General features: G+C 39.7%; 63 protein-coding genes (1 of these 63 running past the window's edge). 36 read left to right on the top strand and 27 right to left on the bottom strand.

The window, feature by feature from the left end:
* The 5 genes in view from cdhD to cdhA are tightly spaced (at most 28 nt apart) and all read right to left on the bottom strand, a layout consistent with a single transcriptional unit that may run on beyond the window.
* Nucleotides 1–221: the 5' portion of a CO dehydrogenase/acetyl-CoA synthase subunit delta gene (gene cdhD / locus FKV42_RS13145; protein ID WP_154810755.1), read on the bottom strand. Its footprint begins 1,105 nt before the window's first position; only the first 221 of its 1,326 coding nucleotides appear in the window; the start codon lies at nt 219–221; the stop codon falls past the left edge of the window.
* A gap of 26 nt (nt 222–247) precedes the next feature.
* A complete protein-coding gene (locus FKV42_RS13140; protein WP_154810754.1) occupies nt 248–1,000 on the bottom strand; it encodes an ATP-binding protein in 753 nt (250 codons plus the stop codon).
* Between the two features lie 12 nt (nt 1,001–1,012).
* Nucleotides 1,013–2,422, bottom strand: coding sequence for a CO dehydrogenase/CO-methylating acetyl-CoA synthase complex subunit beta (gene cdhC / locus FKV42_RS13135; RefSeq protein ID WP_154810753.1), 1,410 nt, complete (start codon nt 2,420–2,422; stop codon nt 1,013–1,015).
* Nucleotides 2,423–2,450: 28 nt separating this feature from the next.
* A complete protein-coding gene (cdhB, locus tag FKV42_RS13130; RefSeq protein ID WP_154810752.1) occupies nt 2,451–2,963 on the bottom strand; it encodes a CO dehydrogenase/acetyl-CoA synthase complex subunit epsilon in 513 nt (170 codons plus the stop codon).
* 1 nt (nt 2,964) lies between these two features.
* Nucleotides 2,965–5,376 (bottom strand): CO dehydrogenase/acetyl-CoA synthase complex subunit alpha, encoded by a 2,412-nt coding sequence (gene cdhA / locus FKV42_RS13125; RefSeq protein WP_154810751.1) that lies wholly within the window; start codon nt 5,374–5,376, stop codon nt 2,965–2,967.
* A gap of 380 nt (nt 5,377–5,756) precedes the next feature.
* Here cdhA and FKV42_RS13120 point away from each other — a divergent pair, with 380 nt between their 5' ends.
* The 3 genes from FKV42_RS13120 to FKV42_RS13110 all read left to right on the top strand — a co-directional run bounded on the left by FKV42_RS13120 (nt 5,757) and on the right by FKV42_RS13110 (nt 7,845).
* A complete protein-coding gene (locus FKV42_RS13120; protein WP_394348073.1) occupies nt 5,757–6,632 on the top strand; it encodes a rhomboid family intramembrane serine protease in 876 nt (291 codons plus the stop codon).
* Nucleotides 6,610–7,050: a hypothetical protein gene (locus FKV42_RS13115; protein ID WP_154810749.1), complete on the top strand. Its 441-nt coding sequence runs from the start codon at nt 6,610–6,612 to the stop codon at nt 7,048–7,050. Before FKV42_RS13120 ends, FKV42_RS13115 begins: the two co-directional genes overlap by 23 nt.
* A 225-nt stretch (nt 7,051–7,275) precedes the next feature.
* Nucleotides 7,276–7,845 carry a TIGR00288 family NYN domain-containing protein gene (locus FKV42_RS13110; RefSeq protein WP_154810748.1) on the top strand — a complete coding sequence of 190 codons (570 nt, stop codon included), beginning with the start codon at nt 7,276–7,278 and terminating at the stop codon, nt 7,843–7,845.
* 6 nt (nt 7,846–7,851) lie between these two features.
* Here the strand turns inward: FKV42_RS13110 and FKV42_RS13105 are convergent, their stop codons facing one another.
* From FKV42_RS13105 to FKV42_RS13080, 6 genes are all read right to left on the bottom strand, one after another.
* The gene (locus tag FKV42_RS13105; protein ID WP_154810747.1) at nt 7,852–9,024 is read right to left on the bottom strand and encodes a homocitrate synthase family protein; all 1,173 of its coding nucleotides are present in this window, start codon (nt 9,022–9,024) and stop codon (nt 7,852–7,854) included.
* A gap of 193 nt (nt 9,025–9,217) precedes the next feature.
* The gene (locus FKV42_RS13100; RefSeq protein ID WP_154810746.1) at nt 9,218–10,051 is read right to left on the bottom strand and encodes an NAD(+)/NADH kinase; all 834 of its coding nucleotides are present in this window, start codon (nt 10,049–10,051) and stop codon (nt 9,218–9,220) included.
* A complete protein-coding gene (locus tag FKV42_RS13095; protein WP_154810745.1) occupies nt 10,038–10,865 on the bottom strand; it encodes a bifunctional fructose-bisphosphatase/inositol-phosphate phosphatase in 828 nt (275 codons plus the stop codon). Before FKV42_RS13095 ends, FKV42_RS13100 begins: the two co-directional genes overlap by 14 nt.
* Nucleotides 10,866–10,893: 28 nt before the next feature.
* Complete coding sequence (locus FKV42_RS13090) at nt 10,894–11,901, bottom strand: type II glyceraldehyde-3-phosphate dehydrogenase (protein WP_154810744.1); 1,008 nt, start codon at nt 11,899–11,901, stop codon at nt 10,894–10,896.
* A 112-nt stretch (nt 11,902–12,013) separates the two neighbouring features.
* A complete protein-coding gene (locus tag FKV42_RS13085) occupies nt 12,014–12,199 on the bottom strand; it encodes a CooT family nickel-binding protein (RefSeq protein ID WP_154810743.1) in 186 nt (61 codons plus the stop codon).
* 12 nt (nt 12,200–12,211) lie between these two features.
* Nucleotides 12,212–13,093: a damage-control phosphatase ARMT1 family protein gene (locus FKV42_RS13080; RefSeq protein WP_154810742.1), complete on the bottom strand. Its 882-nt coding sequence runs from the start codon at nt 13,091–13,093 to the stop codon at nt 12,212–12,214.
* Between the two features lie 128 nt (nt 13,094–13,221).
* On the opposite strand from FKV42_RS13080, the gene FKV42_RS13075 reads away from it, so the two are divergent.
* The 9 genes from FKV42_RS13075 to FKV42_RS13035 all read left to right on the top strand — a co-directional run bounded on the left by FKV42_RS13075 (nt 13,222) and on the right by FKV42_RS13035 (nt 21,250).
* Entirely contained in the window at nt 13,222–13,791 is a 570-nt protein-coding gene (locus FKV42_RS13075) for a VIT1/CCC1 transporter family protein (protein ID WP_154810741.1), read from the top strand.
* A 104-nt stretch (nt 13,792–13,895) separates the two neighbouring features.
* Nucleotides 13,896–14,840 (top strand): calcium/sodium antiporter, encoded by a 945-nt coding sequence (locus FKV42_RS13070; protein ID WP_154810910.1) that lies wholly within the window; start codon nt 13,896–13,898, stop codon nt 14,838–14,840.
* Nucleotides 14,841–15,001: 161 nt separating this feature from the next.
* Nucleotides 15,002–15,559 carry a CBS domain-containing protein gene (locus FKV42_RS13065; RefSeq protein ID WP_154810740.1) on the top strand — a complete coding sequence of 186 codons (558 nt, stop codon included), beginning with the start codon at nt 15,002–15,004 and terminating at the stop codon, nt 15,557–15,559.
* Between the two features lie 32 nt (nt 15,560–15,591).
* A complete protein-coding gene (locus tag FKV42_RS13060) occupies nt 15,592–16,308 on the top strand; it encodes a site-2 protease family protein (RefSeq protein ID WP_154810739.1) in 717 nt (238 codons plus the stop codon).
* A gap of 165 nt (nt 16,309–16,473) precedes the next feature.
* Nucleotides 16,474–17,583 (top strand): hypothetical protein, encoded by a 1,110-nt coding sequence (locus FKV42_RS13055; protein ID WP_154810738.1) that lies wholly within the window; start codon nt 16,474–16,476, stop codon nt 17,581–17,583.
* 339 nt (nt 17,584–17,922) lie between these two features.
* Complete coding sequence (locus FKV42_RS13050) at nt 17,923–19,074, top strand: pyridoxal-phosphate-dependent aminotransferase family protein (RefSeq protein ID WP_154810737.1); 1,152 nt, start codon at nt 17,923–17,925, stop codon at nt 19,072–19,074.
* 32 nt (nt 19,075–19,106) lie between these two features.
* The gene (ribC, locus tag FKV42_RS13045; protein ID WP_154810736.1) at nt 19,107–19,571 is read left to right on the top strand and encodes a riboflavin synthase; all 465 of its coding nucleotides are present in this window, start codon (nt 19,107–19,109) and stop codon (nt 19,569–19,571) included.
* Between the two features lie 62 nt (nt 19,572–19,633).
* Nucleotides 19,634–20,038 carry a 6,7-dimethyl-8-ribityllumazine synthase gene (gene ribH / locus FKV42_RS13040; protein ID WP_154810735.1) on the top strand — a complete coding sequence of 135 codons (405 nt, stop codon included), beginning with the start codon at nt 19,634–19,636 and terminating at the stop codon, nt 20,036–20,038.
* Nucleotides 20,039–20,107: 69 nt separating this feature from the next.
* Nucleotides 20,108–21,250, top strand: coding sequence for a pyridoxal phosphate-dependent aminotransferase (locus FKV42_RS13035; protein ID WP_154810734.1), 1,143 nt, complete (start codon nt 20,108–20,110; stop codon nt 21,248–21,250).
* Nucleotides 21,251–21,297: 47 nt separating this feature from the next.
* On the opposite strand, the gene FKV42_RS13030 is transcribed toward FKV42_RS13035, so the two are convergent.
* Nucleotides 21,298–21,756 carry an FAD synthase family protein gene (locus tag FKV42_RS13030; protein WP_154810733.1) on the bottom strand — a complete coding sequence of 153 codons (459 nt, stop codon included), beginning with the start codon at nt 21,754–21,756 and terminating at the stop codon, nt 21,298–21,300.
* A gap of 302 nt (nt 21,757–22,058) precedes the next feature.
* Between FKV42_RS13030 and FKV42_RS13025 the strand changes: the two genes are divergently transcribed.
* The gene (locus tag FKV42_RS13025) at nt 22,059–24,986 is read left to right on the top strand and encodes a PAS domain S-box protein (protein ID WP_154810732.1); all 2,928 of its coding nucleotides are present in this window, start codon (nt 22,059–22,061) and stop codon (nt 24,984–24,986) included.
* Between the two features lie 35 nt (nt 24,987–25,021).
* Here the strand turns inward: FKV42_RS13025 and FKV42_RS13020 are convergent, their stop codons facing one another.
* From FKV42_RS13020 to FKV42_RS13005, 4 genes are all read right to left on the bottom strand, one after another.
* The gene (locus tag FKV42_RS13020) at nt 25,022–25,258 is read right to left on the bottom strand and encodes a cytochrome b5 domain-containing protein (RefSeq protein WP_154810731.1); all 237 of its coding nucleotides are present in this window, start codon (nt 25,256–25,258) and stop codon (nt 25,022–25,024) included.
* Between the two features lie 85 nt (nt 25,259–25,343).
* Nucleotides 25,344–25,919 (bottom strand): peptide-methionine (S)-S-oxide reductase MsrA, encoded by a 576-nt coding sequence (gene msrA / locus FKV42_RS13015; RefSeq protein ID WP_394348072.1) that lies wholly within the window; start codon nt 25,917–25,919, stop codon nt 25,344–25,346.
* A gap of 48 nt (nt 25,920–25,967) precedes the next feature.
* Nucleotides 25,968–26,771: a DUF1638 domain-containing protein gene (locus tag FKV42_RS13010; RefSeq protein ID WP_154810730.1), complete on the bottom strand. Its 804-nt coding sequence runs from the start codon at nt 26,769–26,771 to the stop codon at nt 25,968–25,970.
* 22 nt (nt 26,772–26,793) lie between these two features.
* Nucleotides 26,794–26,967, bottom strand: a complete 174-nt coding sequence (locus FKV42_RS13005) for a hypothetical protein (RefSeq protein WP_154810729.1) — start codon at nt 26,965–26,967, stop codon at nt 26,794–26,796.
* A gap of 155 nt (nt 26,968–27,122) precedes the next feature.
* On the opposite strand from FKV42_RS13005, the gene FKV42_RS13000 reads away from it, so the two are divergent.
* Complete coding sequence (locus tag FKV42_RS13000; protein WP_154810728.1) at nt 27,123–27,620, top strand: GNAT family N-acetyltransferase; 498 nt, start codon at nt 27,123–27,125, stop codon at nt 27,618–27,620.
* 108 nt (nt 27,621–27,728) lie between these two features.
* Here FKV42_RS13000 and FKV42_RS12995 read toward each other — a convergent pair whose 3' ends face one another.
* Complete coding sequence (locus FKV42_RS12995) at nt 27,729–28,025, bottom strand: hypothetical protein (RefSeq protein WP_154810727.1); 297 nt, start codon at nt 28,023–28,025, stop codon at nt 27,729–27,731.
* 302 nt (nt 28,026–28,327) lie between these two features.
* On the bottom strand, nt 28,328–28,870 hold the full coding sequence (locus tag FKV42_RS12990) for a pyruvoyl-dependent arginine decarboxylase (RefSeq protein ID WP_154810726.1): 543 nt from the start codon (nt 28,868–28,870) through the stop codon (nt 28,328–28,330).
* A gap of 245 nt (nt 28,871–29,115) precedes the next feature.
* On the opposite strand from FKV42_RS12990, the gene FKV42_RS12985 reads away from it, so the two are divergent.
* Entirely contained in the window at nt 29,116–31,917 is a 2,802-nt protein-coding gene (locus tag FKV42_RS12985; protein WP_154810725.1) for a DEAD/DEAH box helicase, read from the top strand.
* Nucleotides 31,918–31,980: 63 nt separating this feature from the next.
* Here FKV42_RS12985 and FKV42_RS12980 read toward each other — a convergent pair whose 3' ends face one another.
* Complete coding sequence (locus FKV42_RS12980) at nt 31,981–32,403, bottom strand: FKBP-type peptidyl-prolyl cis-trans isomerase (RefSeq protein ID WP_394348071.1); 423 nt, start codon at nt 32,401–32,403, stop codon at nt 31,981–31,983.
* A gap of 298 nt (nt 32,404–32,701) precedes the next feature.
* On the opposite strand from FKV42_RS12980, the gene FKV42_RS12975 reads away from it, so the two are divergent.
* From FKV42_RS12975 to FKV42_RS12905, 15 genes are all read left to right on the top strand, one after another.
* Nucleotides 32,702–33,415: a hypothetical protein gene (locus tag FKV42_RS12975; protein WP_154810723.1), complete on the top strand. Its 714-nt coding sequence runs from the start codon at nt 32,702–32,704 to the stop codon at nt 33,413–33,415.
* A gap of 188 nt (nt 33,416–33,603) precedes the next feature.
* Nucleotides 33,604–34,107, top strand: coding sequence for a hypothetical protein (locus FKV42_RS12970; protein WP_154810722.1), 504 nt, complete (start codon nt 33,604–33,606; stop codon nt 34,105–34,107).
* Nucleotides 34,108–34,517: 410 nt separating this feature from the next.
* A complete protein-coding gene (locus tag FKV42_RS12965; RefSeq protein WP_196214141.1) occupies nt 34,518–35,822 on the top strand; it encodes a pentapeptide repeat-containing protein in 1,305 nt (434 codons plus the stop codon).
* Between the two features lie 446 nt (nt 35,823–36,268).
* The gene (locus tag FKV42_RS12960; RefSeq protein WP_154810720.1) at nt 36,269–37,534 is read left to right on the top strand and encodes an RNA-guided endonuclease TnpB family protein; all 1,266 of its coding nucleotides are present in this window, start codon (nt 36,269–36,271) and stop codon (nt 37,532–37,534) included.
* Between the two features lie 54 nt (nt 37,535–37,588).
* Nucleotides 37,589–40,417, top strand: coding sequence for a M1 family metallopeptidase (locus FKV42_RS12955; RefSeq protein ID WP_154810719.1), 2,829 nt, complete (start codon nt 37,589–37,591; stop codon nt 40,415–40,417).
* A gap of 258 nt (nt 40,418–40,675) precedes the next feature.
* Nucleotides 40,676–41,518: a class I SAM-dependent methyltransferase gene (locus FKV42_RS12950; RefSeq protein ID WP_154810718.1), complete on the top strand. Its 843-nt coding sequence runs from the start codon at nt 40,676–40,678 to the stop codon at nt 41,516–41,518.
* Between the two features lie 11 nt (nt 41,519–41,529).
* Entirely contained in the window at nt 41,530–42,288 is a 759-nt protein-coding gene (locus tag FKV42_RS12945) for an ATP-binding protein (RefSeq protein ID WP_154810717.1), read from the top strand.
* 146 nt (nt 42,289–42,434) lie between these two features.
* Complete coding sequence (locus FKV42_RS12940; protein ID WP_154810716.1) at nt 42,435–43,031, top strand: hypothetical protein; 597 nt, start codon at nt 42,435–42,437, stop codon at nt 43,029–43,031.
* Complete coding sequence (locus tag FKV42_RS12935) at nt 43,028–44,299, top strand: ABC transporter substrate-binding protein (RefSeq protein ID WP_154810715.1); 1,272 nt, start codon at nt 43,028–43,030, stop codon at nt 44,297–44,299. The genes FKV42_RS12940 and FKV42_RS12935 overlap by 4 nt, the downstream gene beginning before the upstream one ends.
* Before the next feature lie 87 nt (nt 44,300–44,386).
* Nucleotides 44,387–45,508 (top strand): FecCD family ABC transporter permease, encoded by a 1,122-nt coding sequence (locus FKV42_RS12930; protein WP_154810714.1) that lies wholly within the window; start codon nt 44,387–44,389, stop codon nt 45,506–45,508.
* Between the two features lies 1 nt (nt 45,509).
* Nucleotides 45,510–46,331 carry an ABC transporter ATP-binding protein gene (locus FKV42_RS12925; protein WP_154810713.1) on the top strand — a complete coding sequence of 274 codons (822 nt, stop codon included), beginning with the start codon at nt 45,510–45,512 and terminating at the stop codon, nt 46,329–46,331.
* An 11-nt stretch (nt 46,332–46,342) separates the two neighbouring features.
* Nucleotides 46,343–47,425, top strand: a complete 1,083-nt coding sequence (locus FKV42_RS12920) for a FecCD family ABC transporter permease (RefSeq protein ID WP_154810712.1) — start codon at nt 46,343–46,345, stop codon at nt 47,423–47,425.
* Between the two features lie 4 nt (nt 47,426–47,429).
* Nucleotides 47,430–48,209, top strand: coding sequence for an ABC transporter ATP-binding protein (locus tag FKV42_RS12915; RefSeq protein WP_154810711.1), 780 nt, complete (start codon nt 47,430–47,432; stop codon nt 48,207–48,209).
* A 49-nt stretch (nt 48,210–48,258) separates the two neighbouring features.
* Nucleotides 48,259–49,506: an ABC transporter substrate-binding protein gene (locus tag FKV42_RS12910; protein ID WP_154810710.1), complete on the top strand. Its 1,248-nt coding sequence runs from the start codon at nt 48,259–48,261 to the stop codon at nt 49,504–49,506.
* 226 nt (nt 49,507–49,732) lie between these two features.
* Nucleotides 49,733–50,575 (top strand): class I SAM-dependent methyltransferase, encoded by an 843-nt coding sequence (locus tag FKV42_RS12905; protein ID WP_154810709.1) that lies wholly within the window; start codon nt 49,733–49,735, stop codon nt 50,573–50,575.
* Between the two features lie 80 nt (nt 50,576–50,655).
* Here the strand turns inward: FKV42_RS12905 and FKV42_RS12900 are convergent, their stop codons facing one another.
* The 3 genes from FKV42_RS12900 to FKV42_RS12890 form a co-directional block, all read right to left on the bottom strand.
* On the bottom strand, nt 50,656–51,297 hold the full coding sequence (locus FKV42_RS12900) for an FmdE family protein (RefSeq protein WP_154810708.1): 642 nt from the start codon (nt 51,295–51,297) through the stop codon (nt 50,656–50,658).
* A 101-nt stretch (nt 51,298–51,398) separates the two neighbouring features.
* Nucleotides 51,399–52,019, bottom strand: coding sequence for a flavin reductase family protein (locus FKV42_RS12895; protein ID WP_154810707.1), 621 nt, complete (start codon nt 52,017–52,019; stop codon nt 51,399–51,401).
* Between the two features lie 383 nt (nt 52,020–52,402).
* Nucleotides 52,403–52,750, bottom strand: coding sequence for a hypothetical protein (locus FKV42_RS12890; protein WP_154810706.1), 348 nt, complete (start codon nt 52,748–52,750; stop codon nt 52,403–52,405).
* Between the two features lie 84 nt (nt 52,751–52,834).
* Here FKV42_RS12890 and FKV42_RS12885 point away from each other — a divergent pair, with 84 nt between their 5' ends.
* The 5 genes from FKV42_RS12885 (at nt 52,835) to FKV42_RS12875 (ending at nt 54,060) form a co-directional block, all read left to right on the top strand.
* Entirely contained in the window at nt 52,835–53,056 is a 222-nt protein-coding gene (locus FKV42_RS12885) for a type II toxin-antitoxin system HicB family antitoxin (RefSeq protein ID WP_154810705.1), read from the top strand.
* A 127-nt stretch (nt 53,057–53,183) separates the two neighbouring features.
* Nucleotides 53,184–53,309, top strand: a complete 126-nt coding sequence (locus FKV42_RS14275) for a hypothetical protein (RefSeq protein WP_268865994.1) — start codon at nt 53,184–53,186, stop codon at nt 53,307–53,309.
* 8 nt (nt 53,310–53,317) lie between these two features.
* Entirely contained in the window at nt 53,318–53,443 is a 126-nt protein-coding gene (locus FKV42_RS14270; protein WP_268865993.1) for a hypothetical protein, read from the top strand.
* Complete coding sequence (locus FKV42_RS12880) at nt 53,427–53,639, top strand: hypothetical protein (protein WP_154810704.1); 213 nt, start codon at nt 53,427–53,429, stop codon at nt 53,637–53,639. Before FKV42_RS14270 ends, FKV42_RS12880 begins: the two co-directional genes overlap by 17 nt.
* 4 nt (nt 53,640–53,643) lie before the next feature.
* Complete coding sequence (locus tag FKV42_RS12875) at nt 53,644–54,060, top strand: type II toxin-antitoxin system VapC family toxin (protein ID WP_196214140.1); 417 nt, start codon at nt 53,644–53,646, stop codon at nt 54,058–54,060.
* 136 nt (nt 54,061–54,196) lie between these two features.
* On the opposite strand, the gene FKV42_RS12870 is transcribed toward FKV42_RS12875, so the two are convergent.
* The 5 genes from FKV42_RS12870 to FKV42_RS12855 form a co-directional block, all read right to left on the bottom strand.
* Nucleotides 54,197–54,277, bottom strand: coding sequence for a HepT-like ribonuclease domain-containing protein (locus tag FKV42_RS12870; RefSeq protein WP_230375734.1), 81 nt, complete (start codon nt 54,275–54,277; stop codon nt 54,197–54,199).
* Nucleotides 54,278–54,402: 125 nt separating this feature from the next.
* Nucleotides 54,403–54,936, bottom strand: a complete 534-nt coding sequence (locus FKV42_RS12865; RefSeq protein ID WP_154810703.1) for a hypothetical protein — start codon at nt 54,934–54,936, stop codon at nt 54,403–54,405.
* An 802-nt stretch (nt 54,937–55,738) separates the two neighbouring features.
* Nucleotides 55,739–56,047, bottom strand: coding sequence for an ATP-binding cassette domain-containing protein (locus FKV42_RS14160; protein WP_230375716.1), 309 nt, complete (start codon nt 56,045–56,047; stop codon nt 55,739–55,741).
* A gap of 172 nt (nt 56,048–56,219) precedes the next feature.
* Nucleotides 56,220–56,423, bottom strand: a complete 204-nt coding sequence (locus tag FKV42_RS14155; protein ID WP_230375732.1) for an ATP-binding cassette domain-containing protein — start codon at nt 56,421–56,423, stop codon at nt 56,220–56,222.
* Between the two features lie 142 nt (nt 56,424–56,565).
* Nucleotides 56,566–56,850: an iron chelate uptake ABC transporter family permease subunit gene (locus FKV42_RS12855; RefSeq protein ID WP_268865998.1), complete on the bottom strand. Its 285-nt coding sequence runs from the start codon at nt 56,848–56,850 to the stop codon at nt 56,566–56,568.
* 202 nt (nt 56,851–57,052) lie between these two features.
* Between FKV42_RS12855 and FKV42_RS12850 the strand changes: the two genes are divergently transcribed.
* Nucleotides 57,053–57,313 carry a DUF504 domain-containing protein gene (locus tag FKV42_RS12850; protein WP_154810702.1) on the top strand — a complete coding sequence of 87 codons (261 nt, stop codon included), beginning with the start codon at nt 57,053–57,055 and terminating at the stop codon, nt 57,311–57,313.
* Nucleotides 57,314–57,671 lie beyond the last annotated feature (358 nt).

Below are 57,671 nucleotides of genomic sequence, written 5' to 3'. Positions count from 1 at the left end.
AACTGTTCAGCAGGGAATCCAAGCATCCTTCCGATGTTGGCCATGTGCAGGGATATCTGGGATATCTCATTTCCCAGAGCATAAGCGAGTGCAGGATTAAGACCTCCACCGCCTGTGATATTAAGCTCGATGTCACCTTCAATGGTCACACCTTCAAGTGACTCCACATCGAGGTCCTGCAAAATATCACTGAGCTGTGATAATTTCATTTTCTTTGTCATGTGCATTCCACCATATGATATATTTGTTACAAACCAAGTTTCTGAGCGATCTTCTCAACTTCCTGTACTGCAACGGAATCGTCAGGAAGATCAAATAAAGGTTCCCCTGCGAGATCTCTTTCCACTATCATCTCGTCAACGGGGATCATTCCTATTAGTTCAAGACCGAGTTCTTCAGCAGTACTGGAGATCCTCTCACGGTTTGCATCTGTGACCTTGTTTGCAATAACATAGATGTTGGAAACATCGGTTTCCAGCTCCCCCACAAGTTCCCTGATACGCTCAGCAGTCCGCAGACCCCTGCGTGAACCATCCGTAACAACTACAAGATCATCAACGTTCCGGAAGATCTTCCTGCTGAAATGTTCCAGACCGGCTTCAGCATCAATGATAAGAACATCATAATTGCTTACGAGCTTATTCATGATACCACGGAGCAGGTTGTTTACATAACAATAACATCCTGAACCTTCAGGCCTTCCCATGACCAGCAGGTCATAGCCCGGCATCTCTTCAAGGACCTCATAGAGTTTTCCCTCTAATATTGATTCCTTGTTGATGTCAGGAGGAAGATTGTCACGTTCTTCGTGCATGTATTCTTTTATGTCACCAATGGTCTTGCTGGGTTCACAACCCAGGGTTTCCGGGAGATTTGTATCTGGGTCCGCGTCAACGGCAAGGACGATCTTGTCACCCCTTGTAAGGTGGCGGATGAGAAGACTGGTTGTTGCCGTCTTCCCTGTTCCGCCTTTACCTGTCACTGCAATAATCTTAGCCACAGAAGACCTCTCTTAGTCCTGTTTCTTTATGATTACCTTGTCAATACTCACCTTTGCATTCTTAAGGATAATCTTTACACCACCGGAACCGCTGCCGCCCATCATTGGCATGGATGGCATGAAGTTGGTTGGCATCTGCATCTGTGGTGCAAAGCCTGCCTGTGGAGCTGTTTCGGTTGTTTCTTCCTCTTCCGGTGCTTCCTCTTCTTCCTCTACCCATCTCTCAAGAATTGGGTGTTCCTTGTCTTTGAGGAAAGTTCTGAGACTCTCAACATCTGCTGCTTCCTCTTCGGTTGCGATCTTGTCACGGATCTCTTCTGGAATGTCGTTAAGTACTTTGTCTTTGAGCATCTTTGGCATCCAGACAACTCTTTCCCAGCCACCATCAGATTCGATGAACTTTGGTGAACGGAAGTAATTGACACCAATTCCAAGGAAACCAACTACCTGCTTACCTCCACCGGTCTGTCCTGCCATGGTTGAGAACTGAAGTCCGTTTGGTGCTGTACCTGCGAAGTCCCTGTCTACCCATCCGATACCGTCTACTTCAGGGATGTAGAAACCTACAACTTCAAAACATCCACAGGATGTGTGTGGGTACTCGAAGAATGAGTGGAGCTTGATACGGTCATATTCACCGCTTGAAAGTCTCTTTGCTGCTTCATTGACACCGGTGTATTCCCCGGATACTGCGTCAATGACATCGCCCTTTGGGATTGCGAACTGAGGACCTTCAGGATCTACCTTTGCAGCTGCCCTACCGTCAAACCAGTTGATAGCACCACAAAGTGAAATCCTGTCCGGTGTAACAACACAAACGTTGGTTGGAGCGAATGATGCACAGAGGGTACATCCGTAGAATGTATCAACATCTTCATCGTGAAGATCACGGGTTCTTTCGTCCCTTCCCTTGTAGACCGCCCTTACATCATCGATCTGTTTGTCGATCTCAGCTTCATCTGTGATATAGATAGCCTCTACAGCCTCTATGAATGGAAGCTCGTTCTTAAAGAGCATCATGATAGCCTTTGCAACGGACTCGAATGAGGTCATACCCTTTGCAACAGCATCCTTGCTTACCCTCATCCAGACATCGTCTCTCTGGTTAAGGTGCATAAAGCCCTGTATGTAGTTCTGGAATTCGTGGTTCCTTCTTTCAACAATTGACTCAAGATCAGCTTCTACAAGTTCTCCTGCGATCTTGTAGATCATTGCAAGTGGGTATCTGGAACCTTCTTCCATGTCTGCAAGGTCAGGACCGATAAGTGTAAACTTATTGTCCTCAACTTCACTCATCTCTGCTGCCCTTACAAGTTCAAATCCTTTGGATTTCGGGCCGCCGAGTTCCACGTGCATACCATCTTTTCTAATCCTCTCTCCTTCAAACATAGGAGATATTTCAAAAGGGAATTCATCTGCCATGATTAGTTCTCCGTATTGTCACCATAAGTTAAATATTCTCAATTAATTCGTCAAGCGCTTCAAGGTGTACTTCTGGTTTCAGGTTACCAAAAGACAATGTAGCGTTCTGCATGAAATGTCTCTCAATTGCTATGGTTTTCAGATCTGTGAAATTCTTAATACCGGAAAGTACCTGATTAAGGTAATACTTTTTGTGACCGATAAAAATAATAGTGTCATAATGACCCTGTCCATCAAGACCTGTCCAGTTCTTGTCGCCAAGGAAATGTCCAAGTGAGTGTACATTGACATATTTTGCACCAATCTCCTTGTCAACAAGTGCGGTCATGGAATGTCCGGTAGCTGCTACCGGAACACCCTTCTTTGCTATAGCGACTGTCTTCTCCACAAGCATCTCATCATCAACGATAGCTGATCCTACAACTAGAAGAGGTCTTTTTGCCTTGCTGATCATTTTTCCTGCCACATTGGGGTTGACAGGTTTTGCCATCTTCCTACCCCATGTAGAATAGATCTGAGTGTTCTTGGTCGTGTCCACCATTTTAGCATCCCTCCTTGCAGAGTCTCTTGACATTGGTTGGCTGGGCTGAGACATCCAGTTTCATTGTCGGACCTGAAAGTATCTTCTTACGCTTCCAGTCGATCTCCCATCCGTGTTCTGCCTCAAGTATCTTGAGAAGCTGCTCACGCTTTGCAAGTGGAAGGTCTGTCTCTGTCCTTACGAACTTGTACCAGTCCTCTGGCATGTGGCCGAGGTACTTCTGGCTGAGTTCCATGTAGTGGGTCAGTTTGATCATTCTACCCATGTTGTTATCGGATGGACGGATACAGCTCTTTGCAAGCATTGGAAGCAACTCTTCAATTGTGTCCGCTGTTGTGAGCAGGAATTCCGGAGCTGCAGGTATTGGCATCTCTGAACCATCCCTAGCATCATATACCTTCCAGTCCTCTTCCTTGTAAGGCTTACCAATGAGTGCTCTTCTGTATTTGGAACCATGTGGTCCTACAACTACAGGGATACCAAGCCTGTTACATCCGGTTGCAATTGAGGATGCTTTCTGTGAATATGCTCCCCATGCAACACCTACTGCACCAATACGGTTGGTAATGTAGTCAGCAATCTCTTCGTAGTTACCTGATACCTGCCTCTGTGCGAATATTGCAGCTACTTTGATAGCTGTTCCTGTGATGTGTGCATTGGAAACACATGAACCTACGTTGATGAGGTTACCGGCAAGGAACTTTGCAGGATATTTCTCATAAAGTGTCTCCCCATCTTCATTCTTGTACATTCCAAGGTCCATTGCGGAACATCCTGACATCACAACGATGTAGTTTCTCTTGAGCATCTCATCTGCTACATCGTAAAGGTCCTTTGTACCATCAGGATAATTGGAACATCCAACCATTGCAACAATACCTGGTGTTGTACCAAGAACAAGGTTGACACCTTCCTCACGGATCTCAGGGTCACTTACCTGACCTCTTCCTGCACGCATAAGTCCCTTTTCTTCACGGATAAGCTTCTGGGAAGCTTTCTCGATCATATTAAGAATTGGGATATCCTTTGGACATGCCTGATCACATCTGCCACAGGCAATACATTTGTCATGAAGGTACTCGAACCTGGTGAAGTCCTTGTCTGCTCCTGCCTTCATAGCCTCCATTATCGGGAGGTTGTCCGGACAGTCCAGTTCACATGCGCCACACTGGACACACTTTGCAGAAAGTTCCTGAAGTTCTTCCTCACCTAGCAGAGCAGTTATGCCCATCTCATCCCTTATCTTGGACATCTTGAGAGCCAGTTCTACTGAAACTTCAGCAAGAAGATCGAAATCAAGAATCAATGCACCTTCTGCCTTTAGTGTTGAAAGATCTTCGATAATTTCAGCAGCACTGTCGTTTGTTCTGTTAGGAAGACCATACATGATCTTATCATTACAGGTTATGACAGGGATGGAGAGCTTACTTGCCTCGTCCAGTACGTCTGCCCTGACACACTGTTCATCAACTACTATTACATCAGGTACTCCAGACCTTATCATCTTGAGTTCCTTTGCCAGACTTCCAACGATCTTTGCATGTGGTTTACCACCCTGGTCCATCTGGTAACGTGTCATATCAATGGCAGTACAGCAAAGGCCGGCCAGTTCCATCTTATCTTCCAGACCATGCTCCTGTATGTAGTCTATCATATATGTTACACCGGCAACGTTGTGACCAATGACAAGAAGTACAGGTTTATCTGCATCGATACATCCCATACCGATCTCTGCAAGTGGAGCTTCTGGGTCTGATTTTGGCATACCCAGACAGGAGATCTGAGCAATATCAGAGACCTCCATACCTACATGGTCAAGCATTCCACCATGCATTACTTTTGACTCGAAGTCCATAGCAGCTCCTTCCTGTCCTGCATGGATGGTTGCAAGCAACTGTGTGAGCTGCTCCTCTACATAATCCATTACTTCTTCGAGATCTCCGAGGGTTTCCGGCTTAATACCTGTTACAGCCTGTGTGTTAGGAGCAAGCAGATTTGAAGGTCCTACATCAATAGGATGATCCCTGCCATGAACGTCTATCAGGTGATGCAATATATGACGTCCGTGTCCTGCGTGTGCAGCTGCACCGGTTATTACCCTGAGAAGGAATTCACGGGCCTGGTGAGCTTCCATGTTGATACCACAGGCACCTTCCTTGTTACCTCCAAGGTCACATGTACCAAAGGTACAGTAACAACACTGATCACATATGGGAGTATAGACCGGCTGGTAGCGGGAGAGTAGTTTATAGTCCCAATCTCTAAGAGTTGAGATTCCGGGTTTAGGAGTTGGACCTACTTCAACTCCTTCTTCAGTCGCTTTTTTCTCAACGGCACCTACGATCTTGCCGATTGTGATCTGAACGTTTTCCAGTTCATCGATGGAAAACTGTCCAGCTTCTAAGTCGCTCATGTTTGTTTAGTCCTCCTTTAAACATATTGAAGTGCTACGAAAAAACACTAGATTATTAATGATTATTACAAATCTGCCAAATAATTTCATTTATGAAACTGTAGTATGGGATGTTCTAATAACACCATCCCCTATAAAAAAGTTTCCAGAATCTATCATGATTATTTGTGATTATTTGTCCAATGTTTCACATCAGGAGTCTGGTCAAAAAGGTATATACGCACATATGAGTAATAAGTGACAACAATATACGATTTTAACATATAAGTGTTCCGATATCTGTCACGATTAGCCTGGACATATAATGTCGTATCATCGTTTATTTTTCGGAAATGGTTTTATTTAATGCCGTTCTACCATAGAGAAGCGTTTAAATCACGGTGAATCATTTGGACAAAAAATGCTGGATATGTGGCAAAGAAGAGGCAATTCCTTTTAAATGTCGTTTTTGTGGTAAAACATTTTGTTCCAGACATAGATTACCGGAGCAGCATGCATGCGAAGGCCTGGAACAGTTAAAAAATGATGGATATAGTAGTGGAAGTTCCGGCTATGGAACAAATGGTACTGATGACATATTCAAAGACGCTTTAAAGAGCACTGCAAAGCATGCAGCAAAAAGCGCAGTGAAAGGTTTTGGAAGTAACATAAAGTATTCCATGAAAAACAGCCCGGCAATGGCTATTATTTATCTATGCATTTTTTCATTCATGCTCCAGATAATCCCGGGATATAAAGAAGCAATGTGGTTAATTCCAAACCTGCTATTTCAAGGAGAACATCTTTGGACTTTAGTAACCCATATGTTTGTTCATTCAGGTTTCACCCACTTGTTTTTCAACATGCTTGTGCTATTCTTCTTCGGACCTGAACTTGAAAAGAGAGCCGGCAAAAAGATATTCACTTATGTTTATTTCACCGCCGGTTTGGTAGCTGCCATAGCATATTCTATAACATCATTCTCAAGCAATACACAATATATCCCTATTGTGGGAGCAAGCGGTGCAATAATGGGAATATTTGCAGCCCTTGCATTAATAGCACCTGATATAAGAGTTTATGTTTACTTCATTCCAATGCAGATAACGCATGCATTGGTATTATTTGTACTTCTGGACTTCCTCCTGCTAGGATCAAATGACATGATAGCCCACACAGCACATCTTAGTGGAGTTCTTGTAGGACTTCTTATGGGAAGCAGGATAAAAAGAGCACAGATACGCTATAACTACAATGATTACTACAGAAGAAGGTGATCTGTTGGCTGCAGCCTCACATCTCGCCAGACTTTTCCCAAGGCCGGAAGAAGGCGAGACAATACCCGTTCAGTTCATTGACATACAGGAAAAACTGGCTGGTTGGTCGCCTGAACTTAAAAGGTCTGTCTATGTAGATGATTTTAAAGATACAGATGGCCTGAAGCGAGTAAGGGAAGTACACCTGCTTAGAGTTTACAATTGGATTTTAGATGGTGAAAGTCTTATTGAACTTTCAGACATGGAAAAAGCCCAGTTTGAAGAAGTAATGGATACTTTTATAAAAGATGGCGGCGAAATCCTTTTTACAAGAAAAAGAATTGGTGGGAGGTTTGTAAACTACTTCATCCTTGGTGATGAAAACAGGTCACGATCATGTATTAAAAAGCATTATCTGGCAGAGATTTTGGATTATTGAACTGTCTGATAATGTGCAATAAAATTGATAACACATTACTAAAACCACATTTATAGTGTCATGACAAGTTCATATCAGTAATAATTATATTCTATTAGATGTTATCCTCAATAATAACAGTTATAATATTTATCAATATCAGCCAAGTATATTATCAAAATTATCGGAAAAGAAACTTTTGATAACGACAATTATTCATAATTATCCATACCATAGTGAGGCATCATGGCCAACGTTAAAACAGGACTTAATTCAATAGTCAAATACCTTAGTACAAAAAAAGAGACAGGAAGACGAAGTATTGGCCTTCTTGTTGACGGTCCGAACGTTCTTAGAAAAGAGTTCAATGTAAATCTGGAAGAGATTCGGGACGTACTAAAAGAATACGGCAATGTCAAGATTGGGAGAGTATTCCTGAACCAGTACGCATCTGATAAACTTGTGGAAGCCATTGAGAACAACGGATTCGAACCAATCATATGTTCGAGTGATGTAGATGTCAGGCTTGCCGTAGAAGGTATGGAACTTGTCTACAATCCAACTATCGATACAATAGCACTGGTTACAAGAGATGCGGACTTCAAGCCGCTTCTGAACAAAGCCAATGAACATGGAAAGGAAACAATCATCTTTGGTGTTGAACCCGGTTTTTCCACTGCCCTTAGAAATTCAGCAGATTATGTCATCTTACTGGAAAATGATGAAATGAACTATTACGATGATTCAGATTTCAAGGAGGAAGATAATGGCGGCCTGAACACTCATCGGAAAAAAGAAGCGTTAATTGATTATTAATGCTCTTTACTGACTTTTAGTTTCTTTGATCATTGTTTCCAGCCTGGAAGGAGAAATTCCATGCTTGGTTTCAGTACAGTTCTTAATCCTGTCAAGAAGTGCGACGAGTTCCTCGTTGGAAAGCTTATGACCCATCTCTTCTACAATACCTTTCAGAGCTTTCTTACCTGTGTGTTTGCCTACGATAAGATGGCGTTTTCCACCTACCATTTCAGGACTGAACAACTCATAGGTACGTGGTTCCTCAAGAATAGCACAAACATGAATACCTGATTCATGTGAAAATGCATGCTCACCAACAATTGCCTTGGTAACTGAAGGTTTAATACCGGAATACTCATTTACCATATGTGACAGGTCAGTCAGTTTTGTAGTATCATACCTGTCAATTCCATAGTGTACCATGAGTGCAACAAGCACTTCTTCAAGTGAGGCATTACCGGCACGCTCACCGATTGAATTAACAGTTGTATGGAGCTGCTTGGCACCTGCCTCTGCTGCAGCAAGTGTGTTTGCAGTTGCCATTCCAAGATCATTATGACAATGGATACAGAGAGGAGTGTTTACCGTCTTCTTGATCTCGCTTACAAGATAATATGTGCTGCTTGGATTCAATATACCGATTGTATCTGCAATGCTCACATAATCAACCTTGTATTCTTCAGCGGCTATGAATGCCTTTTTAAGAACTTCAATATCGGTTCTGCTGCCATCCTCTGCTGCAAATCTCACACCAACACCGTGGTCTTTTGCATACTGGACAGCCTCCATTGCAGCGGAGAACATTTCCTCACAGCTTTTGTGATATTTATATTTCAGATGCAGATCTGACATTGCAATAAATATACTGACAAAATCAACATCACAGTCAACAGCAACTTCAACATCACTTACCTTTGACCTGGAAAGGCAGCAGGTTCTGGAATTAAGTCCCATATTAGCTATTTCTTTTACAACATCTTTTTCAGATGCAGAAACCACAGGAAAACCTGATTCAATAATATCAACACCAACTGAGTCAAGCTTTGTAGCAAGGGCAATCTTTTCCTCCCTTGTAAAGACCACTCCCGGCGTTTGCTCACCGTCCCTGAGTGTCACATCACAGATCTCAATATCAAGAGGTGGTAAATTCAAATAATCCATAAGCTTGTTTCTTGAGTAATCTTTATTTTCTGACATGCTTTTGACTCCTTTGGTTGCTGGTCAATTTCCAGTTCCATTATATAACTGTTAGGTTTTTTAAGATAATTTACGGTGTTTCAACAAATGTTCAAGAGCAATGTTTATTAGGAATCTGGAAGGCAGTTTTATGCTGATTTTCTGATTTTCTATCTTCAAAGAGAGTAACATTAAAGGTTGCGCAACGAGAACTTCATGAAAGTTTGCTCTGCACCTTTTCATAGAACCCGTTAATAGAGCTGCTCACAAACCTTGCCGGATTCTCAGCCCTTGTTACAGTAACAACATCATTTTCCACCATGTTATAGGTGTGCTGACCATCTATCACAAGTGCTGCTTCCTTTTCAGGGATTGTCATCTCAACCTTAATACTACTGTGGCCAGGTACGATCCATGGTCTTGCCGAAAGCTTGAAAGGAGCTATCGGCACAATGATCGATGCATCTACACGCGGGTCCACAATTGGGCCTCCCGCACTCATAGCATATGCCGTTGAACCTGTAGGTGTTGCAACTACAATACCGTCCGCCCTCATATCCTCTATTTCCGAATCATCAACTGAAATCCTGAAGGTGAGAATCTTTGCCGGTCTTGCGGTGATAAGAACAATCTCATTAGTTGCATCCTGCAATCTTTTACCATTCAAATGAACACTGAGGCGTGAGCGTTCCGTGTAACTAAAACCTTTAAGAACATCAGCAATGTCCTTTATGGCATCCTCAGGAGGAACATCCACAAGAAAACCAAGTGTACCCAGATTTATTCCCAGTACAGGCAGAGGATCTTTCATCTTAGAAATATTACGAAGCACTGTACCGTCCCCACCGATTGAAATAATGAGTTGTACACCTTTATCCTTCATCTGCTCAACCGGAAGACAATTCTCTGTAATACCTAGATGTTGCCCGGTCTTTGGTGAAAAGAAAATCTTCACTTTTGAATTGAATTCATCATAGATCTTCCTGGCCATATCAAGAGCAGCCTGCTGATCAAATCTTGATACAATACCAATTTTACTTACTTTCATCTGTTATCCCTGTTGAAAGCTTTAAGATACTCTCATGTGCAAGTCCGTTGGATGCTATCACGCAAACCCTGCTTAATAATTGGTTTTCTAACTTTAAAGAGTCACCGTCTCCATCTGTAACAATTCCACCGGCTTCTTCAATAATGAGCTTGCCAGCTGCAATATCAGTCATACGCATGGTGCCCCTGACATCTGTAAATGCATCAATTTTCCCTGCTGCAACATAGCACAGCTCAAGTGCCACACTACCAAGGGATTTTATCCTCCTTACATTTTCAGAAAGACTTGATGCAGCCGTAATGTTTTGCCTGTAACCATAAACACTGACGCAGAACTTACGAATATCCGAATTATCGGAGGTTTTCAGTTTTGCTCCATTAAAATAAGCCCCTTTACCATGTTCTGCATAAAATGTATCCCCGTTGGCAAGGTTCCGGACGTATCCGAATATTATATCGTTGAGATCAACTGAGGTTATAGCAAGTGACACACCATAAAATGGAATCCCCTGTACAGCGTTATAAGTTCCATCTATAGGATCTATTATAATTGTCAGATCAGGAATTGCAGGAGAATTACCTATAATCTTTTCTCCAGCTTCTTCACTGATAATTCTGAAAGGACTGTCTTCCTTTCCAAGAATTTCAAAAATAGCTTTTTCCGCAATGTCATCAATGAGTTTCGTAGGTGTGCCGTCAGCACCTGTGTAAAGGACTTTGCCGGCCTCGTGTGTGCCGACAATATCCTTAATGGACACATGCACTGCTTCTGCTATCCTTTCACTCAGTTCCAGAAATTCATTGTTAACGTGCATGTAAACTTCTAAGCTTAATTGGACTGAATTAAAGTCCCATTGCCTTGTTGGTCTTTGCTATGGACTTTGCACCGTCCGTCTCAATCTCTGTCATTGCACGGATTGCATCGACATTCTCAGGAATTACATCAGATTCCTGATGGATTGCCTGAAAGAAGTAGAGTTCTCCTTCATACATTGTAACGGAATCTTCCCATACGCAGTTCTCCCACATATCGCCTCTTGGACGTCCAAGGTCTTTTCCAAGCTCCATGACCTCAGCGGTGGAGCCGATGCCCTGACCGATCATCCTGACACGTGGCTGCTTTGCAAGCAATGCCTTTACATCTTCGGTGCTGCAGTCCTTTTCCATCTCGATGTTCAGGGTGTGCAGGTGCATAAGTGTTGTTGGCAGCTTCACAGCAGTTGATGCGATGTTGATGTGTGGAATTACGGACTTTACATCAGGACCGTGGTGTGATGGAAGTGTTATCGGATTTGGAACGATAGCATTGATAGGACCATGCTTTACATCATTTGGATCTGCAGACCTTCTCATGAGTGTTACTCTTACCTTCTTTACGCCATATTCCTGGTCTAGAGGATAGATTACCCTGCACAGACCTGTTGTGTTACAGGATACGACTCTCAAAAAGTCCCTGCCGAGTGCTTCTTCATAATTTGCTTCTGCATTGAATGAGCAGCCTGCAAGCTCGTGCTTCTCGCCACCCTGCCACATTGCTTTTACACCGGCCTTCTCGTAAAGTGCCTTGTTCTTTTCACCGATTCCACCAGGGGTACAGTCAACAACGACATCTGCCTCTGCGATCATATCATCGATTGAACCTGCTGCAGGAATTCCTGCTTTCTTCATGTCATCTACTCTGTCAGCTAAGGTGTAAACATTGTAACCCTTGTCGTGTGCAACAAAAGCCTCGTAATTTGGTCTTGTCTTTGCAATACCTATAATTTCCATGTCATCCTGCATGGTAACAGCATCAGCAACACGTTTACCAATTGTACCATACCCATTTATTGCAACTTTTACTTTTGACATATTCAGTTCCTACCTATCTTTTCGTCCTTAATTTTAATATTAGTAACTCAATAATTGTGAATGAAATCTAAAATCCAGTTAAATATCATAATGCGTTTTATGTCTAATAAAATCATTTGTAAAGTATAGCTACACCTGTTCCAAAGTTGATCTCTTTTACAGACCCTTTTACAGTCTCACTCTCTCCAAATATTCCATAGGCTGTAACTGAATCACCGTCAACGACAAGTCTTGTTACAGATTCCATTACTGTCTCATGACTATCTCCATCAACAAGGATAACCTTTAGCTCACACATATTTTCTCCTCCTTAACTGTTCTCAAGTAAACGGGCTACTGAACAGCCCAGTGGAGCCCCGATATCTTCTCCCACGGGGTCACACTTCACCTTTAGTAAATATGCGATTGGCCTATAATTCTCTTCTGACATGGTCTCATAGTTTGCCATACCCTTGCTGATAATAAGTGAAGCATTATCAAGGGCATCCTTAAGCTCCGCTGGAGCTTCCTGCAAGCGAACACCTATGGCATTGGACCCGGTTGTCAGAACACGGTCTACTTTGTCAGCAATTCCGAACTCTTCGATCTCTTCCATGGTCACATCGTTAAGTATTGGTGCACCCCTTACAACTAGAGTGATGTTACCACCCATCTTTTTGATGATCTCAAAAACAAGAGTGTCAATAAGGATCTCACCGCAGTTGTCTGCAAGATAGACAACATTATTGAGTTTGTCCAGCATTTTGTCGGTGTCATCTATGTCCAGGCCACGCTTGAAGTGTTCCTTAAATGTTTCATCGAAAACATCGATAGGGACTTCAAGACCCATTACACCGTAATCAAAATAGTTACCTATAACTGCCGCAAGCACTGCACGCTTAAATGTAGCAACATCGTCCTCATCACCATTGAAAACGTGTGAACGAATCACTGGCATGAAACGGGATGCAGTTTTGCTGCTGAGTTCTTTCATACTTTTATAAGGGTCATTGTCGTCCAAGATCTCGTAGGCTTTTCTATGCATGGATGTGGACAGTTCTGCCGCGGGCATTCCGGGTTCATAGAGAGAATTAAGTACATCTATTCCGCCGAGAATTGCTTTTTCTATCAGCTCTTTGTTATCAGTTGACAGTTCTGCTTCTTGGTGAACCCGGGAAAGCAGGCAATATGAACATCTTGGGTGAAGTTTCATCGGATCATTCCTGTGTGAGTTGTCTGACGTGTATTTTTATCATCTGCTATAAGCTTAACCTTGTTTAATATCCGAAAAAGAAAAAAAGCTTTGTGTGCATTATAATCAGATCAGGATTTAAGATAATTATGAATTACAAAAGTATTCCTAAATTTAGATTTAAATTTAAACGCTTAAAACTAAAAGCCGAACACGGACGATATATCATACTTGGCAGCATCGATGGCATACTGGCCATTCTCGGAGTTGTCATTGGTACATCACATGTGGCAGAAGACCCTGCAATAGTAATCAATGCTGCACTTGGAGGAGCGGTCGCCCTGGCACTTACAAACGGAGTAGGATCGTATCTTGCTGAAAGTGCCGTTGAGTTCGGTAAACTTGCAGAACTTGAAAAACCACTGCTTAGAAGCCTTAACAGAACAAAGATAGAAGAAGAGACTAAAAAGAAGATATGGAGTGATTCCATATTCCACGGCGGATCAAGTTTCTGTGGCTCCTTGGTTCCCATACTTCCTTTCTTGCTTCTGGATGAATACTCACTTGAAGTAGCAGTTGTACTGAGTATAGCAGTCCTCTCAATACTTGGAGTGTATTCAGGCAAGCTTGCAAAGCAGAGCATGATCAAACATTCAGTGCGTATGGTGGGATTGGGAATAATGATCGTAACAGCAGTCACTGTGCTTGGACTGGAGTAAACATAAAACAGAAGCAATCAATGGTGATATCCACTATCGACCCTTTCTATTCTTTTTTCTTTTTCACTCATGTTTAAATCACATGGAATTATATAATGACCCTCATGCTTGTAACGGTTGCATTATTGCTTGTAAGCCTTGTGATGATCACAAAAGGAGCAGACTGGTTCGTGGAAGCTGCTGTGAGCATCTCCGAAAAAAGCGGGATTCCTAAAATAATAATAGGAGCTACCATTGTCAGCTTTGCCACCACTGCACCGGAATTTACTGTTTCTGCCATGGCAGCCTATCTTGACCATGTTGAAATGACAGTTGGAAATGCAGTCGGTTCTGCAATATGCAACATCGGACTTGTACTAGGCACTGTAATTGTAATCAAAGCAATACCTGTAGAGCTTCATGGTTTTACACGCAAGGCTGGGTTCATGCTTGGTTCTGCCTTGCTTCTGTTAGCCGTTTCATACGATGGAGTGGTAAGCTCGTTTGATGGAATACTGCTATTACTTGTGTTCCTGGGATTCATGTATTATAACTTCCGTCTTCAACGTGCGGTTTTTGATGGTAAGGATGAACTCAGGGAAAAAGTCCCGATCAGCCAATTGAAAAAAGATATCCTTCTTTTCATAACAGGAGCATTACTTGTAGTAATTGGCAGCCGCATCCTTGTTGATGCAGGAATAACCATTGCAGAGTGGCTTGGTATTCCTGAAATGATAATAGCCCTCACACTGGTTGCACTTGGAACATCCCTGCCGGAACTGATTACTGCAGTTTCAGCCACCTTGAAAGGACATCAGGACATATCCATAGGAAACATACTTGGTGCCAATACAATGGATATTGCACTTATTCTTGGAGCGTCCTCACAGATAAGACCTCTTACAATACTTACACAATCACTTGAATATGATTTTCCCATCATGATCGTATTGATGCTTATTCTGATTATCTTCGGAATTACAGGGAGGAAACTGGAAAAGTGGGAAGGAGGAGTGATTCTTGGAGTCTACATCGGATATGTGGTTGGTCTTTTCACGCTTTTCAATTGATGGTTATGAACAGACAATATGAATAATGTTTGTAATTCTTTCATTTTTTTAGCACATGGTGTTCCATAGTTTTCAAATTATTACTGTCCCCCATGCTTTTTGCTGAAATTGATTACTCTTATAATTGATTTTAAATAGGATAATTACCATGAGTAATAACTATGCAATTACCATCTCCAGAGGAACTGAAGCAGAAAAGGATCGATCTCGGCCTGACACAGAGTGATCTTGCAAAACGTGCAGGTGTGAGCCAGCCACTTATTGCAAGAATAGAAGCGGGTGATGTCGATCCAAGATTATCAACGCTCAGGAAAATAATTGATGTTTTTAATGATATCGAAAAAGAGGATATTTTCCTAAAAGACATTATGAACAGAGACCTTATTTCTGTCGATCCTGATGATAGCATAGATAAAGCTGCCAGTATCATGGAGAAATACAACATATCACAGATACCGGTGATACAGAACGGAATTTCAGTTGGCAGTATATCAGAAAACATGATCGTCAGATCCATGTCTAACAAAAAAGCTTCCGAAGTTTCACATATGAAGATCGGGGACATAATGGGAGATTCATTCCCAACACTCTCACCGGGCACAGATATCAAGACCGCATCCTACATGCTTGAAAAACATCCTGCTGTTCTTGTACTGGAAAAAGGACATGTTGCAGGTGTTGTTACCAAACACGACATCCTGAAATTGCTGAGTGAATGATTTTGCTTAAGGACAGATTGCAGGAGAAATAAATGAATAAAGCTTACAGGATAGGGAAAATTATTGGTATACCCATCAAGATCGATATTTCGTTCCTTATTGTATTGCCTTTATTTGCATGGATCTTTTCTTCACAGACGGAGCCCTTTGGATTCGCAGGTATTCAATCTGAAATAATAAAATATACCCTTTCACTACTGACTGCAATCTTGCTCTTTGCATCTGTACTGGTACATGAGCTTGCACACTCATATTTTACCCTGAGATTCGGAGGAAGTATTAAGGAGATAAGACTTCATCTGCTTGGAGGAGTCGCAGCTATGAAAAAAGAAGTACATGAGCCATTAAAGGTAATAACAATCGTAGCTGCCGGACCGGTTTCAAGCATAATTATGGGTGTATTGCTTCTTTTTTTAAGTTTTAAATTAAATCCTGTATCCATTATAGATGGAAATTCTTTGTTTCTGGTCTTTTTCATCCTCGGATATGTTAATATCTTCTTGGGAATTTTCAACCTGATTCCGGCATTTCCTATGGACGGAGGACGTATACTTCGTGCTTTTCTGTCCACACGTATGGATTATGTAAAAGCAACTGAAAAAGCAGTTCTAATCGGAAAGATATTTGCAGTGCTTATGGCCATTTTAGGCCTGTTCACTGATATCTGGTTACTCCTGATTGCATTATACATATATGGCAATGCAAACAGAGAAGAACAGATGGTTAAGATGAGATATACCAGATATTAGTGATATCGCAAAAGAATTTTTTTGCCCATATCACACCGGTACTAATAGATATAGGGATTGGATAGTACCTTCTAACTAATCATAGTAAGTTTAAATATAAAGAAAGTAAATATTGGGTGAAGCTAACTGTAACAAAATAAATAGACACATAGGCTGGATGGAAAAATGAAATTAAAAATAGTAGCATTAGTAGCAATGCTTTTGGTGGGCATTGTGGCGCTTTCAGGATGTACAGATATAAGTGACTCCTACAAACCCGGAAGCTTCGGAGCAACCGAGGAAGAACAACAGATTGTAGATGCGGTTACCGAAAAATATGGTGATATGACAGCCAGTGGTGAACCAAGACTCCTTGAAGTGATGATGACATCATCAACTGTAAACTTCATACCAGTTGATAAAGTACTCAAATATTCAAAAGATTCTGATGAATTATATGCATGGTTCATCTACGACAATTACAATTACGACACAATAAGTATTGAATGGATATACCTTGATACAGATTACTCTATCTACACATTCGAATCTGAAACAGGAGAAGACTTTGGACGTGGAACTTTCATTCTGGAACAACCAGATGATGGCTGGCCACTTGGAAACTACAGAGTAATAATAAGCGGTGCAGGCGTTGAAGAATCTGTTGACTTTGAAATCATAGACGGAGCAACCGTTTCAGAACCATTTGACCTGCTGGACGGTGCAACTGTCGACAGCCATAAAGCAGATTTCGGAAACATAGAAAACGATGATAGCTCATCAGATGTGACACCTGGATGGTACCTCGTTGAAGTTGAAGACTATGATGAGATAGAAAGCAGTCATGACTATTACACATACGATGTGGACTATGAAAGAGGTAATGTCTGGACCAGTGATATCGGAGACAATGGTGAAACTATGCAGGTAAGAACAATCTCTGATGAACCTAAACAGTTCTATTCTGCCGGAGAAGAAATAGCCATCAATGTGAGAAAAGAAGCTGATATGATAGCACCCGGAGATCTCTATCTTGGTGATAGAAGTTCCATTAGCATAGACATGGGAGATGTCGGTGTGGGTGGGGCAACTTCAAGCCATTATTACCTAACGAATGAAATATATGGAACATACATTGACATGGGAAGAGACGATGCAACCGGTAGTGTCAAAGAAGCTACATTCAAAGCAAATGTACCGGGAGAAAATGCATTTGGTGGTTCATTCAGGATACTTTACCAATATGGCAATGGTGTATTCTACAATACAAACTACATATATGAATGGAGAGAGTGATTCTCTGCCATTCTCTTTTTTCTTTGGACTTACATAAACCATTTTCAATATTTGTCTTGAAGATTCCTTTTTCAAAATTCAAGAAATAATTTATTCCTGTTTTCTATTTCCCGCAAAGCGAATGTTTCTTATAAATTCAAAGATTCTATGATGTTATTTGCCACATGGAATTGACTGAAATACAGCACATCCATTGAGACTCCTCAATAAAAATAGGAGTCATAATAGGTTTATATAATAGGGTTGCATATCAGGCAAAAGTTGCCACATGGACAACATACCAGAAGGCAAACACAAAATTCAGATTTCAATTACATTAACCATTATCAGGAGATTAATATGGATCTTGAAGATACACTTCTTATGATGCCAGGACCGGTTCCGGTCGCACCTCGCGTTCTCAGGGCAATGTCAAAGCCTATGATCAATCACAGGGGAGCAGAGTTCTCAGCAATGTTCGATGATTGTCGCGAAATCCTTGCTGACATTTTCCAGACAAAAAATGATATTATGATTTTAAGCGGATCAGGCACCGCTGCAATGGAAGCTGCTGTGGGATGTACAGTAGGCAAAGATGATGTTGTAGTTGCCCTTGAAAATGGGAAATTCGGTGAAAGGTTCAAGGATATTGCTGCAAGATACGGAAAAGTGAATGCTCTTGAAAACGAATGGGGACACTCCTTTAACCTTGAAGAAGTTGAAAAGAAACTTGAAGAAGGCGCAAAGGCAATCACTCTTATCCATAATGAAACATCTGCAGGTATTCAGAATCCTGCAGAAGAAATTGGAAAACTTGCAAAGAAATACGATGCACTCTTTATCATGGATGGTGTCACAACCCTTGGCGGAGACACCGTTAAAGTAGATGAGTGGGGCGTTGACATTGCTGTGGTAGGTTCCCAGAAATGTATTGCTGCACCACCTGGGCTTTCCATGATCTCAGTAAGCGAAAAAGCATTTGAGGCAATGAATGAAAAGGATGCACTTCCATACTACCTTGACCTCAAGGCACACAAAAAGAGCGCTGACAAGTCACAGACACCATACACTCCGGGAGTTCCTTTATTCTTTGGTCTTCAGGAAGCACTCCACATCGTAAAGGAAGAAGGTATGGCAGCAAGGATAAAACGCCATGCAACCGGTGCAAAGGCAATCCGTGCAGCAGCAGATGCAATGGGAATTGAAATGTTCCCACAGCTTAACGATGAATACAGCCACTATTCCAACACAGTTACAGCCATGAAGGCTCCAGAGGGAGTTTCAGGCAATGATATCAAGAAGGACATGATCGCAAGGGGAATCATCATTGCAGGCGGACAGTCACACCTTAGCGGAAAGATCTTCAGGATCGGAAGCATGGGTAACGTTCAGCCAAAGGATATCATGCTGACAATACAGGAGCTTGAAGTTGTCCTTAAGAAGAGAGGAGTCGTATCCGAACTCGGAGCCGGAGTAGATGCTGCCAGCGAAGTGCTGGACACACTCCTTTAAACATCCTGAGATTAGATAAAAAAAGGTAAAGCATGGCAACAATAGGAGTCGTTGACACAACATTTGCACGCTTCAATATGGGAAAAGCAGCCGTAGATGAAATACAGCAGAACATGTCTGCAAAGATAATCCGCAGGACTGTTCCAGGTGTAAAGGATCTTCCGGTTGCAGCCAAGAAACTCATAGAAGAAGAAGGATGCGAAATAGTCATGGCTCTTGGAATGCCAGGCAGCAAAGAACAGGATAAGATCTGTGCCCACGAAGCATCCACCGGAATAATCCAGGCACAGCTTATGACAAACACCCATATCATAGAGGTCTTTGTCCATGAGGACGAAGCAAAGGACGAAAACGAACTCGTTTTCCTCATGGACCAGAGATCAAGGGAGCATGCACTCAATGTTGTTAAAATGCTGTGCAGACCTGAGAAAATGATTAAGGAAGCTGGCACCGGTCAGAGACAGGGCTTTGAGGACGTTGGCCCTGCAAGGATGTAATACCGGACAGAAATCAACAGAAGATTAATATTGAATTTAAATCTAAACTTTAAGTGATTAATATGACCATAAAATTGGGATTTGTAATAGCTGAATTTAACAGGGACCTTACATTCCAGATGGAAATGCTTGGTGAAGAGCATGCTAAGTTCCTCGGAGCAGAGGTTGTGGAAAAGATCTTGGTTCCAGGAGTATATGATATGCCACTGGCTATCAAGAAGCTCTGTGAGCGTGAGGACATTGATGCAGTTGTTACCATGGGAATTGTGATTGAAGGTGCAACACAGCACGATGAAATCGTCGTCCAGAATGCAGCAAGAAAAATTACCGACCTCTCACTGGATTACAACAAACCTGTTACACTGGGAATTGCAGGACCTGGAATGACCAGAATGGAAGCACACCAGCGCGTAGACTACGCAAAGCGTGGTGTGGAAGCTGCTGTCAAGCTGGTACAGCGCCTCTAAATATCAAACTTCAAAAACTATATACATAGAATTTCAAAGTGCAAAACTAAAAATGGTTGTGTTAATTGCATGGCATCATCAAGATTAAAGAGGGTGGAAGAGTCAGCAACGATGAAAGCTGCAAATGCTGCCAACAAGATGAAAGAGGATGGTATCGATGTTATCAGTTTCACATTAGGTGAACCTGATTTTGCTACTCCGAAACATATTTGTGATGCAGCAGCAGATGCGATGTACAGGGGGGAGACACACTATGCACCAGGGGCAGGAATCTCCGAACTGAAAAATGCTATTGCTAATAAGCTTTGCACAGAGAATAAACTGGACGCAAAAGCTTCAGAAATTATTGTTACACCTGGTGCAAAGCAAGCTATCTTTGAAATTATGCTGTCAGTTCTTGACGATAATGATGAGGCCGTACTCTTTGATCCTGCATGGGTTTCATACGACCCTGCAATAAAGTTTGCAGGTGCAAATACAAAATGGGTGCCAACTGACCCCGAAAATGGTTTTAAGCCCATTGATATTGAAGAGTACATCAATGAAAAAACAAAGCTCATTGTAGTCAACAGTCCCGGAAATCCAACAGGTGCTGTTTACGATAAACAGACCCTCAAAAATATAGCTGATGTTGCTATTGACAATGATATCCTTGTACTCTCAGATGAGATATATGAGAAGATAATCTATGACCAGGAACATATCAGCATTGGTTCATTTGAAGGAATGCAGGACAGGACCATCACTGTTAACGGTTTCTCAAAAGCCTACGCAATGACAGGCTGGAGACTTGGTTATATTCATGCAAGACCGGATATCATTAAACCAATGATGAAGATACAGTCACATTCAGTCAGCAGTGCAACCACTTTTGTACAGTACGGGGGTATTGCAGCACTCGAAGGACCACAGGAACCCGTAACTGAAATGGTTGAAAGGTTCAGGATGAGAAGAGATATTCTTGTGGATGGCCTGAATGAAATCGGAATTAAATGCCAGAAACCTGGCGGTGCATTCTATGCGTTTGCGGATGTCAACGAATATGGAGATGGAAATACCGTTGCTGAAAAACTCCTGCAGGATGCACACGTAGCAGTCACTCCAGGATCAGCTTTCGGAGAAAGCGGTAAGAACTTCATCAGAATTTCTTATGCTACATCAATTGAGAGAATACAGGAAGGACTGGAAAGGATCAAGACAGCACTTGTCTGATCTTGTTCTCTTTTTAAAATATTATAACTTATTTGAGGGCTGAAAGATTATTTCTGATATCTTTCAAGCACTTTTTTTACGATTTTTCCACTTCCACATAAAGAACAATTAAGTGAACTCTCTATCCTGACAACCTTACAATCAAAGCCTCTGGAATGTAGTTGCTTCTCAAGCTGACGTGCATCAAAAAGCTGGTCGTATCCAAGTGCAATGATATTTGGTTTAATTTGCATTATTGGGTCAAAAATATCAGATTCACTGCCAAGGAGAGCTTTATCAACAATTTTAAGTGAACTGACCATTTCCAGTCTTTGCTCATCCGTTATTATTGGTTTTGGTTTATGTCTTATCATGGACTCTCTGGCAATGATAACGTAAAGTTCATCACCGAGCTTTTTTGCTTCGCTCAGATAATGAATATGTCCCGGATGAAGCAGATCGAATGTTCCTGTTGCAAGTACTCTTACCAAAACATCACCTGTATGCTGTCTCCTATAAACAAGCATCCATTATAAAGGTAGCTCCACTCAGAAAATATCCAAAATAAGAAGAGCTCGTATCTGATAAAATAAAGAGATTTGTGAAATTAGTGACAAGCCGAAATGTCATTGGAGATGTTATTATATAAAAATTAGTTATATTAATATAATATAAGGTATTATCGCTATGAGAGAATGCAAGTGTGCAATTTCTACGCAATTCGATATAGACATGATTTTTGTGTGCCCTCTTAAACGCTCATTGTAGTTCAGATAATCATTTTCGAATAGGAAAATAGAAACCATCGTTTCAAACCACTGGTGACAACATGAAAATTTATAGAAAAACTGCCATTACACTTGGAATTGTTTTTGTGTTTCTATTCTTGCTTACAGCTTCTGTAAATCAATATGTATTTTTAACTCACACAGAAGGAATGGAAAATAATGTTCTAAATGATAACACACTCAGAGTGCAGAGAGCATTTGAAAATGAAATATCACACATGGATTCAACAGCTTGCGATTGGGCTGCATGGGATGAAACCTATGAATATATGATAAATAACAATTCAGACTACATAATCTCAAATCTGGATGATATTGAGACTTTCCTGACACTTGATATTAATTTTATTCTTTACTTCGACACCGATGGAAACCTGGTTTATGGAAAAGCCTGTGATCTTGAGAATGAGATTCAAGTACCCCTAAGTGAAGAAATAATAACTGCTTTTCCCAAAGATAGTGTCCTGATAAACCATCCATCTATTGATTCTACAGTATCAGGAATTATGATGATTGGAAACTCTCCAACAATAATAGCATCAAGACCTATTATAAAAGGTGATTATTCTGGTCCTATTCATGGAACCCTTATAATAGGACGTTTCCTTGATGAATCCTTTATAGAACCCATGGAAGAACAGATATTACTTCCAATTGAAATGTATGCACTCAGCAATCAGGACATGCCTTATGACTTTGTAGATATTGAGGATAAATTACTGGGTGAAAAATATGTCACCAGCATTGATAATGATAAAAATAAAGTCGCAGGTTACTTTTTGCTTGAAGATGTCTACGGTGAACCTGTTGTAATTGCAAGAACTGAAATGCCCAGACTAATCTATAATGAAGGTCTCACTGCTATATCAGTTACATCTTACCTTACACTTCTGATCTCACTTTTGTTTGCCATTTTATTGTCATTCCTTCTTAAGAAGAACCTGCTTTCAAGGATTACATCCCTGCAAAATGGTATCAATGAAATAGATTTTAAAGGAGATATCAATTCCAAAATAGAGATGAAAGGAAATGATGAACTTTCAGAACTCGCAGATAATATCAATTCAATGCTTGATTCATTACAGGAAAAAACCATAATGTTACAGTCGACCATCGAGTCAATTAGCTACGGACTTGTTGCATTTGATAAAAATGCAAAGGTTCTTTTTATGAATCCTGAATACAGAAATATTTTTGCTCTAGCATCTGAAACTGGACCAGGAGCTGACGGAGAGATATTACTTAATGAAGTTCTAAAATTAGCTGAAAATCCTGCGGTTATGGAAAATGAAGTTCATGAAAACCATGCTTCAACAGGTATTAACAAATTTAGGTTGAAACTCAAAGATGGAAGGACAATACAAACTTATTCACTACCACTCATTGTCAACAACGAAATCTATGGCAGGATATATGCCCATAATGATATTACGGAAATACTTCTTCAAGAGAAGGAACTTCGTGAAGAAATATCCAGAAGAGAAGATGCGGAAGAGAAACTAAAACTCAGTGAGGAGAAATTCTCAAAAATTGCCACATCTGCCAATGATGCAATTATAATGCTCAACAATGAAGGAAAGACAATATTCTGGAATGAAGCTGCTACAAAAATGTTCGGATATTCTGAGGAAGAGATTATTGACAAGGACATGCATTCTTTTATTGCACCCGATAAATACATCGACGGATATAAAGCAGGTTTTGAGATTTTTACAAAAACCGGACATGGAGATGTTATCGGCAATACAATTGAGCTGGAAGGTAAACGCAAGGATGAAACTGAGTTTCCGATTGAACTTTCCCTGTCTTCCATACAGCTATCGGATGGATCCTGGAATGCAGTTGCTATTATCCGTGATGTTACCGAAAGAAAAAAGCTTGACGAGATAGAACATGAGATTCTTGAAAGGCTTACAATAATCATTAACAATATCAATAGTGGCATACTCCTTATTGACAATACGAACAAGACTATCGCAGATGTAAATCCTGTTGCTGCAAAAATGATAGGACTACCTAAAGAAAAGATCATAGGTAATGTCTGCCACAAATTCGTTTGTACTAAACTTGAAGACCAGTGCCCGATAATCGATCTGAAGCAAAAAGTAGACAAATCAGAAAGCGTACTTCTGGATAAAAACGGAAATGAAATACCCGTTATAAAATCCGTGGTTTCTGTCAAACTACAAGGAAAGGAATACCTTGTTGAGAGTTTCTATGATATTTCCCAAAGGAAGAAAGTTGAAGAAGCGCTCATTAAAGCAAAAATGGCTGCGGAAGCATCTGATATGGCTAAAAGCGAGTTCCTGACAAATATGAGCCATGAACTTCGTACACCTCTTAATTCAATCATCGGTTTTTCAGATATGTTGCTACATATCAGGCAACATGAACTTGACCAGAAACAAACGAGATACCTCAACAACATATCCAATAGTGGAAAACATCTGCTTGATGTAATCAATGATATTCTGGATATTTCCAAGATCGAAGCTGGAAGGATGGATCTTTCAATAGAAGAAACAGATGTTGTTAAGATCATGGATGAGATCAGGAAGAATGTATCTTCACTTGTTGAACAAAAAGAACTTACACTTGAATTTAATATTGCAGAGGATGTTGCCACAATAAATACTGACAAACTCAAATTCAAACAGATACTTTACAACCTTATAGGCAATGCAATTAAATTCACAAGGGAAGGTGGAAGTATCAAGATATCAGCAAAAAGAGTCCTTAACATGATAGAAGTTGAGATTAAGGATACTGGCATCGGCATATCCGAGCAGGATCAAAAAGACCTGTTTGAACCTTTCAGGCAGGTTGATTCTGCGCTGAGCAGGAATTATCAGGGATCAGGGCTGGGACTTGCAATTGTGAAAAAATACCTTGAAATGCAGAAAGGTTCCATTAGAGTTGAAAGCGAACCTGAAGCAGGTTCATCATTCATATTTGAACTGCCACTATAAGGCAGTTCTCAAAAGAAAAAGAACTAATCTTAATATTATTGTTTGATTTTTCCTACAACCGGGTAACTTTCCAGGGCATCAGCTTCATGCGGAGCTTCCAGATCAAGAGATTCGGTTAGATCTGTTCCTGCTTCATGTAAACCCATGTGTTCTCCATCATCCCAGAAATCACTCTCTGTTACATCGTATACCTGGCCTGCATAAACAACATAAACCTTCTCATTGTCAGTGCCATTGTACTTGGCTACTTCTTCTAATGTGAATTCCTGCATATCCTCACCACATTTAAATCATCTTTTAAAGTTATAGACTTTTGGGTCTTGATTTAATATATAAACCTGAAGTTGAATAAAAATATTATTTGATAAAGCAGCCACCCTGTGTACCTGTCTTTTCAAAGTATTGCTGATGATATTCCTCTGCCCTGTAAAAAGGACCCGCGGGCGCTATCTGTGTTACTATAGGTTTTTTGAAACGATGCGATAATTCGAGTTCTTCTTTGGAAGCCAGAGCTTTATCCTTTTGCTCTTCATTATGATAAAATATAGCAGAACGATACTGACTCCCTATATCAGGACCCTGACGATCAATAGTAGTAGGATCATGCATTTCCCAGAAAAGCTCCAGCAACTTCTCGTATGGGACTATCTGCGGATTGAAAAGAAGCTCCACAGCTTCTGCATGTCCGGTATTACCCATGCAGACTTCTTTATAGGTCGGATTTTCCTTGTCTCCGCCCGTATAACCTACCTGTGTAAAGTCAACACCCTTTACTCTTCTGAATATTGCCTCAACACCCCAGAAACAACCTGCTGCAAAAGTCGCTTTTTCATATCCCTCACCAGATAATTCCTCTTGTGATAATATCCCATCACCTGATAAGTTCTCTTGTGATAACATTCCATCACCTGGTATGTTTACTTGTGATAACATCCCATCACCTATGAAAAGGTGAGATACCATGAGCCATAAATGTTTCTATTACAGGGATTTTACAAGAAGCTCTTCTTTAATATCTGAATAACACTTCTCAAAAAGACTCTGACCGCCTTCTATCTCAAGGACCTCAAAATCAAAAATCTCTGCGAATTCATCCACTTTTTCGTCAAAATTCTCGGTGTATGTAAGCCCGGTCTTGACCTTTGCAACCCGTTTGTATCCTGTAATTTCATTGACCTTCTTAAGCATCTTAATAGTCTTTTCGGGTTTCTCAGGATCAACTCTCATGATCTCACGCCAGGCATGAGCGTACATTGGTGTGAAAAGGAACGTTCCATGCTCACTGAACTTTTTTAGCGTGGCCAGATACTCCTGACAACCTCCAAGGGTTGCACCGACACAATCATCAACGGTACGTGTATCATCCCTCAGTATCCTGATAGGACATGTTTCTTCAAGATGTGCAAAATCAGGTTCTATTTTGTCAAATACGTTACCGCATAAACCGTAAAACATCAGGATGCCATTTGAGCATGTACTAAGTTCATCTAACAATTTGTAGATCTCAGTTTTGAGTGTTTTTGGGAACTCGTGCAGTGCAAGTTCAACCATATAGATCATTACTGTGTACTTTTCAGTGTCGTTCCTGTAGCTCTCAGTATCTGAACGAAGCTTTACGGGTGAAAGTAAATGAAACTTAAGACCTGCTTTTCTGAGTTTGGATACAAAATCATCCTCCTGACCGTTACCAACTACGAGAATCTCATCTACGGAACTATCATTTTCAAGTATGTGCACGATCTCATCCTGAAGGATCTTGCACGAGAGTATGGTCAGTAATGGCATAATGTTCCCTACATCTTATTGATTATTCACTCTTTTGCCTGTACATATATACAAAACTCAGTACAAAAGCAACTACACCAGATGGTATTCCTGCAAATAGTGAGAAATATATCCTATCCTGCAATGCCTGAGTCACCAGTATTGTTACCAGCACAAAAATGACCAGGCTGATTATCACCATTTTTGCAACATGCATATTTTCTCTATCCCACCAATTTAATGACTTTTTACAATAGATTGTCGTTTCACCGGTTTAGTAAAAATACTAGTAACCTGATAGAATGAGAAGTTAACGCTTCTTGAATCATGAAATTCTATGGCAACAAACACAATCAGAGAGGAAATCTAAGTATGCAACCTGAAAACGCAACTTCCGTAAGTGTAAGATCTACAACAATAGATGACATACCTCTTATAATGGAACTTGTAAAAGCGCTGGCTGAATTTGAGGGACTGAGTGACCATGTGCTTGCAACTGAAGATAGCCTCAAAGAAGGAATGTTTGGGAAGAACAAATACGCAGAAGCGATTATCGCTGAAATCGATGGAAAAGCTGTTGGATTTATTGTGTTCTTCCATAATTACTCCACTTTTGTAGGAAGACCTGGACTCTACATTGAGGATATATTTGTCTATCCCGAACACCGAGGAAAAGGCGTAGGTAAAGCACTGATGACCTATTGCGGTAAAATTGCAAGAGAAAGGAATTGCGGAAGACTGGAATGGAGCGTACTTGACTGGAACCCTGCCAGGAAGTTCTATGAACACATGGGTGGAGAGCACCAAAAAGAATGGCTTCTATACAGACTGGATGATAAAGGAATAGAAAAACTTGCCGAAAGAAAATAAAAATTGGAGTTAAGACATTCAAAATAATTAGCGGTATGGAACAAATCATGTGTCCCGGCATTTCAGGTTATTCACCTACATGCCAGGAATGATCTGTAAAAAATGAAATTATTCAGTTGCTGTGTCGTTTGTAGCTTCTTCGACTTCTTCAGTAACGTTCTCTGCCATCATTTCTGCATCTTCTGTGACATTCTCTGCCATCATTTCTGCATCTTCTGTGACATTCTCTGCTACATCTGCTACTTCTTCAGTAACGTTCTCTGTTGCATCTTCTACATCTTCAGTGACATCCTCTGCAACGTCCTCTGATTCTGTTGCTGCTTCTTCTGTTGTGTCTGCACAACCTGATACGGCTACAAGTCCGACCATCAGGATAACCATAAGTATGCTTAAAAATTTCTTCATGTTAAGTCTCCGATTACTACTAATCTATATAGTTTATAGACGTCTACGGATTAACTATACATTACTTAAGTTTATCGATTATCGTGTTTCTTGATAGCTTTTTTAGGAGAGAAAGAGATAGAAGTATTTACATGAGCATTACGTGTATAATACATCTGCTAATTTAAATTAGTATTAATAATAAAATGTATAGGTAAAGACCCATACGATGCAGGCACAGAGCATATTTCTAAGAAATCCATTAAACTGCGATCAAAAACAGATAATCTAAATGATAATCAAAAAGTAAAAGGTTGAATCCTTTACTCAATAAATACCATGGCAGCGATGACAGTTGTCCACTTACCATCCTTATCACCGTATGCGGTCTGGCAATAATGGGTAGTATCTATAATATGACCGCTTGCTTTGTAGACCTGTTCCCTTTCATGCCATGCACAGTTTGAATCGAATTCAATTCCAAGAGTTGTGGCAAGCATTGTTGCTGCAATATCTTCAGCATATTCTCCGGCTGTTTCCTCGTCCTCACCGAAAGAATGGTGCTCTGAGATGTAACCATAATTATTCTCATTTACGGGAACTGCGGTGCCAACTGCTGCTGCTACAAGCCTGTAGGGTTCGTTTGTTTCATTACGTGCAAGAACACAATGTACGATCTCTCCCGCAGGAAGATTTTTAATCCCTTCTTCACGAGATACTAATTTACAATTTGGAGGAAGTATGCTGGAAACGGTAACAAGATTATATTTCTGAATAAGTGCGTCGCGCAGTGCCAATTCAAAAGATGCTAATTTGTCCTTATGAACACCAGCACCTTTAGTCAAAAAACATTTTTTTGGAACCATTTCAATCATCGCTATATATAGTATAATTCTCTGCTTACAGAAATTTATCGCTTTCCACATTTTTAAGAAAAATGATATTATCAATCCACGATGATACTTGAAATTGTATCTTCATATAAGAAGATTATGAGTGATGAAAAATTAATAAGTTCCAGTGAAACTTACTCATTAATTCAAGTACAAATGAACGTTCAGGTGTAACATATTAAGGATGAGTTCCTTTACAAAACCGGAGCAAGCTAAAAATGGACATTTCCCGGCTGATAGAAAAAATAAAAGCATCAAGAAGGTATGAGGGACAGATTACACACATAGAGGATGTGCCCGCCAGAGAAGCAACTTACAAAGAACTGGAAATGAATCCGCTTATAAGATATGCTTTGAACCAGAAAGGAATTCAGCAATTATACGCACATCAGGCTGAAGCAGTTGAGAGGACAAGGAATCGGGAAAATATCGTCCTTTCCACCAGTACTGCAAGTGGTAAATCATTATGCTACATGCTCCCTATTTTTGAAACTCTGCTCCAGGAACCACATGCAACTGCATTATATATATCACCGTTGAACGCCCTTGTCAATGATCAGCTTGACACGTTCAGGGAACTGAGCCAGATAATGACTTTGAATATCAAAATTGATCGTTTTGTAGGTTCAATGAGCAAAGCTGAAAAAGATGCTGTAAAACATGGAAATACAAAAATAATATTCACAAACCCGGAAATGCTCCATCTGAGTTTCCTGCAATGGAAACAGCAATGGAGGCAATTTCTCTCTAATCTTAAATATATCATCATTGATGAGAGCCATTCATACAGCGGCGTCATGGGAAGCCACATGGCAAACCTCCTAAGAAGACTTAACAGAATCTGTGATAATTATGGTGCAAAGCCTCTTTACATCTGCTGTACCGCTACAATTGGGAATCCAGTTGAACACAGCTCCGCCCTTACAGGCAGGGAAATGACACTTATTGACAATGATAGTTCTGGTCAGGGTGCACAGAAATTCGTGTTCTGGAACCCGCCTCTGTACTCACGTTCAAGGAACTTCACCCAGAGAAAAGCAAGTTTTGGAGAAACGGTCGACCTTTTTACAACATTTGTACAGAGTGACCTTCAGACAATTGTCTTTGCAAGGTCCAGACAGAAAGTTGAAAGGATGTATGTACAGGCAAAAAATACACTTGCTGAGAGAGGAATCGACAAAACTATCAGCCCCTATCGAGGTGGTTATCACGGAAATGAACGTGAAGATATCGAAAAAGCACTCGCTTGCGGGGAAATAGATGGAGTAATATCCACCAACGCGCTTGAACTTGGAATTGATATCGGTGGGCTGGATGCCTGTATAATGGATGGGTTTCCCGGAACTATTATGAGTGCAAGGCAACAGGCCGGAAGAGCAGGACGTGGAAGCAGGGAAAGTATAGTGACCCTGGTGGCAGATTCCAATGCTCTTGACCAGTACTACATGAGAAATCCGGAAGACTTTTTCAGACGGGATTGCGAAGAAGCTGTCATAAATGTCTCAAACCGCTACATTCAGGCAGGTCACCTTCTATGTGCAGCAAGAGAACTTCCTCTTAAACCGGAAGATAAAGACTATTTCGGACCTGAATTTGATACCATCGTTCAGGTTCTTGAAGAGGAAGGACTTCTGGAAGGAGAATTCGAGAAGCGGTCACGTGACCCTGCGCCTCACATGAAAATATCAATAAGGAATATTGAAAATGACAGTTATACCATAATTGATAAAGCTACCAGACGACCCCTTGAAAAAGATATCGAAAGATTAAGAGCTTACAGGGAAGCTTTTGAAGGTGCTGTCTACATCAATAAAGGTAAACCCTATTGTGTCACAAAACTTGACCACGATAAAAAAGAGATTCATGTGGAGCAGGCCAGTGATGGATATTACACAAGAGCCATGGTCGATTCGGATATTGTTGTGAGAGAAGTTGTTGAAACAAAAGACCTGCCTACATGTTCTGAAGTAAAAGTCGGTTTTGGAGATGTTGATGTTACCCAACAGGTAACAGGCTACAGAAAGATCCAGCAAAGGTCAGATACAGAACTTGGTCAGCATTCACTGGATATGCCGCAGTTCAGTCTTGAAACTGAAGCCATATGGCTTGAACTGCCATATTCTTTTACCGAACTTGTAAGTGAATATGAGCGTGACCTTGCCGGAGGAATTCATGCAATCGAGCATGCTATTATTGCAATGTACCCGTTGCATTTGTTAGCTGACAGGAATGATGTTGGTGGAGTTTCAACACCATCACACCCTGATATCTCAGGTAACAGCGGTATTTTTGTGTATGACGGACATCCCGGTGGTGTAGGATATGCTGAAAGTGGTTATGGAAGAATCTTAGAGATGCTTGAGGTCACACTGAAATCCATAGAAAGCTGTCCATGTTACGATGGATGTCCATCCTGCATCCAGTCTCCAAAATGTGGAAATAACAACAATCCACTGGACAAGGATGCTGCAATAATGATTCTCAGGAAGATGCTCGGTAAACCGGCATACATCCCGAAGAAGAAAGTAGTAAGAAAGGTTGAAAGGCCTGTAAAGGAGGAAACTTACGTACCTGTGCAGAGAGATCCGAAGGACAGACCATTCGACCATAATGCAGCACTTAACAGAGCAAGAAGAAAACTCAGGCAGCGTGACAGGAAAAGTGCTGAAGAATGGATTCAGGAAGGTATCAAAGCTGGAAAGGAAAAAAACCATGAGCTGGCTTTTGAGTGTTTCTCGGCTGCCCTGCAACTTCAGCCTTCAAATGCAACAGCACTGATGAATAAAGGTATGACATGCCTCCATCTTGGTCAGAACCAGATGGCATTGACTATTTTTAATAAACTCATAAGCCAGGGATATGGAAAAAGTGTTGTGTGGAAGCACAAGGGCATAGCTCTGCACCGTCTTGGTGATTTTGTGGGTGCTGTAGAGATGTTTGATGAAGCACTGAAAGAAAAGCCTGATGATATTAAACTAAAAGAACTCAGGGAAAGGTCTGCTTCTAAAATTACAAAATGAATCAATAATTAAATCAAAAGTAATTGAACCCAGAGATGAGTTCAATTTAAAGATCTATTGAATTTATTCAACTACTTTGATATTGAAGGTAAGAGCCTCTCCTGCAAGAGGATGATTCATATCAACTGTGAGTGTCTCATCGGTAACTTCGGTTATTTTTGCTGGCATCTGCTGACCATCAGCAGTACCTACCGCTATCATCATGCCTGCTGTGATCTCGGCGTCACATTGAAGCATGGATTTAGGAACAGTTTCTATCATAGCTGGATTTGGCTCACCATATGCATCTGCAGCTTCAATCCTGATTGTCTTCTCTTCCCCAACTTCCATTCCCTTAACAGCCTCATCAAAACCTGAAATGACCTGACCTGAACCTACTGTAAATTCAAGAGGACCCTCATGGTTTTCAGTACTATCGATAACAGTACCGTCATCAAGTGTACCTACATATGAAATTTTAATTGTATCTCCGTCTTTTATTGGCAAAAACATCAACTCAGTTTATAAAAATAAGTTCTTACTCATTTAGCTCAAGGACGTGGGGACTTTACTTAGGTGTTTTGGTAAATTTTGCTGAATAAGGCAAACGGTTGCCATTCCAAGTTTTAAAGTAGGATTGGTGACAATATACTGTGGATGATGGCAAAGTTATTTTACATCGATTGATATTGAAGAGGAGAAAAAAGAAGAGTAAATCTTCGATATGATGAACAAATTAAGAAGTAATATTTGATTCATATTATGCGAAATGTATAAATGAATATAATCTAATGAACTAATTGTTATGGAAAATTACCGTGTTGATGATCTTAATTCCATTAACATAATTTTGAATAGCTGTTCAAAAGACATGTTTGATGGACTCACATTTGTAGTAAGGCCTGTAGTTGGTGCTATTGGTTATCTGCGGTCTATGCATAAATCATACGTATTTCAAAAAGAGATTGAAAAAATTACAAACATCGATTTTGAAACCCGTGAGAAGATATTAGATGTTTTTTCAGATCTTGTCATAGAAAAGAATGATGAGGATTTTATCCGACAATTAGAAGTAAAGATTAACGAGCTAAACGAGATCAAAGATGTTTTTAGCGAATTAGATTGTCATAAACTGAACATCGAACCAAAACAGATGCACAATATTTTGAGCATCTCTTTGCGTAGGCTTGATAGGACTATTGATTCAATAAGAGATGAAATCAACTCTATGATGTGGGATAGTGACGAAGATATTGATCAATTATTAACTCTTGATCAGGTTTTCATCTCTATTCAGGAAATAATAAAAGAGACTCTTGATCTGCCTATAAATAAGTCGAAAGATTCTAGTAAGTTGAATACTTTAGTTTATTCTTTACTTTATATCGAAGCATATCGCAGACAAAAAGTATCACTTGAAGAGTTTCAGGATTTCTTATCTTTCTTAAGCCTGTACAATTATAAGGAAGGTAAATCCCTGAAAGATAATGATGCGGTTTTCGAAGTTTTAACGGTTTGAATATGAAGTTCTCTATTGATTCAAATATAATTATTGCTGTTGTACTTCCTACTCATAGACTTCATGCTACATCTATTAAGCATATTAAAGACAGGCATGAATATGGATTTGTTTTGAGTTCCACGGCCTTAAAAGAATCAGTTACTACCTTCAGGAACAGACTAAATCATACAATTTCGGAAAAAATCATGCCAATCTTACCACCTCTTCTTGATAATACGAAGAGTAAAATTGAGCGCGATGCTTATCTGATCAAATCTTTCAGACAATTAAAGCAGGATAATCCTTCTATATCTGATTTTTTGGATTTAATCTATAAGGATATCGCTAAATTTGTAGCTGAAAATGACGGTGATCAGCTACCTTCATTTTTATCAAAAATATCCTATAAGCATTCTCAGTTATTGTATCAAAAATTAGAGATGATCTATCCACATGATATTCAGCTGATTTCCTTAAATCATGACCATCGTTCAGATGTGCAGAAAATAACTGCAGAGGTATATTTTAAAGACGCTCACGACAAGATGATCCTTGAAGACCTGATGACAAACCTGCCAAAAATAGTTCCATTAGAGTTCCTCACCGGGGATAAGGAATTTACAAAAAAGATAGGTAAGGTCTATGGTAACTGTCTTCTGTTTTATGGACTTGATGAGTCCTGTTTTACTTGCGTTTTTGTCGCACAATAAGATTTAAAAAATCTAAACAAAATCCAAATGCTGCCTGTCAGGACAGTACATATCCATTTCAATTTTTAATTGCTGGACAATTATCACAACAGTATTGTTCTAGGACTCTGAACCTTTTCTTGAGCATCCTGCACAGCTCATTTGTGGATATCCCATTATACACAGATTAGCCAGTTCATGTAATACAGATAATGCGAGCTCTTCTCCACAGGCAGGACATTTAGTTTTTATATACATCTTTTTTACCCAGTTTTACACCATCTACAAATATAAAGAAATAGAAATGCTTATTTTTTTCGATTGACAATTAGCAATCTGTATATATTGAAAAGAATATTGCTATGCAATTGATATTTTTGGTGAGTCCTGTGAGTAAATGCCAGTTTGAGATAAATTATTGGAAGTGTCCTTTGGATGCAGAGGATGGTGATGATTTTTGTTATTGGCATCAGGACATTAAAGGTAAAAAACCGACTCTTGAACAATTGAATGAATTGAAGAATATGGCAATTCATTTCGTTTTTTTGCAGGGAGCGAATTTAATAGATGCAAACCTGCAGAGTGCACATTTAATGAATGCAAACTTGTATAACGCAGAATTATTAGTGACAAATCTGCAGAATGCAAATTTATCAGAAGCAAACCTACAGGATGCAAATTTATCAGGGGCAAACCTACAGAATGCAAATTTATCAGAAGCAAACCTACAGAATGCAAATTTATCAGGAGCAAAACTACGGAATGCAGAATTATTAGCAGCAAACCTACAGAATGCAAATTTATCAGAAGCAAACCTACAGGATGCAGATTTATTTGAAGCAAACCTACAGGATGCAGATTTATTTGAAGCAAACCTGCAGAAAGCAGAACTATTAAGGGCAAACCTACAAAAAGCAAACTTGAATGGGGCAAATCTGGAGAAAGCAAATTTAGAGATGGCAAGCCTGCAAAAAGTATATTTGCGGAGGGCAAACTTGAAGGATACGAACTTAATTGGTGCTGATCTTAATGGTGCTGATATGTTGGAATCACTCTTCAATAGCAATACCTCTTTGCAGGGTGCAAATCTGCTGAATGCTAATCTTTATCTGTCATTCATTGATGAAACTAAAACTTTAAGATATGCCCAACTGTTTAATGAAGAAAAATTGAGTGAAAAAGAAATCAATGAACAAAAAGGAGATTCTGCAACTGAGCGTGACGATAAATATAGATACTATCAAAAGTCATTCGAAGTGTATAAAAAATTATATCACTTTTATTCAGGACAAAATATGGACTTTAGAGCAAGCCATGCTTATTATCGTAGTGAAGATGTTAGACGCAAGCTTTTGACAGTTAGAAATAAATGGAATAGTGCAGTCGGTATCTCCGAAAGAATCCGTTCATGGGGTTTTAACTGGTTTGTTCTAAAACAGCTTACTGGGTATGGCGAGGCAACAATGAGGCCTGCATACATATCCATTTTCTGGGTATGTTCTTTTGCGATAATCTATTATTTTATAAACGGAATTGTGGTTGAAGGCAGGAATGTTCGGTTGATGGATTATTTTTATCTTAGTTTAACAACTTTTACAGGTCTTGGATTCTCCAATGTCCAACCAAATATTACTGTTTCTCTAATGCAACCTTTAATTATGACGGAATCAACTTTTGGTATACTAATGATTGGTTTGATTGTTTATTTACTCACAAATCAGCTATCTCGACGATAAAATAAACTGATGCTTAAACCACCCCCACATCATTTAAAAAACAGATATCACTTTATGCTTACTCATATCAATGACAAATAATTCCACAAGTCCTGCAGGTAACATCTCATGGATAGATAGTGCCTTGAAAGAAACTATGGACTTCTTATCTGTTCATTATTCTAACCTACCAAAAGATAAAATTTTATTTTTTTAGGATTAATTGGTACAAGTAAAAAATGTATGCGGTTGCCATTCCAAGTTTTAAAGTAGGATTGATTACAATATATGTGCTGATGACAGACTTTTTGCAAATCAACTAATACTAAAGATTACTTTATAATGGGAGCGTAAAATCCCGATGTCTTTAGCATCAGGGATGTAAGCGTCTCACAACAAAAAAAAGCATATATTATATGTAAACATACATTATTCTGTTAAACTGATTACTTTGAATAGTGATTCTGATGAAAAAAGGTTTTAAATATCGAATATACCCTAACAAAGAACAAAGAACTTTGTTAGAACAACATTTTGGTAGTGTTCGATTCATTTACAATCGATCACTTTTCATTAAGAATACTATGTATTCTAAGTTCAAGATTAATGTTAGTGAAATTGATTTGAACAACAATTTAATTTCTCTCAAGGAATTTCATCCGTGGTTAAAAGATTTAAATTCACAATCATTACAACAGGCTAACAGGAATTTGTTAACTGGATTTAAGAATTTCTTTGAGGGAAATGGATCTTATCCTACAAGAAAAAATAAGAGAGACAATGATTTCTCGTTTCAGGTTCCTCAAAATTATCAAATAAATCTAACCACATCAAAGATATACTTGCCAAAAATTGGTTGGATAAAAATAGTTCTTCATCGTGATTTTGTTGACAAAGAATTCATCAAAAATAAACTGGTTATAAAGGAAGTTAATGATGAACTTATTATTGATCAGAAACTTAACAAGGAGTTTGATATCCTTAAAACTCTGACTGTTTCCAGGACATCAGCTGGAAGATATCATGTAAGCATACTTATTGATGATCATGTTCCTGAACCAACACCAGTTGAATTTGATGAAAGTACAACAGTTGGAATTGATGTAGGAATAAAATCATTTGCTATCCTTTCATCTGGAGAAGTTATTGATAATCCTAGATTCCTGAAAAAGTCTCTAAATAAATTGAAAAAATTACAAAGAGCAGTTAGCAAGAAGAAGGTTGGTTCTAAAAACAGAAAAAAAGCAGTTGCTAAAGTAGCAAAACAACATCAGTTAGTAGCTAATCAAAGAAATGATTTTCAGCATAAGGTTTCCATAAAGATAATTAGTGAAAGCCAAGCGATTTGTTTGGAAGACCTTAATGTCTCTGGAATGATTAAAAATCATAAACTTGCTCAAGCCATCAGTGATGTTGGATGGTCTGAGTTCATCAGGAAATTAACTTACAAAGCAGAATGGTATGGAAAAACCATTCTAAGAATTGGTAGATTTGATGCATCATCAAAGTTGTGTAATGTTTGTGGATATAAGAAAGACGATCTTACTCTTGACATAAGAGAATGGGAATGCCCTTCATGTAAGACATTCCATTACCGAGATGTTAATGCTGCTATCAATATCAAAAACATTGCATTAAATAACTTAAACACCGTAGGAACTACGGAAAGAGCTTGTGGACTTACTGGCATTGGTCAGAGGAATGAAGCAAGAAGCTACTCTGTATTTAGCTGAGTGGTAGTTCACAATGTTGAAACGTCAATGGATTATCATAAAAGAGGGAATTTTATGAAAAGAATATACAAATATTATCCTGAGGATTTTGGCGAACTGAGTGTAAAAGTCATTCACATGGATCTTGTTTTCGATGTCTTTGATGATCATACAAAAGTTACATCTGACCTGAAATTGCAAACCCTCGACAAACCCATTAATGAACTGGAACTTAACTGCAAGAAACTGGAGATATTGTCAGTAAGCTGCAAAGAATATGATATTGACCATGAATACAGGATAAAAGACGACATCCTGTTAATCAAATTCAAGGAAAATGTACCTGAAAATACTGAAATCGTAATCAGTACTGAAACGGTCTGCAGGCCAACAGATAATATACTGGAAGGTCTCTACTACGATGAAACACCTGCAGGAGCTCCGCCACAACAGATAACCCAGTGCCAGCAGTGGGGATTCCAGAGAATCGTGCCATGTATTGATGACATGACCGCAAAGTGCACCTATACTACCACTATCATTGCCGATGAGAGATACACAAATCTCATCACCAATGGAGATATCATAACAGAAAGGCACTCTGTAGGAAACGGCAGGGATATGATAGTCTACGACAACTCTGTAACTCCAATGGCAACCTATCTTTTCTTCCTTGGAGTCGGCACATATGATACATTCAAAAAAGAGTTTGAATACCCGGACGGCCATACCTTTGATCTGGAACTGTTAGTACCACCCGGTTCTGACGCTGTGATAGCCGGAAAATCCCTTGATATTCTCTATGATTCAATTATGTGGATCTATCTCTTCACAGGTCCGGAGCAATACGAGCAGATCGAAAAAAGAAATGAGATCATGGATCTGGTCAAACAGAGAGACATCCTTAAAAATGAAGGGGAAAATGCCAGCGAGAAACTGGAAAATATAAGGGAAGAACTGAAAAAGGCAGTTGAATCGATTAAGCCTGGATACAAGTATACCGGTACAGCCTACAGGGAAATAGGAATGCAGAATTCCAATTTCGGTGGAATGGAAAATGTTGGAAATACCACAATAAGCACTAACCGTATAATGCCATTCCCACAGATGACAGACACTGCTTTTGAGTATCTCATGAGGGTGAAGGTGCATGAATTCTACCACAACCTGAACGGCTCAGAAGTTACAGGATGGAGTCCTTTTGAAATATGGCTTAATGAAGCTGTTACCGTTCACATTGAAAGGATGTATCATGAATACCATTTTGGCAATGAATACAGTCGTCTTGGTGAAGTGCTTACCCTTCTTGCACCAGGTTCAGGAACTTTTGCACTTGACAGGGGAGCAGCTTCAATGCCAATCATCCCGGACGGGTTCAATGACCCGGACGACCTTATCAGTTCAGTGACATACGTTAAAGCTCCTGAATTTGTGAATATGCTTCAAACCATGATGGGAAAGGAGACTTTTGTAAAAGCACTGGATTCCTATCATTCAAAATTCAAACACTCAAATGCCACAAGCTGGGAATGGCTTGATGAGATGGAAAAGGCTTCCGGAATGGATATCAAGGATATGGCAAATATATGGCTGAAACAAACCCAATTCCCAATGCTTCATGTTGATTCTTCATACAATGAAGATGAAAGAAAATGCACTTTGTCCTTTAAACAGGAAGTTCCTGAAGGAAAATCCTTCTGGGAATTGCCTATATGTGTAGCCCTTGTTAATGAGAAAGGAAATGACATTGCTGAAGTCATGGAGCGGATGACAGCCGAAAAGCAGGAAATTATAATTGATAATGTGGACAAGCCTGCATTCTTATCCCTGAACCGTAACTATTCATTCTTTGGAAAAATTGTCCATGATGCAACTATTGACGAGCTGATACTACAGGCTAAAACAGATTCTGACCTGATCAACCGTTATCTTGCATTCTACAGGATAATTGATTCTGAAAAGATGAAACTTATCAAGGACAGCAATGCTCTGCCATCTGAAAAGTTCACAGGTCTGTTCCATGAACTCATTATGGATCTTGATCTGATGGAAAGGGCAGGTGCACAGTTTTTGACTATCTTTGAATCTGTGGAAGAGGATCAGTTTTCACACAGCTACCAGTTGTTGTATGAAGTAAAACAAAAACTTCTAAAAGCCATAGCAAGCAGACATGAAGAGAGTCTTATGTCACTATATGAGACTTGCAATGCAAGGATTGCTGATGGTTCTGATTACCTTGAAGAGCAGGTTCATGCTATCAAGTGCCGCCAGTTAAAGAACAAATGTCTTTCACTTCTTTCAACTCTTGATACACCGGTTATTCATGAGATTATCAAAAAGCAGTTTGAAACTGCACAAAATGCCACTGACAAATTGACTGCTTTCAGCCTTTATCTTGACAGTTCTGCATCAGATAAGATTGAGTTTATGCAGGATTACCAGAAAGAAGCTGAAAAGAATCCTGTCAGCTGGGAAGCTTACCTTAGAGTTATCGGAGGCAGCAGCGGAGATGATGTAACTGACCTGGTAAGGCAGGTTGAAAAGTCGGAAACTTTCAGGATTGAGCAGGCAAACGACCAGAGAGCACTCTTTGCAAGTTTCGCATTCAACAGGAAGAAATCCCTGCAAACTGAAAAGGGAAGGGAACTTCTAAGTGAGATTATCCCGAAACTGGCTACTGTCAATGAGTATAACACCGTGACTATCCTCAATGTACTTGCCAACATCGACAGGATGGAAGAAGAATATCACGTTCCACTTGTGGAAATGATGCACGGTTTCCTGAACAAGCTTGACCCTGAGAACAGCCCAAGTGTGTATAACAGGATAAGAAAGATATTGCTCAACACTCCAGATGCTGTGGCAAAGTATGAGGAGCTTAACGGGAAGATTGACCTGAATTAAGTGATTTTCTTTTAAAAGAAAATCCCTATTTACTTTTTTAGTATAACTTTAGGGGGACCGCCCTGAAGTTTATTTGTTTTTTCCTGATTATTATTTTTTTATGGTTCACGTTGTTAATACATAAGCTTATATTACATGCTGTTAAGTGCTACGATTGAAAAAAATAATAGCATGAAAAATGAATATTATATTAATTATTATTACTACATCAAATCACAACTCAGTTTCAATAAAAACAATCTGAAGAAGGAATTCAGAATGGAACACGGAAAAATAGACTGGAACGAAATATGGAAATATCGCATGACTGCCCAACAGTCAGCAAACAAAGAAGTTGAGAATAACCTGTGGAACAGGAAGGATAATGCTGAGAGATTCTGGAAAAGAACTCAGGAATTCTCTGATAGAACACAACTTACTCTGGAAGAACTTCCTCTTACACCGCAGTCCAGAGTACTTGACATTGGTGCAGGACCTGGAAGACTTTCAATACCTATTGCAGAAAGAGTTGCACATGTAACTGCCGTGGAACCTGCAGAAGGCATGAAAAACCTGCTTCTTGAAAATGCTGCTGAAAAAGGGATAACTAATCTGGACTGTGTCAGCAAACGCTGGGAAGATATTGACGTAGAGAATGACTTAGATGGCTCTTATGATATTGTTATTGCATCATTTTCGCTTGGTATGCCGGATATAAAAGAAGCAATTCAAAAAATGGAGCAGGCTTCTTCAAAACATGTTTATCTCTATTGGTTTGCAGGAACAACACCATGGGAAGAGCATTCTGTGAAACTCTGGCCTTACCTGTATGGCACAAATTATACATGCGGTCCTAAATGCGATGTGTTGTATAACGTTCTCTACGACATGGGAATATATCCTGATATGGAAGTGTTCCCTATGGAATACACCAACAATTTTGCATCCATGGATGAAGCAATGGATTTCTTCAAATCAAGATACATGATCGAGACTCCCGAGCAGGAATCTATTCTTTTCAATTATCTCAGGGACGAGCTCTCATGGGTAAATGGACAGATCACTGAAAAAGCTGATTCAACACGTGTGCGAATCTGCTGGGAAAAGAAACAGAATAACTAGGAGATGATAGTTTGAAAATACTGATATGTGGAAAAGGTGGATGTGGAAAAAGTACAATAACAGCATTGCTGGCACAAACAATGTCCAGAGAAGGATATAATGTACTGGTGGTTGACAACGATGAATCCAATTTCGGGCTTCACAGGCAATTAGGTGTAGAACTACCAGAAGATTTCCTGAATTTCTTTGGTGGGAAAAAAGACCTTGTTGAAAGAATGAAAGCTTCATTTTCAACCGGTGAGGAAGTGAAGTTCTTTGATAACAGATGGGAAATTGCAGATATACCTGGCGAATATGTCTCCCGGACAGACAATATTTCACTGATGGCAGTTGGAAAGATACACGATTTCGGGGAAGGCTGTGCCTGTCCAATGGGAGTTCTCTCAAAACACCTGCTCAAAAATATAGATGCCGGAAGTAATGACATTGTTTTAGTTGACACTGAAGCAGGAATCGAACATTTCGGCAGGGGAGTAGAAGAAGGCTGTGATGCACTTCTAATGGTCATTGATCCATCCTATGAATCAATCTGCCTTTCTGAAAAAATAAGCAGTCTGGCAGAAGCTGCAGGAAAAGACCTCTACTACGTACTTAACAGGGTTGAAGGGGAAAGCAAAACGGTTCTTTGTGAAAAAGTCCCGGATGATAGGATTCTAGCCACTCTGCCTGTAATGGTTTCTGTTTTTAAGGCCGGACTGCTTGGTGAGCAGTTTGATGTGGATGTGCCTGAGGTTAAAGAAATTTCAGATTTTTTGAAGGATAGAAAATAACATTGAGAATCAAAAATGAAAATTGACAATATTTTTTGAAAATATTTCGGCTATGTAGGATTATTCTTTTTATTATTTTACCGGCTCGTCCGGAATCCTGTTGAAAACAGGAGAATTCCTACACAGCCAATATAAGAGTGATAATTATGTACTTAAAGCAATTTGTTGTTGGTATAAGCTTGCTGGGTTTTTTAGTTGCTACTATTGGTTTTGCTTCTTGCTCAGAAATAACTGACGTTGAACGCCATCTACCTTCAGATTTTTCAAAAGGTGAAAGGGCAGAGATTACACTGGAAATAACAGGAGAGAGTCCTTTTATGCTTGGTATAGTGGAAACTATCCCCGAAGGGTTCACTTTCCCGGAGACCGATTCAGAGGTATCTGATGCCAAATTTTTTAAGGTTGACAGGGATGCCGGGAAAATATCATTCTCGATAAGTGACAGTACTGAAGTTACATATTATGTAATTCCTTCTGGTGGTGCGGATAACGCATTTGAAGGATACTGGGTTGACATGCTTTACCAGACACAGGAATTGAATGAAGGAAAAGAAAGATGGGTAGCAGTAACTGATCCTAATTCAGCATCGAGTGGACAGAGTTCCACCGTCGGTTCTTCTGGAGATTCTGAATCCAAAGTGGAATCCAGTGTCCCCGGGTTTAGTTTATTCTTGTCTTCAGTTGCACTTTTTGCCAGTATTCTTTTTATGAGGAAAAATAACTCAGGAGGGGACGAAGAATGAGCAAAATAAGAATATTTTTGATAGGAATGATAGTGCTTACCTGCTCATTGGCCTTCGCAATGAATGCTGCTGCACTGTATACTACTCTTCCATGTGATGATGGTGACGGAGTATTGACTGAAAGTGAGGTTTCAAATGAAATATGTGATTACATGCTTGAAGACAGCAGTTCCACTCTTGATGATGTAGGAGATGCTGCATATATTTTTACATTCTGGGATGGAAAACCAAAAACCGTTACTGACTATAATGACAGAGAAGTTACATTTTACAGACCCATTGAAAGAATAATCACAACCAATCCTGATAACTCGAGAATCGTTATTGCACTGGGCGACCTTGATAAAATGGTTTCTTCAGATGAGTGCACACGAGGAGATTGTGTGCTTCCAAGAGATTCAAATGATAAGAAGATTGCCACAGATGCCTGGGAAGCTCTTCAGATATATGGAGGAGGGCAACTCGATGATCTGCCAGAGACTAACACCCGTTATGAAATAGATTATGAGACTATGGCCATTCTTCAGCCGGATATTGTTTTAGACACAACTTCTGCTAACAGGGGTGAACTGATTGAAGAAAAGGTTGGTTGTCCATGTGTGGAAGCAGGTTCGGGATTTACGTTCGCACAGAACTATGATCATATAGAACTACTGGGGGCTATACTTGACAGGAAAGAAAGAGCTGAGGAACTGAATGAGTTTATACATTCTAAAGTGGAGATGATTGAATCAGTAACTTCACAAATGGATGAAAATGAAAAGCCTACAGTTTATTTTGCTCCAAGAGGAGCTACAAAAGGATTCTATGATGCTGTTGAAGGAAGGGACTTTACCCGTACCGAAGCCGTATACGAACCACTAACCATTGCAGGTGGAAGAAATCTTGCAAAGGACTGTACAGGTTCTAACATCAATGTTGCTCCAGAACAGATTGTTGTATGGGAGCCTGAAGTAATCTTCGTTGCAATAGGTACATGGGATGGAGAAAGTGGTGTTGGTTTTGTAACGGAAACCCCTGAACTTTCAGAGATACCTGCTGTAGAGAACGATCAGGTCTACGATTGTTTCTACCCTTATTGTAGAGGTAAGCCTATTGACAAAAGTTTATTTAATTTGCTTTATATGGCAAAACGCCTGCATCCAGAAGAATTCAGTGACATTGACCTGGAAGCTGAAGGGAATGAAATATACAAGCAGTTCCTTGGAGTCGATGGTTTGTTCTCCGAACTTGTAGAATATCAGACTTTTCCCAAAGAATTGTATTGAAAATCAGATGTAATTTACAGGGAATGAACATGCCTGCAGTTCAGACTGCCATGCAGGTTTATTTCTCTCCATTTTTAGGTGAAAAAGATGTCGAACCTATTAAAACAAAAATCAAAACACAATGTTGATCACTTTGAAGGTTCTGGTAATGAGCAGCAATCAGATATAAGGAATGATTATCAGCGTTATGTAGGAAGAAAAATAATTCTCATAACCGGCATGTTTGCTCTTATTGTTTTTCTGGGAGCTTTTTTCGTAACCATCGGTCCTCTTGAAGTATCAGTAATTGAAGTCTACAAGATTCTTTTTTCCAGATATTTCCCTGATCTGTTCGTAACCTCCGGCCTTCCTTCACAGGTTGTATGGAATATTCGTTTACCACGGATTGTTGCTGGTATTATGGCAGGTTTTGGTCTGGGTATATGCGGATGTGTAATGCAGTCTGTTTTGAAAAACCCCCTGGCAAGTCCGTTTACACTTGGTATTTCCTCAGGGGCAAGTTTTGGAGTTGCGGTTGCTGCCGTATTGGGAGTAGGTGTAATAAGCGGCCCTTATCTGCTTGTGGGAAATGCTTTTTTGTTTGCCATGCTGTGCTCCCTGTTTATCATTGCCCTTGCAAGTCTTAAAGGAGCTACTTCAGAAACCCTTATCCTTGCAGGAATTGCAATAAATTATCTATTTAGTTCTCTCACTGATCTGTTCCAGTATTTTGCAACGGATGAACAGCTTCGTCTGATGGTGAGCTGGGGAATGGGAGACCTGTCTGCTTTCTCATGGAGCAATTTCCTGCTTCTGCTATGTGTCTTTGCGATTTGTACCCCACTTTTGTACATGAAGGCAAACGACCTGAATATCATGGTAATAGGAGATGAAAATGCAAAGAGTCTCGGAATTGATGCTAATAAGGTCAGAATGTTCTGTATGCTGCTTGCAAGTCTTTTGATCGCTACTATTGTCTGTTTTACAGGAACTATCGCATTTATAGGGTTAGTTGCTCCGCATATGGCACGCATGGTAATTGGTTCGGATCACAAATACCTGTTCCCTGCATCGGGTCTTTTGGGTGCACTCGTACTGATATGTGCTGATGTTACTGGTATGAACTTAATAAGGCCGACAATCATTCCGACCGGCATAATGACTTCCCTGCTCGGAGTACCGTTCTTCATGTATCTCATACTCAAAAGAAAACGGAAGGAGTTCTGGTAATATGGTTACAGTGAATGTAAACAATGTCACTTTTGGGTACAACAGCACAAAAATACTTCAGGATGTATCGGTGGATATCGATAAATCAAGCTTTGTCAGCATTGTCGGACCAAACGGAGCAGGCAAATCAACGCTACTTAAATGTGTTAACAAGATTCTCAAACCAGAATCAGGAGACATTCTTGTTGATAAAAACAACATTCATAAAATGAAACGAATGGAAGTAGCAAGAAACGTTGCCTATGTTCCCCAGAGTTCTAACAGGGTCTTCCCTACAACTGTTTTTGAAACTGTGATGATGGGAAGAAGACCTCATCTCGGATGGTTCAGTAACGAAGCTGATAAAGAAAAAGTGTGGCAGGTACTTGAAGAAATGGGCCTTAATGACTTGGCTCTGCGCAATTTTGACGAACTAAGCGGAGGTCAGCAGCAGAAGATCCTGATCGCAAGAGCTCTGGCACAGGAGACGGGAGTTATTCTTCTTGATGAACCCACAAGTAATCTTGATATCTGGCACCAGCTTGATGTGATGGAAAATGTGAGGGGGCTTGTTAAAAACAGGAACGTGACAGCGTTGATGGTTGTCCATGACCTCAATATGGCTTCCAAGTACTCAGACCTGATCCTGATGATGAAAAATGGGAAGATCGTGTCTGCTGGTGATCCGGTCTCGGTGCTCACCTGTGATAATATAGAACGGGTCTATGGTGTTGAAGCACATGTACACACACATGCAGGAATTCCATACGTGATGCCTCTCAAGCAGGTGGGACTGGCCGCTGATGCCTGCATGATGCAGGCTACAGATGGATTTGAAGCTTAAGGAGAATTCAAATGTTTGAAGTTTTCAGGAAAGGCATCCGTTTGAAAGACGAATGCGAAACAAATATTGAAACTTTCTCTGATATGAGGAAATATGGAATTCTATTCATCTTTTTCCTGATCTTGTTCTTTGCAGCAGCTATTGCCATGATTATGGGGGCTTATGAGATCTCATTTACAGATGTCTATGCCACAATACTCGCAAATCTGGGCCTCTATGGAGATGTTTCCACTGTCAGTAAGTTACATAACACGATCATATGGAACATTCGTCTTCCAAGGATTTTGCTTTCAATAACCGTGGGAGCTGCACTTGCAAGTTCCGGTGCCGTTTTCCAGGGTTGTTTTAGAAATCCGCTTGTTGAACCTTATATTCTCGGTGTTTCATCAGGTGCTGCATTTGGTGCAGCACTTGGAATTGTTTATCCTTCTGTTTTTAGTTCCGTTCAGATATCAGCATTCATATTCGGTTCTCTTGCAGTGTTGGCAGCATACACACTTGCAAGAACACGTGGCCAGACTCCGATAGTAACCCTGATACTTGGCGGAGTAATAATCGGATCGATATTCTCAGCGCTTGTATCCCTGTTAAAATACATGGCAAATGACTCAGCACTTCGTGAAATAGTATTCTGGCTCATGGGAGGATTCGATTATGCGACCTGGCAGGATGTATTTGTTACTGTTCCGATAGTGTTTGTTTCATTTTTGATAATGTGGATGTATTCATGGAAACTTAACATTCTGTCAATGGGTGATGAAGAAGCAAAAGCACTGGGTGTTAATCCGGAAAAATCAAAACTTGTCATAATAACCATTGCAACACTTGTGACTGCAGTTGCTGTGTCCACAGTCGGTATAATCGCATGGGTCGGACTTATGATGCCACATGCAGCCAGAATGATACTTGGACCTGACAACCGTTTTGTAATTCCGTCTGCGGCCATGCTTGGAAGTATCTATCTTATTGTCTGTGACACAATGGCAAGGACACTAACCACATCAGAAATTCCTGTGGGAATCATAACTTCCATAGTCGGTGCTCCATATCTGTGCTATCTTCTGCGGAACAAAGGCAGATCATTACTGGGGTGATCAGATGTTGAAAGTAAAAAATATCCATTTCAATTATGGAAGCAGCAAAATTCTGAATGACCTGTCTTTCAACGTTGAAGAAGGGCAATTATGCGGACTCTTCGGACCAAATGGTTGCGGGAAAACAACCCTTTTCAAATGCTGCATGAATTTTTTGAAATACCACATGGGTTCGGTTGTAATGGACGGTGTGGACATTAAAGACTGTAGCATCGAAGATATGGCAAAAATTGTTGCATACGTCCCTCAGGAACATAAACCTCCTTTCCCCTATCTTGTCAAGGAAGTCGTACTAATGGGAAGAACTCCACATCTTGGAGGATTTTTTGGAATCAGCCGTGATGACAAGGAAAAAGCCTGGAATGCTCTGGAGTTACTGGACATTGCACATCTTGCAAACCAGCCTTACAACCAGTTATCCGGAGGACAACGCCAGATGGTATTGATAGCAAGGGCGATTGCCCAGGAAACAAGGATAATTTTCCTAGATGAACCAACATCTGCCCTGGATTTCAGTAACCAGATGCGCATATGGGATCTAATGAGGAAGGTCAAAGACCAGGGAATAACGATCCTTGCATGCAGCCATGATCCTAATCATGTTTCCTGGTTCTGCGACAAAGTCGTGGTAATGAACAGGAGTGGTATTCTCTGCCAAGGTCCGCCACATGATGTGATAACAGAATCCGTGCTCAATGATGTTTATCAGGATATGTGTGCTGTCAAATCGTTAGATGGCATTAAGATGGTATTGCCCAGAAGCGTTTCTAATAGAGTCTGGTAGAGACTGGTAGTAAACAGAATAACTTTTTTATTTTTATTGAGGATTTAAAATGAAATCAAAGGTACAGTATATTGCAATATTGGGTATATTGATGTGTGTCCTGCTAAGTGCCGGATGTACTGAGAATATGACCGACAACAGTGTTGTGTCAGACAACACAAATAACGAAGAACAATATAGAACAATTGTCGATAGCCGTGGAGTGGAAGTTCAGATTCCTGCTGACATTGAACGTGTCGCCACTATAAGCGACGGCCTGGTCGAAGGAGTTATGACAGCAATCGGAGTTCAGGATACTCTGGTTGGAGTCGGATCAAGCTGTTTGCAGCGTAATTTCAATTACAGTTATGAAACTGTGGGTGGAGAGATCTATGAATATGAGAATGGAATGAACCCTGTAACATATCTTAATCCATGGATCATGGAACTGCCACTCTTCGTATCCTCCGGTTCCGCAGTTAATTATGAAACGCTTGCAAGCCTTGAGCCAGATGTTGTGATCGTAAGGGTTGGAAGCTGTTCTTTACGATATCTTGACGACGAGAATACACAGAAAAGTATCGATACAATGGAATCACTTGGTTTTCCGATAGTTGTTCTCTATGATCCGAATTGCTACGATTCCCCAGACATGGCTACCATATCTGATGAGATAAACATAATAGGGCAGATTTTTGGAAAAGAAGATGAAACACAGCTTATTGCCGATTATCTTGAGAATCAGGTCAGTTTTGTAAGTGAGAGAACAAAGGATATTCAGGAAGATGAAAAAACTGATGTACTGGTATTCGGAGCATCTCCTAAAGCACGAGGGAAAGGCGGAGCCGGACAGGTATTCGGACTTGATACATTTGAATCATTCTTTATTGAAGACATAGTGAATGCGAATAATGCTTTCCAGGAAGATGGATATTTCAAGACGGTAAGTGCAGAGCAAATGCTGGCACTGAGCCCTGATGTGATTGTTCTGTGTACAGCTTCAGGATATCATCCACCACTTGAACTTTACCAGGCACCATATTACCAGAACCTACAGGAAATGGATGCCATCAAGAATAGAAGAGTAGTAGCCCTTCCCTGGTCACCATGTAATTGTGCAAAAAGACTGGAGTATCCCATAGATGTAATGGTTATTGCAACCGGCACTTATCCTGAACTGTTTGAAGATGTGCAGCTTGACGAATGGCTGCTTGGATTCTACCAGAATGTCTATGGTGTTGATGTTGAAACTGCAAAACAGTTGCGTTCAGCACAATGGATGGACTGGACTATAGATGAATGTCCGACCTGTACCTGAGATTCCTTAATGGATGCAGGCTACATGAGATTAGCTCTGTAAGAATGCTTCAAGTAAGGAAGATGCACAATTCTGGTATATTACCCCGAATTGTGCATCAATACTTTTAACAGTTATATGAACATTATAAATTTGAGACTGATGTCAGCAAAAAATAATGATACATAAAATTAGAATGCATATTTATTTTTATTTATATTCTTTTTTAAATTGTTTGGTGATGTAAATGCAAAAAGAAGATAATATCAATAACCTGATAAGCTGCTGGAATAAAGTCCCTGGCATTATTGCTATGGACGAGGACACAATGGCAGAAGTCTGGAACAAACGCTCCAAGAATTATGCTAAAAATAATGGAAAAGGTGACGGAAAAAAGAAAACAGAAGAAATTCTTGTATTCCTTGATGAATGCGGTTTTAATCCTGAAGGTGCAAAGGTTCTGGATATAGGCTGTGGCCCCGGTACGCTTTCTCTTCCTCTGGCAAGGCTTGGGGCAGAAGTTACTTCGCTTGATATTTCTTCTGGAATGCTGGACAGACTTAAAGATGTAGTGAAAAAAGAATCCCTCCCCATAGAAGTTCTTGAATATTCATGGTGGACAGCAGACATAGATGAACTTGGATTCAGGAAAGAATTTGACCTTGTAATTGCTTCAATGACCCCAGGTATAAAGAATGTCGAAGACTTTGATAAGATGGTGGCATGCTCAAAAAGGCTTTGTTATTACAGTAATTTCCTGCAAAGAAGCGAGGATAAAGCGTACTACGACATTCAGACTTCAATACTGGACGAAAATCCAAAAGTAAATATGAACGGTATTGTTTACCCATTCATGTATCTTTATCTCTCAGGTCACAGGCCATCTCTCAGAATCAACCATTCTGAATGGAAGGAAGAAGTAAGCTGGGAAGAAGCAGCTGACAGAGCAATTGATTTTATTGGCCGGGGTCGTAGTTTTGATGATGAGACAAAAGGGAGAATAATGAATTACTATCAGACAGCCTCTCAAAACGGAATGTATAGTTCCAAGTCGGATGCATATATAGGCATGATGATCTGGGAAGTTTAACGAGAGATGATTGCATTCCGTTTAGTAAAATGTGCGTAAAAATATGAAAATGGAAATTGAGCTTTCACTCAATTTCATCCTTACCATCCTCGATTATATTCCTCATAGCATGGGATGCAGACATATTCACCATTCTGCACTCTTGCTCTGGATTCTGCCATCATTTCACCGCATTTGGCACACTGGACGGAATTGAATATTCTGGCTTTTCCGGGAATTTCTGCGTCAACGAATTTGACTTCGAACATCTCTTCAACAGGAGTGTTCCTCATTGTAACTGAAATGCCATTCATTCTTTCACTGAACTCTTTTTCTTCTTCCTCAGTTGCAGTGCCTGAGATTACTTTAGGACGGAGTTCGCTGACCTTCGGATCGATGTTGTCAATATTGAAACTGGCTTTCAGGGCAACCCTTACAGCTTTTTTGCTTTCGCGACAGATGAATGTGAATACCTGTTTTGCATGGTCTTTGTAAATGAGGTTGCCTTTGCCTATTGTGCAGCCTGTAAGTACCTGTACTGCATCAACTCCACAGGCATCGTTTTCCACGATGGTGACGAGTTCCTCGTCAATGTCCCTTTCAGTTTCCAGTTTTTCAATACCTGCTTTTGCTGCGATGTAACCAATAGTGAGACCAGGACATATATGACCGTGGAATTTTGCAGCGTCTTCAAATGAAGCAATTTCTCTTGTTGAGTTTTCGGTAGAACAATCTGATGACATGATAATCACGAGTTGTGAACGTGAGTAACACATATAATACTTTTTGTGTTATTCGATTGTACTTGAATATTATCATAGACGTCATTGGATTTCAGATTGCATTATGCAGAATTGTTTTCCTTGTACATTTTGGCAAGCGGATCATTTCCTTCAGGGAACATTGCACCAAAAGGTTCGAACTTCCCGATTTCTTCAACGGTGCAGAAATGCATACCGTTGTCAGCACCCATCATCATTAAAGGACGGGATTTGTTCACGTTGCATAATCCGTCCTCCCCATAGACTTCATCCGCAACTTCCAAGTGTACAACTTTACCCATAATCAGTATGTAGCTGGCTTCTTCATACAATTTGAAAAGTTCACATTCCATCCAGGCATAGCATCCTTTGATTCCAGGAGCACTGATCTTTTTTGATCCTTTTTCATCAAGACCTGCAAACTCAAACTCATCCTGATCTGATGGAATGAATTTGGCAGTTGGTATGACCTTGTCTGCAAAGTCTGCACCGGCAAGATTTACGACGAATTCTCCTGTATCCCTGATATTGTCAAGTGTATCCCTTCTTTTTGCTGTTGCAATGCATATAAGGTCAAGAGGCCTTAGTACTGGCATGACACAACCATACGGAGCAATGTTCCTGATACCATCTTTGCTTTTTGTGGATATGAAAGCAACCGGAAGGGGCATTACTGATTCTCTTTTGAAAGGTTTTAGTTCCATAGTTTTCACCATTTAATTTACAATTAGTAGTAATAACTTGAAATAATAAATAGTTATTAGTTGTTATTTTTTAATATATTCGTAATATTGATATACAAAGAATTCCTATTTAGAACCAGACAGGTCGAACATTATTACAACAATAACTAGAAAGTTCTCCGAAATATATTCTGTATAGCATGTTAGTGGTTCCGCATAACTGCTGTGTTTGACCTGTTATTATTGGCCAATTATTGTACCAAAGAAAAAAATAATAAAATCACTAATATGACGACTATGTGGGAACTAGATTAGAAGATATTATAAAGCTCATATTCTCTTTTTTAACTTAATCTCATCCATCCTGGCCTTCCATAGTATTTTAGATTTTTTACGAATTTATTTCATTTTTTTGCATGCTTATCGATTGGATTATATTGTAGGGGGGTCTGCTTTACAAGCTCTGTAAGTTCATCGGCGGTCAAGTATTTATTTCCATTATCCCTCATAGTTAGTAATAACAAGAATTTCGAAGCTCCTACAGTACCTCGATAGTAGCAATACTTACATAGAGGATGTTGGGGAGATTCTTTATCAAAACCGCATGATGGGCATTTATTTTCCATATTACAATGGCAACTGTTATTTTTTTTACTGCTAATTGCACAGCAGCGATACTGCCCATTGCTTGCAATGGCAGTTGTAGTGGGAGTGAGAGCGCTACGCTTGAGTGGGAGTGAAGACTCAGACATTGGGTAACCATTTGATAATTCATATAATGCCTATATTCCAGAGGTCATAATACTAAAAACATAGATAGCCAGTGATAAAAGATAATGAACAGATTCACCGCATACATTGAGAAAGACGTAGAAACGGGGTACTATGTTGCGATTGTCCCGGGAATTTCCGGAGTTCATACACTGACAGATACACTTGATGAGTTACAGGCAAGGTTAAAAGAAGTAATCGAACTCTGTCTTGAAGAAATAGATCCAGAGGATAAAGGATACATTCCTGAGTTTGTTGGTCTTCAGCAGATTGAGGTCACCGTATGAACAGACTACCGTTGGTAGATGCTAAAGGAACATGCAAGTTCTGCTATTTTTAATTAGAAGTTTTGGAATAAACGCGTGTTCAAGAACAGTTGCACGGATTATTCCCCATCCATCAAGACTTGTTGATATGGCATGCAATAATGATGAATTGACTGATGAGGCTATAAACGGTCTGGGGGAAGCTCTGGAAGATATCAAAGCCGGAAGAATTCATTCTGAAGAAGCTATTCTAAAAGAACTCGGATTGATATGAGTTACAATGTGGAATATACTGAAAAGGCAAGATTAGAACTTCAGAGGATATTAAATATAGAAGAGGAATCATATAAGGAAAACATGTTAGAAATAATCATGATTAATAGAGGAGATAATGATGGAGGATTCTGATTTTTTAGTCCGGCGTCTTGACCAGATATCACATGAACTTTCACAGGTTAAAAAAATGATTACTTTAATGCCTGTCGATAAAAAGACATCTGAACAAGCCTGGGATGACCTTATGGTTCTTTCAGAAGAAATATCCGATAAATGGGATAATAGCTCTTCTGTTGATGAAATAAGGTCACAAAGAGAAAAATGGTGATCTTTTGCACCTTTGTATTGACAGTTCTGTGATCGTTGCAGCTCTTAGGAGGCAGGAGAAAGATCATTTGTCTGCACTTGAACTTCTCAGAAAAATAAAGGATCAGGAACATATAGCAATTGAACCATATACAGTATTGGTAGAAGTCACAGCCGCCATTAGGAGACGAACAGGGTCAAAAGAACTTGCCACAAGAGTAAAAAATGACCTTATTGAACTTGGAAGCTTTCGTTTTGTTGATCTCGATACATTTAGTTCATCTTCTGCTGCAGAGATTGCCGCTGACATCGGAGTAAGAGGAATGGATGCAATAGTTATTCAGGTTGCAAAAGAATTTGGAATCCCACTTATCACTCTTGACGTAGAGATTGTTGAAAAGGCAAAGAGAATTGTTGAAATACCTGATCTCAATTCTCTTTGAGCAGGGTGAACTACCACCGGTTAAAACCGGTGGTAGTTCACAAGTAAACACATGAAAGGTCAAAAACAAACAAGACTAGTAACAACCTCGATAAACTACAAATCAAATTCATTCAATAAGTCCTCAATCACTGGCTTTACTTCTGGTCTTCTTTTACACTAAACCAGACAACTTCAAGATTGACACCAAAATAAGCATGTATTAGTTTGTCCCGGATGCCTGCCAGATCTTTCCATGAAACTGATGCATGTCTTTGCCTACCATCATGACATTATTAGTTTAAATGACAAGGATTTTGGAAATACCAAAAGATGATTATATTCTTTCATGAACGTGATAGAACTAGACCAGGATGTATGTATAGAGCTCATATTCGCCCTTTTTTAACTTGGTCTCAATCCCTCTTGCCCTTCTCAAAGAATCCTGAGTCCTCCTGAATTTCTCCCCTTTGTTGGCACGCTTATAGAGTAGAAGACCTGTTTTCCATTGCCTATCATAATAATCAACCCTTTTTAATAGACGAGAACTCAACTTATACTTGATCTGTGGTCTTCCCCTCTGGCCTTTCTTTTGAGGAATCTCCTTTTTTAGCATAAGATATCCTTTTCTTCTTTCCTTGGCTTGTTCATAATAGCGGGAATAGCGGTGAAGTATCTTGTAGACCGCATCCCTTTTTACTTTATGCTTTCTGTTAGGGTTCTTATTGACAAGCTCTGTAAGTTCATCAACGGTCAGGTATTTATTTCCATTATCCCTCATAGTTTGAAATAACAAGTATTTCGAAGCTCCTATAGTACCTCGATGATAGCAATACTTACATACAGGATGTTCTGGATATTCTTTATCAAAACCGCATGAGGGGCATATATTTTCCATAGTATAATGTCATCCGTTATTTTTTTTACTGCTTAGTGTACTATAGCGATACTGCCCATTGCTTGCAATGGCAGTTGTAGTGAGAGTGAAAGCGCTACGCTTGAGTGGGTGTGAAGGCTCAAACATTTATTTATTTGAAGTTTATTCAATAGACTGCAGCCTCTTGCTCTAGTTTTGATAGTCCTTAAGCTACAAAGGACATCAGATATATTGCTGAGGCGGATACTAATATAATAGTGCTAAATATAAATATCTGTTGTAATTTCATAGTATCAGCATTTAATCTAAATGCAATAAGTAATACGTTGGAATGATAAACAACTATTTATTGTTATTTTTTGATTAAGTAGTAACACTGGCATAATAAGAATTCCTATTAAGAATCAGACAAGTCAACCATTACTACAACAATAACCAGAAAGTTCTCCAAAATATATTCTGTATAGCATGTTAGTGGTTCCACATAACTGCTGTGTTTGACCTATTGTTATTGGCCAATTATTGTACCAAGACCTCCGCTAAAATTGGCCATCCTCCTATCAGGAGTTAATCAATTTTACATGAACTTTATAGTTTAAGAAGAAAAGTTGTTGGCTGGTTAAAGGGTTATGGAAAGTTGGAAGGTGATTTTCCTTAATCCAGCCAACAGAGCAAATAATGCAGTTGGTAAGAAATAGATATTATTCTGAAAATATCCAGATACATTATACAGCTCTCTTTGTTTTACGTACATGACTTAATCCTATATAAGCACTTGAAAAATATTAGCATACATTACCCATCGGGATAACAAGACATTATTTCACTCAATATTGGTCAAAGGCTCAAAAAGTGGCATTATATAAAGCGACTTTGTAGTTGAAGAAAGTGAAACATCGACCTGAATATTGAAAGCATTCTGGATGTTTGCAGGAGTTAAAACCTCTTTATGTCTGCCTGTAGCAATCAAACTCTCCTTCTTTAGCATACAGAGTCTATCACAATAATAAGCAGCAAGATTTAGATCATGAATCACAGCTATGACTAACATACCATTTCTTGAAGCTTCCTTTACAAAATCAAATATCTCAATCTGATGAGCAATATCCAGATGTGATGTTGGTTCATCCAACAATAATATCTTTGGTGTCTGAGAAAAGGGCCGTGCAATAATACCCGTTGAAGTTCACCTCCACTCAGCTGAGTAACAAGACGATCTTTGAACTCATGAGTGTTTGTCTTTTTCATAGCTTCTCTGACTATATCGTAGTCTTCCTTTGTCTCAGATCGATCTATGTACGGAGTCATTCCATCATGACAATATCCTCTACTGAAAAATCGAAATTTACGGATATTACCTGGGAAATAATTGCGATTATTCTGGCAATTTCCTTATTGTTCAGATCATCAATATTTTTACCATCAACAATAACTGAGCCGGAATTCGGTTTGAGATATTTTAACATACTTTTCAACAATGTTGTCTTTCCTGAACCATTTGGACCAATGATTCCTACAACTTCACCCTTATTTGCCTGACTGTTAATATCTCTTAGAATTTGCCGATCACATAGCTAACCCCCAAGACCCTGAACTTTAAGCATAAACGGTCTTCCTCCTTTTTCTTAGCAGATATATGAAAAATGGTGCTCAAAATGCCGCCGTCACTACACCTACAGGCAGCTCAATAGATTCAATTATTGTGTAGTTCATAATAGTTCTGGCAAAAGTATCACACATTGCAAGGAAACTTGCACCCATAAGAGTTGAAGCAGGGAGCAATATACGATGATCAGGACCTACTATAATCCGCATTATGTGAGGAATTATAAGTCCCACAAAACCGATGGTGCCACTCACAGATACTGCTGCACCGGTGATAAGAGCTGACAGTATTAGAATGGAACGTTTTACCCATTCGATATTTACTCCCAGATACTGGGCTTGTTACTCACCTAAAAGCATTACATTCAGACTCCATGAATATCGATATAGTAATGGAAAAAAAGCTTCAACAATTATTTAATAAAAATGATTTTTAACTAATATTGTGGAAAATAGATAGGAATTCAACAGATTATTGAGTCTTTATAAATGATTTTTCAATATACATATTAAGCCTTCTGGAAAGGATTTCATGAGTAACATAATAAAATCAAAACATCCGAGGGATATATTCAGTGAATTAAAGTGGAAAGAAAATCTTGATATAAACGAATACAGCGTGGAATATATCCACATAGGTGCACCAAGAAACACAAAAACAGATTCCTTAGATGCCATAGTAAGCATTGGACATTTATTCTTTACGCTTATTCCAGATACCATGATACCATATCATAGGATACTTCAAATCAAGTACAAAGGAAAAACAATATACGTAAAGACTGAACCATAACATATTTGGCATGCAGTCCCATAGGACATCATACTATTTTGTACTAGCTTTATAGATACTGAATATTCAGTCGATATATTTCACTCGATCTTTTCAATTGAGTTATAATATCTGAACTTTTGGGCTCTGTAGAAATCCTCATTTTGACAAACATATATCTCGACATACCTGTCATGTGTTATGCACAGCTTGAACTTGACTTCTTTTCGTTGATTCCAAATAAACTCGTATTACGTCTTCTACATTACCAATCAACCAAACAAATCATACGCAAATTACAAACCACTCCGCATAATCATCTATCCAATGGAACAGTAAAACTTGCTACAACAAGGTAATCTTCAACCACACCAACAAA

The organism is Methanolobus vulcani, from assembly GCF_006546655.1.
GTDB lineage: Archaea > Halobacteriota > Methanosarcinia > Methanosarcinales > Methanosarcinaceae > Methanolobus > Methanolobus vulcani_A.
Note: the sequence above shows the minus strand (reverse complement) of the source record. Positions and strands in the feature narration are given on the sequence as shown.

What these genes read in the sequence shown, in the direction of transcription:
- msrA (WP_394348072.1), bottom strand. Translation starts at nt 25,919, where the DNA reads ATGTTATCACAAGTAAACATACCAGGTGATGGAATGTTATCACAAGAG.
- FKV42_RS12950 (WP_154810718.1), top strand. Translation starts at nt 40,676, where the DNA reads ATGGAACACGGAAAAATAGACTGGAACGAAATATGGAAATATCGCATG.
- FKV42_RS12890 (WP_154810706.1), bottom strand. Translation starts at nt 52,750, where the DNA reads ATGTCTGAGTCTTCACTCCCACTCAAGCGTAGCGCTCTCACTCCCACT.
- FKV42_RS13030 (WP_154810733.1), bottom strand. Translation starts at nt 21,756, where the DNA reads ATGCTTGTTTATAGGAGACAGCATACAGGTGATGTTTTGGTAAGAGTA.
- FKV42_RS12905 (WP_154810709.1), top strand. Translation starts at nt 49,733, where the DNA reads ATGCAAAAAGAAGATAATATCAATAACCTGATAAGCTGCTGGAATAAA.
- FKV42_RS12970 (WP_154810722.1), top strand. Translation starts at nt 33,604, where the DNA reads ATGCCAATCTTACCACCTCTTCTTGATAATACGAAGAGTAAAATTGAG.
- FKV42_RS13075 (WP_154810741.1), top strand. Translation starts at nt 13,222, where the DNA reads ATGAATTACAAAAGTATTCCTAAATTTAGATTTAAATTTAAACGCTTA.
- FKV42_RS12885 (WP_154810705.1), top strand. Translation starts at nt 52,835, where the DNA reads ATGAACAGATTCACCGCATACATTGAGAAAGACGTAGAAACGGGGTAC.
- FKV42_RS13000 (WP_154810728.1), top strand. Translation starts at nt 27,123, where the DNA reads ATGCAACCTGAAAACGCAACTTCCGTAAGTGTAAGATCTACAACAATA.
- FKV42_RS12865 (WP_154810703.1), bottom strand. Translation starts at nt 54,936, where the DNA reads ATGGAAAATATATGCCCCTCATGCGGTTTTGATAAAGAATATCCAGAA.
- FKV42_RS12990 (WP_154810726.1), bottom strand. Translation starts at nt 28,870, where the DNA reads ATGGTTCCAAAAAAATGTTTTTTGACTAAAGGTGCTGGTGTTCATAAG.
- ribC (WP_154810736.1), top strand. Translation starts at nt 19,107, where the DNA reads ATGGCAACAATAGGAGTCGTTGACACAACATTTGCACGCTTCAATATG.
- FKV42_RS13110 (WP_154810748.1), top strand. Translation starts at nt 7,276, where the DNA reads ATGGCCAACGTTAAAACAGGACTTAATTCAATAGTCAAATACCTTAGT.
- FKV42_RS13085 (WP_154810743.1), bottom strand. Translation starts at nt 12,199, where the DNA reads ATGTGTGAGCTAAAGGTTATCCTTGTTGATGGAGATAGTCATGAGACA.
- FKV42_RS13060 (WP_154810739.1), top strand. Translation starts at nt 15,592, where the DNA reads ATGAATAAAGCTTACAGGATAGGGAAAATTATTGGTATACCCATCAAG.
- FKV42_RS13095 (WP_154810745.1), bottom strand. Translation starts at nt 10,865, where the DNA reads ATGCACGTTAACAATGAATTTCTGGAACTGAGTGAAAGGATAGCAGAA.
- FKV42_RS13020 (WP_154810731.1), bottom strand. Translation starts at nt 25,258, where the DNA reads ATGCAGGAATTCACATTAGAAGAAGTAGCCAAGTACAATGGCACTGAC.
- FKV42_RS12935 (WP_154810715.1), top strand. Translation starts at nt 43,028, where the DNA reads ATGAGCAAAATAAGAATATTTTTGATAGGAATGATAGTGCTTACCTGC.
- cdhA (WP_154810751.1), bottom strand. Translation starts at nt 5,376, where the DNA reads ATGAGCGACTTAGAAGCTGGACAGTTTTCCATCGATGAACTGGAAAAC.
- FKV42_RS12985 (WP_154810725.1), top strand. Translation starts at nt 29,116, where the DNA reads ATGGACATTTCCCGGCTGATAGAAAAAATAAAAGCATCAAGAAGGTAT.
- FKV42_RS13010 (WP_154810730.1), bottom strand. Translation starts at nt 26,771, where the DNA reads ATGCCATTACTGACCATACTCTCGTGCAAGATCCTTCAGGATGAGATC.
- FKV42_RS12895 (WP_154810707.1), bottom strand. Translation starts at nt 52,019, where the DNA reads ATGGAACTAAAACCTTTCAAAAGAGAATCAGTAATGCCCCTTCCGGTT.
- FKV42_RS12925 (WP_154810713.1), top strand. Translation starts at nt 45,510, where the DNA reads ATGGTTACAGTGAATGTAAACAATGTCACTTTTGGGTACAACAGCACA.
- FKV42_RS13115 (WP_154810749.1), top strand. Translation starts at nt 6,610, where the DNA reads ATGATTACTACAGAAGAAGGTGATCTGTTGGCTGCAGCCTCACATCTC.
- FKV42_RS12910 (WP_154810710.1), top strand. Translation starts at nt 48,259, where the DNA reads ATGAAATCAAAGGTACAGTATATTGCAATATTGGGTATATTGATGTGT.
- FKV42_RS13005 (WP_154810729.1), bottom strand. Translation starts at nt 26,967, where the DNA reads ATGCATGTTGCAAAAATGGTGATAATCAGCCTGGTCATTTTTGTGCTG.
- FKV42_RS13100 (WP_154810746.1), bottom strand. Translation starts at nt 10,051, where the DNA reads ATGAAAGTAAGTAAAATTGGTATTGTATCAAGATTTGATCAGCAGGCT.
- ribH (WP_154810735.1), top strand. Translation starts at nt 19,634, where the DNA reads ATGACCATAAAATTGGGATTTGTAATAGCTGAATTTAACAGGGACCTT.
- FKV42_RS13065 (WP_154810740.1), top strand. Translation starts at nt 15,002, where the DNA reads ATGCAATTACCATCTCCAGAGGAACTGAAGCAGAAAAGGATCGATCTC.
- cdhB (WP_154810752.1), bottom strand. Translation starts at nt 2,963, where the DNA reads ATGGTGGACACGACCAAGAACACTCAGATCTATTCTACATGGGGTAGG.
- FKV42_RS12920 (WP_154810712.1), top strand. Translation starts at nt 46,343, where the DNA reads ATGTTTGAAGTTTTCAGGAAAGGCATCCGTTTGAAAGACGAATGCGAA.
- FKV42_RS13070 (WP_154810910.1), top strand. Translation starts at nt 13,896, where the DNA reads ATGCTTGTAACGGTTGCATTATTGCTTGTAAGCCTTGTGATGATCACA.
- FKV42_RS13055 (WP_154810738.1), top strand. Translation starts at nt 16,474, where the DNA reads ATGAAATTAAAAATAGTAGCATTAGTAGCAATGCTTTTGGTGGGCATT.
- FKV42_RS14275 (WP_268865994.1), top strand. Translation starts at nt 53,184, where the DNA reads ATGGCATGCAATAATGATGAATTGACTGATGAGGCTATAAACGGTCTG.
- FKV42_RS12850 (WP_154810702.1), top strand. Translation starts at nt 57,053, where the DNA reads ATGAGTAACATAATAAAATCAAAACATCCGAGGGATATATTCAGTGAA.
- FKV42_RS13050 (WP_154810737.1), top strand. Translation starts at nt 17,923, where the DNA reads ATGGATCTTGAAGATACACTTCTTATGATGCCAGGACCGGTTCCGGTC.
- FKV42_RS13035 (WP_154810734.1), top strand. Translation starts at nt 20,108, where the DNA reads ATGGCATCATCAAGATTAAAGAGGGTGGAAGAGTCAGCAACGATGAAA.
- FKV42_RS12995 (WP_154810727.1), bottom strand. Translation starts at nt 28,025, where the DNA reads ATGAAGAAATTTTTAAGCATACTTATGGTTATCCTGATGGTCGGACTT.
- cdhC (WP_154810753.1), bottom strand. Translation starts at nt 2,422, where the DNA reads ATGGCAGATGAATTCCCTTTTGAAATATCTCCTATGTTTGAAGGAGAG.
- FKV42_RS13105 (WP_154810747.1), bottom strand. Translation starts at nt 9,024, where the DNA reads ATGTCAGAAAATAAAGATTACTCAAGAAACAAGCTTATGGATTATTTG.
- FKV42_RS12880 (WP_154810704.1), top strand. Translation starts at nt 53,427, where the DNA reads ATGATGGAGGATTCTGATTTTTTAGTCCGGCGTCTTGACCAGATATCA.
- FKV42_RS12975 (WP_154810723.1), top strand. Translation starts at nt 32,702, where the DNA reads ATGGAAAATTACCGTGTTGATGATCTTAATTCCATTAACATAATTTTG.
- FKV42_RS12930 (WP_154810714.1), top strand. Translation starts at nt 44,387, where the DNA reads ATGTCGAACCTATTAAAACAAAAATCAAAACACAATGTTGATCACTTT.
- FKV42_RS12960 (WP_154810720.1), top strand. Translation starts at nt 36,269, where the DNA reads ATGAAAAAAGGTTTTAAATATCGAATATACCCTAACAAAGAACAAAGA.
- FKV42_RS13090 (WP_154810744.1), bottom strand. Translation starts at nt 11,901, where the DNA reads ATGTCAAAAGTAAAAGTTGCAATAAATGGGTATGGTACAATTGGTAAA.
- FKV42_RS12955 (WP_154810719.1), top strand. Translation starts at nt 37,589, where the DNA reads ATGAAAAGAATATACAAATATTATCCTGAGGATTTTGGCGAACTGAGT.
- FKV42_RS12900 (WP_154810708.1), bottom strand. Translation starts at nt 51,297, where the DNA reads ATGTCATCAGATTGTTCTACCGAAAACTCAACAAGAGAAATTGCTTCA.
- FKV42_RS12940 (WP_154810716.1), top strand. Translation starts at nt 42,435, where the DNA reads ATGTACTTAAAGCAATTTGTTGTTGGTATAAGCTTGCTGGGTTTTTTA.
- FKV42_RS13080 (WP_154810742.1), bottom strand. Translation starts at nt 13,093, where the DNA reads ATGAAACTTCACCCAAGATGTTCATATTGCCTGCTTTCCCGGGTTCAC.
- FKV42_RS13025 (WP_154810732.1), top strand. Translation starts at nt 22,059, where the DNA reads ATGAAAATTTATAGAAAAACTGCCATTACACTTGGAATTGTTTTTGTG.
- FKV42_RS12915 (WP_154810711.1), top strand. Translation starts at nt 47,430, where the DNA reads ATGTTGAAAGTAAAAAATATCCATTTCAATTATGGAAGCAGCAAAATT.